The organism is Neobacillus sp. GCM10023253, from assembly GCF_042653105.1.
GTDB classification, from domain to species: Bacteria; Bacillota; Bacilli; order Bacillales; family Cytobacillaceae; genus Neobacillus; species Neobacillus citreus.
The window spans coordinates 1,325,952-1,383,622 of the sequence record NZ_JBHSHV010000003.1 but is presented as its reverse complement, the minus strand read 5'-3'; the positions used below and the strand labels follow the sequence as shown (position 1 = coordinate 1,383,622).

The 57,671-nt window shown below is 42.1% G+C and carries 51 protein-coding genes (2 of these 51 cut by a window edge); 40 read left to right on the top strand and 11 right to left on the bottom strand.

Annotated elements, in window-relative coordinates:
- Positions 1 to 718, bottom strand: the 5' portion of a protein-coding gene (locus ACFPA1_RS06990; RefSeq protein WP_213139905.1) for an NADPH:quinone oxidoreductase family protein. It extends 275 nt beyond the left edge of the window; the window shows 718 of its 993 coding nt (coding positions 1-718); its start codon is at positions 716 to 718; its stop codon lies off the left edge, out of view.
- Between the two features lie 192 nt (positions 719 to 910).
- Here ACFPA1_RS06990 and ACFPA1_RS06985 point away from each other — a divergent pair, with 192 nt between their 5' ends.
- The 7 genes from ACFPA1_RS06985 (at position 911) to ACFPA1_RS06955 (ending at position 7,695) form a co-directional block, all read left to right on the top strand.
- Positions 911 to 1,753 carry an LPXTG cell wall anchor domain-containing protein gene (locus tag ACFPA1_RS06985; RefSeq protein ID WP_378581836.1) on the top strand — a complete coding sequence of 281 codons (843 nt, stop codon included), beginning with the start codon at positions 911 to 913 and terminating at the stop codon, positions 1,751 to 1,753.
- Between the two features lie 57 nt (positions 1,754 to 1,810).
- Positions 1,811 to 2,470 (top strand): class D sortase, encoded by a 660-nt coding sequence (locus ACFPA1_RS06980; protein WP_378581835.1) that lies wholly within the window; start codon positions 1,811 to 1,813, stop codon positions 2,468 to 2,470.
- Positions 2,471 to 2,578: 108 nt separating this feature from the next.
- Complete coding sequence (locus tag ACFPA1_RS06975) at positions 2,579 to 3,139, top strand: class I SAM-dependent methyltransferase (RefSeq protein ID WP_378581834.1); 561 nt, start codon at positions 2,579 to 2,581, stop codon at positions 3,137 to 3,139.
- A gap of 72 nt (positions 3,140 to 3,211) precedes the next feature.
- Complete coding sequence (locus ACFPA1_RS06970; protein ID WP_378581865.1) at positions 3,212 to 4,483, top strand: MFS transporter; 1,272 nt, start codon at positions 3,212 to 3,214, stop codon at positions 4,481 to 4,483.
- Between the two features lie 160 nt (positions 4,484 to 4,643).
- On the top strand, positions 4,644 to 5,114 hold the full coding sequence (locus ACFPA1_RS06965; RefSeq protein ID WP_213139910.1) for a CoxG family protein: 471 nt from the start codon (positions 4,644 to 4,646) through the stop codon (positions 5,112 to 5,114).
- A 178-nt stretch (positions 5,115 to 5,292) separates the two neighbouring features.
- Positions 5,293 to 6,480, top strand: coding sequence for an amidohydrolase (locus tag ACFPA1_RS06960; protein ID WP_378581833.1), 1,188 nt, complete (start codon positions 5,293 to 5,295; stop codon positions 6,478 to 6,480).
- A gap of 27 nt (positions 6,481 to 6,507) precedes the next feature.
- Positions 6,508 to 7,695, top strand: a complete 1,188-nt coding sequence (locus ACFPA1_RS06955; protein ID WP_378581832.1) for a M20 metallopeptidase family protein — start codon at positions 6,508 to 6,510, stop codon at positions 7,693 to 7,695.
- Between the two features lie 63 nt (positions 7,696 to 7,758).
- Here ACFPA1_RS06955 and ACFPA1_RS06950 read toward each other — a convergent pair whose 3' ends face one another.
- A complete protein-coding gene (locus ACFPA1_RS06950; protein ID WP_378581831.1) occupies positions 7,759 to 9,528 on the bottom strand; it encodes a sensor histidine kinase in 1,770 nt (589 codons plus the stop codon).
- A 12-nt stretch (positions 9,529 to 9,540) separates the two neighbouring features.
- Positions 9,541 to 10,278: a response regulator transcription factor gene (locus ACFPA1_RS06945; RefSeq protein ID WP_241113707.1), complete on the bottom strand. Its 738-nt coding sequence runs from the start codon at positions 10,276 to 10,278 to the stop codon at positions 9,541 to 9,543.
- Positions 10,279 to 10,494: 216 nt separating this feature from the next.
- Here ACFPA1_RS06945 and ACFPA1_RS06940 point away from each other — a divergent pair, with 216 nt between their 5' ends.
- The 19 genes from ACFPA1_RS06940 to ACFPA1_RS06850 all read left to right on the top strand — a co-directional run bounded on the left by ACFPA1_RS06940 (position 10,495) and on the right by ACFPA1_RS06850 (position 29,544).
- Positions 10,495 to 11,511, top strand: a complete 1,017-nt coding sequence (locus ACFPA1_RS06940; RefSeq protein ID WP_378581830.1) for an ABC transporter ATP-binding protein — start codon at positions 10,495 to 10,497, stop codon at positions 11,509 to 11,511.
- The gene (locus ACFPA1_RS06935; protein WP_378581829.1) at positions 11,508 to 12,500 is read left to right on the top strand and encodes an ABC transporter ATP-binding protein; all 993 of its coding nucleotides are present in this window, start codon (positions 11,508 to 11,510) and stop codon (positions 12,498 to 12,500) included. The genes ACFPA1_RS06940 and ACFPA1_RS06935 overlap by 4 nt, the downstream gene beginning before the upstream one ends.
- A 28-nt stretch (positions 12,501 to 12,528) precedes the next feature.
- Positions 12,529 to 13,479, top strand: coding sequence for an ABC transporter permease (locus ACFPA1_RS06930; protein WP_213139916.1), 951 nt, complete (start codon positions 12,529 to 12,531; stop codon positions 13,477 to 13,479).
- A gap of 17 nt (positions 13,480 to 13,496) precedes the next feature.
- Positions 13,497 to 14,411 carry an oligopeptide ABC transporter permease gene (opp4C, locus tag ACFPA1_RS06925; RefSeq protein ID WP_213139917.1) on the top strand — a complete coding sequence of 305 codons (915 nt, stop codon included), beginning with the start codon at positions 13,497 to 13,499 and terminating at the stop codon, positions 14,409 to 14,411.
- A gap of 123 nt (positions 14,412 to 14,534) precedes the next feature.
- Entirely contained in the window at positions 14,535 to 16,166 is a 1,632-nt protein-coding gene (locus tag ACFPA1_RS06920) for an ABC transporter substrate-binding protein (protein WP_378581828.1), read from the top strand.
- Between the two features lie 254 nt (positions 16,167 to 16,420).
- A complete protein-coding gene (gene fabG, locus ACFPA1_RS06915) occupies positions 16,421 to 17,179 on the top strand; it encodes a 3-oxoacyl-ACP reductase FabG (RefSeq protein WP_378581827.1) in 759 nt (252 codons plus the stop codon).
- Positions 17,180 to 17,262: 83 nt separating this feature from the next.
- Positions 17,263 to 18,039: a DeoR/GlpR family DNA-binding transcription regulator gene (locus ACFPA1_RS06910; protein ID WP_378581826.1), complete on the top strand. Its 777-nt coding sequence runs from the start codon at positions 17,263 to 17,265 to the stop codon at positions 18,037 to 18,039.
- Between the two features lie 80 nt (positions 18,040 to 18,119).
- Positions 18,120 to 19,382, top strand: a complete 1,263-nt coding sequence (locus ACFPA1_RS06905) for an aspartate aminotransferase family protein (RefSeq protein ID WP_378581825.1) — start codon at positions 18,120 to 18,122, stop codon at positions 19,380 to 19,382.
- A 22-nt stretch (positions 19,383 to 19,404) separates the two neighbouring features.
- Positions 19,405 to 20,418, top strand: a complete 1,014-nt coding sequence (locus tag ACFPA1_RS06900; protein WP_378581824.1) for a phosphotransferase enzyme family protein — start codon at positions 19,405 to 19,407, stop codon at positions 20,416 to 20,418.
- A 31-nt stretch (positions 20,419 to 20,449) separates the two neighbouring features.
- Complete coding sequence (locus tag ACFPA1_RS06895) at positions 20,450 to 20,866, top strand: hypothetical protein (protein WP_378581823.1); 417 nt, start codon at positions 20,450 to 20,452, stop codon at positions 20,864 to 20,866.
- A 23-nt stretch (positions 20,867 to 20,889) separates the two neighbouring features.
- A complete protein-coding gene (locus ACFPA1_RS06890; protein ID WP_378581822.1) occupies positions 20,890 to 22,407 on the top strand; it encodes an aldehyde dehydrogenase family protein in 1,518 nt (505 codons plus the stop codon).
- A 21-nt stretch (positions 22,408 to 22,428) separates the two neighbouring features.
- Positions 22,429 to 22,713, top strand: a complete 285-nt coding sequence (locus ACFPA1_RS06885) for a BMC domain-containing protein (RefSeq protein WP_213115508.1) — start codon at positions 22,429 to 22,431, stop codon at positions 22,711 to 22,713.
- Between the two features lie 38 nt (positions 22,714 to 22,751).
- Entirely contained in the window at positions 22,752 to 23,414 is a 663-nt protein-coding gene (gene pduL, locus ACFPA1_RS06880; protein WP_378581821.1) for a phosphate propanoyltransferase, read from the top strand.
- A gap of 1 nt (position 23,415) precedes the next feature.
- Positions 23,416 to 23,739, top strand: a complete 324-nt coding sequence (locus ACFPA1_RS06875; protein WP_277398160.1) for a BMC domain-containing protein — start codon at positions 23,416 to 23,418, stop codon at positions 23,737 to 23,739.
- Positions 23,740 to 23,769: 30 nt separating this feature from the next.
- Complete coding sequence (mdh, locus tag ACFPA1_RS06870) at positions 23,770 to 24,708, top strand: malate dehydrogenase (RefSeq protein WP_213139926.1); 939 nt, start codon at positions 23,770 to 23,772, stop codon at positions 24,706 to 24,708.
- A 154-nt stretch (positions 24,709 to 24,862) separates the two neighbouring features.
- Positions 24,863 to 26,464 (top strand): APC family permease, encoded by a 1,602-nt coding sequence (locus ACFPA1_RS06865; protein ID WP_213139927.1) that lies wholly within the window; start codon positions 24,863 to 24,865, stop codon positions 26,462 to 26,464.
- Positions 26,465 to 26,501: 37 nt separating this feature from the next.
- Entirely contained in the window at positions 26,502 to 27,434 is a 933-nt protein-coding gene (locus ACFPA1_RS06860) for a metallophosphoesterase family protein (protein ID WP_378581820.1), read from the top strand.
- A 22-nt stretch (positions 27,435 to 27,456) separates the two neighbouring features.
- Positions 27,457 to 28,356, top strand: a complete 900-nt coding sequence (locus ACFPA1_RS06855) for an acetamidase/formamidase family protein (RefSeq protein WP_378581819.1) — start codon at positions 27,457 to 27,459, stop codon at positions 28,354 to 28,356.
- Positions 28,357 to 28,443: 87 nt separating this feature from the next.
- Positions 28,444 to 29,544, top strand: a complete 1,101-nt coding sequence (locus ACFPA1_RS06850) for a P1 family peptidase (protein ID WP_378581818.1) — start codon at positions 28,444 to 28,446, stop codon at positions 29,542 to 29,544.
- Positions 29,545 to 29,640: 96 nt separating this feature from the next.
- Here the strand turns inward: ACFPA1_RS06850 and ACFPA1_RS06845 are convergent, their stop codons facing one another.
- From ACFPA1_RS06845 to ACFPA1_RS06835, 3 genes are all read right to left on the bottom strand, one after another.
- Positions 29,641 to 33,693 carry a hypothetical protein gene (locus ACFPA1_RS06845; RefSeq protein ID WP_378581817.1) on the bottom strand — a complete coding sequence of 1,351 codons (4,053 nt, stop codon included), beginning with the start codon at positions 33,691 to 33,693 and terminating at the stop codon, positions 29,641 to 29,643.
- A gap of 339 nt (positions 33,694 to 34,032) precedes the next feature.
- Positions 34,033 to 35,775, bottom strand: coding sequence for an aminodeoxychorismate synthase component I (gene pabB, locus ACFPA1_RS06840; RefSeq protein ID WP_378581816.1), 1,743 nt, complete (start codon positions 35,773 to 35,775; stop codon positions 34,033 to 34,035).
- On the bottom strand, positions 35,765 to 36,346 hold the full coding sequence (locus ACFPA1_RS06835) for an anthranilate synthase component II (protein WP_213139933.1): 582 nt from the start codon (positions 36,344 to 36,346) through the stop codon (positions 35,765 to 35,767). The genes pabB and ACFPA1_RS06835 overlap by 11 nt, the downstream gene beginning before the upstream one ends.
- A gap of 297 nt (positions 36,347 to 36,643) precedes the next feature.
- On the opposite strand from ACFPA1_RS06835, the gene ACFPA1_RS06830 reads away from it, so the two are divergent.
- Positions 36,644 to 37,183, top strand: a complete 540-nt coding sequence (locus tag ACFPA1_RS06830) for an NADPH-dependent FMN reductase (RefSeq protein WP_213139934.1) — start codon at positions 36,644 to 36,646, stop codon at positions 37,181 to 37,183.
- A 47-nt stretch (positions 37,184 to 37,230) separates the two neighbouring features.
- Here the strand turns inward: ACFPA1_RS06830 and ACFPA1_RS06825 are convergent, their stop codons facing one another.
- The 3 genes from ACFPA1_RS06825 to ACFPA1_RS06815 form a co-directional block, all read right to left on the bottom strand.
- Positions 37,231 to 38,367, bottom strand: a complete 1,137-nt coding sequence (locus ACFPA1_RS06825; protein ID WP_378581815.1) for an SLC13 family permease — start codon at positions 38,365 to 38,367, stop codon at positions 37,231 to 37,233.
- A 143-nt stretch (positions 38,368 to 38,510) separates the two neighbouring features.
- Complete coding sequence (locus ACFPA1_RS06820; protein ID WP_378581814.1) at positions 38,511 to 39,854, bottom strand: TldD/PmbA family protein; 1,344 nt, start codon at positions 39,852 to 39,854, stop codon at positions 38,511 to 38,513.
- Between the two features lie 3 nt (positions 39,855 to 39,857).
- Positions 39,858 to 41,246: a TldD/PmbA family protein gene (locus tag ACFPA1_RS06815; protein ID WP_378581813.1), complete on the bottom strand. Its 1,389-nt coding sequence runs from the start codon at positions 41,244 to 41,246 to the stop codon at positions 39,858 to 39,860.
- A gap of 321 nt (positions 41,247 to 41,567) precedes the next feature.
- On the opposite strand from ACFPA1_RS06815, the gene ACFPA1_RS06810 reads away from it, so the two are divergent.
- The 6 genes from ACFPA1_RS06810 (at position 41,568) to ACFPA1_RS06785 (ending at position 49,640) form a co-directional block, all read left to right on the top strand.
- Positions 41,568 to 42,248 (top strand): GntR family transcriptional regulator, encoded by a 681-nt coding sequence (locus tag ACFPA1_RS06810; protein ID WP_213139938.1) that lies wholly within the window; start codon positions 41,568 to 41,570, stop codon positions 42,246 to 42,248.
- Positions 42,249 to 42,436: 188 nt separating this feature from the next.
- Positions 42,437 to 43,843, top strand: a complete 1,407-nt coding sequence (hydA, locus tag ACFPA1_RS06805; RefSeq protein ID WP_378581812.1) for a dihydropyrimidinase — start codon at positions 42,437 to 42,439, stop codon at positions 43,841 to 43,843.
- Positions 43,844 to 43,986: 143 nt separating this feature from the next.
- A complete protein-coding gene (locus ACFPA1_RS06800; RefSeq protein ID WP_378581811.1) occupies positions 43,987 to 45,321 on the top strand; it encodes an MFS transporter in 1,335 nt (444 codons plus the stop codon).
- A 20-nt stretch (positions 45,322 to 45,341) separates the two neighbouring features.
- Positions 45,342 to 46,082 (top strand): aspartate/glutamate racemase family protein, encoded by a 741-nt coding sequence (locus ACFPA1_RS06795; RefSeq protein WP_378581810.1) that lies wholly within the window; start codon positions 45,342 to 45,344, stop codon positions 46,080 to 46,082.
- Between the two features lie 252 nt (positions 46,083 to 46,334).
- Positions 46,335 to 47,240 (top strand): fumarylacetoacetate hydrolase family protein, encoded by a 906-nt coding sequence (locus ACFPA1_RS06790; RefSeq protein ID WP_378581809.1) that lies wholly within the window; start codon positions 46,335 to 46,337, stop codon positions 47,238 to 47,240.
- Between the two features lie 222 nt (positions 47,241 to 47,462).
- Positions 47,463 to 49,640: a malate synthase G gene (locus tag ACFPA1_RS06785; protein WP_378581808.1), complete on the top strand. Its 2,178-nt coding sequence runs from the start codon at positions 47,463 to 47,465 to the stop codon at positions 49,638 to 49,640.
- A gap of 69 nt (positions 49,641 to 49,709) precedes the next feature.
- Here ACFPA1_RS06785 and ACFPA1_RS06780 read toward each other — a convergent pair whose 3' ends face one another.
- On the bottom strand, positions 49,710 to 49,904 hold the full coding sequence (locus tag ACFPA1_RS06780) for an alpha/beta-type small acid-soluble spore protein (protein ID WP_026576247.1): 195 nt from the start codon (positions 49,902 to 49,904) through the stop codon (positions 49,710 to 49,712).
- 270 nt (positions 49,905 to 50,174) lie between these two features.
- On the opposite strand from ACFPA1_RS06780, the gene ACFPA1_RS06775 reads away from it, so the two are divergent.
- The 6 genes from ACFPA1_RS06775 (at position 50,175) to ACFPA1_RS06750 (ending at position 56,375) form a co-directional block, all read left to right on the top strand.
- Positions 50,175 to 50,948: an IclR family transcriptional regulator gene (locus ACFPA1_RS06775; protein ID WP_378581807.1), complete on the top strand. Its 774-nt coding sequence runs from the start codon at positions 50,175 to 50,177 to the stop codon at positions 50,946 to 50,948.
- A 58-nt stretch (positions 50,949 to 51,006) separates the two neighbouring features.
- Positions 51,007 to 52,206, top strand: coding sequence for a quaternary amine ABC transporter ATP-binding protein (locus tag ACFPA1_RS06770; RefSeq protein WP_213139945.1), 1,200 nt, complete (start codon positions 51,007 to 51,009; stop codon positions 52,204 to 52,206).
- Positions 52,203 to 53,039, top strand: coding sequence for an ABC transporter permease (locus tag ACFPA1_RS06765; RefSeq protein ID WP_213139946.1), 837 nt, complete (start codon positions 52,203 to 52,205; stop codon positions 53,037 to 53,039). The genes ACFPA1_RS06770 and ACFPA1_RS06765 overlap by 4 nt, the downstream gene beginning before the upstream one ends.
- A gap of 9 nt (positions 53,040 to 53,048) precedes the next feature.
- Positions 53,049 to 53,936, top strand: a complete 888-nt coding sequence (locus ACFPA1_RS06760; RefSeq protein WP_378581806.1) for a glycine betaine ABC transporter substrate-binding protein — start codon at positions 53,049 to 53,051, stop codon at positions 53,934 to 53,936.
- A 108-nt stretch (positions 53,937 to 54,044) separates the two neighbouring features.
- Complete coding sequence (locus tag ACFPA1_RS06755; protein WP_378581805.1) at positions 54,045 to 55,772, top strand: CocE/NonD family hydrolase; 1,728 nt, start codon at positions 54,045 to 54,047, stop codon at positions 55,770 to 55,772.
- Between the two features lie 72 nt (positions 55,773 to 55,844).
- Positions 55,845 to 56,375, top strand: a complete 531-nt coding sequence (locus tag ACFPA1_RS06750; protein ID WP_378581804.1) for a DUF2179 domain-containing protein — start codon at positions 55,845 to 55,847, stop codon at positions 56,373 to 56,375.
- Between the two features lie 89 nt (positions 56,376 to 56,464).
- Here the strand turns inward: ACFPA1_RS06750 and ACFPA1_RS06745 are convergent, their stop codons facing one another.
- Positions 56,465 to 57,241 carry an acetoacetate decarboxylase gene (locus ACFPA1_RS06745; RefSeq protein WP_378581803.1) on the bottom strand — a complete coding sequence of 259 codons (777 nt, stop codon included), beginning with the start codon at positions 57,239 to 57,241 and terminating at the stop codon, positions 56,465 to 56,467.
- Between the two features lie 398 nt (positions 57,242 to 57,639).
- Here ACFPA1_RS06745 and ACFPA1_RS06740 point away from each other — a divergent pair, with 398 nt between their 5' ends.
- Positions 57,640 to 57,671, top strand: partial view of a CoA transferase subunit A gene (locus ACFPA1_RS06740; protein ID WP_213139948.1) — the start only. Its footprint extends 655 nt past the window's final position; 32 of the gene's 687 nt are visible here — the first part of the coding sequence; it begins with the start codon at positions 57,640 to 57,642; the stop codon falls past the right edge of the window.

Sequence of the window (57,671 nt, the reverse complement as noted above, 5' to 3'; positions counted from 1 at the left end):
CATAATGAATTTTACTTAAAATTGCTGCAAGGGATTCGCCGCCGACCGGATCAACCGCACCAGCCCAAAGTTGTTTATCCAATGCCTTATTTTTTCCATTATAAACCTCATCCCTTGAGATAACTTCAGCCGCCCCCAGCTTATGTAAAAAATCATGCTCTGTAGCTTTACCAGTGCTCGCAACAACCTCATATCCCCGTTTGGCCAGCATCGATACAGCGATACTTCCGACACCGCCGGTTGCTCCAGTTACCAAAACCTTTCCCTTTGCAGGGGTAACACCGTTTTCTTCTAACCTTTGTACAGAAAGGGCAGCAGTAAATCCAGCAGTTCCTAGAACCATCGCTTCTTTCAGCGAAAGATTCTCCGGAAGCGGAACAACCCAATCGCCAGGAATCCGTGCATATTCACTGAAGCCTCCATAATGGGATACCCCAATCTCATAGCTTGTCGCGATAACTTTATCACCTTCTTGGAAGCGTGGGTCCTGAGACGAGACAACAACTCCCGCTAAATCAATACCTGGGATAAACGGATATGACCTGACTATTTTGCCATCTGCGATGCTGGCGAGTCCATCCTTATAATTTATGCTGGAATAAGCAACCTTGATTAGTACTTCCGCTTCAGGAAGGATGTCAAAAGAAACTTCTTTAACCTCAACTGAAAAATCGGTCTCCGTCTTATCAACCACTAATGCTTTAAACAATTCACTCAAATTTTTTCCCCTCCCACTTTTTTACTATTGAAGCCATTTTACAAGGAAAAGCCTTTTTTGTAAAACAAATTCAGATTTATCAAAAAATTAATTAAAAAGAAATAGGAAAAAGGAAGCGTACTTATTGAGGAAAATGTTGAATAGTATAGAACTGCATTCAACTTGTTTTTAAATTAGGAAAGAGGTGGCGCATTGCAGACGATTAGCCTAAAAAGGATGTTGTTAATGGCATCCATGTATGTACTAATTTTCCTACTAATCATTCCCGCTTCTTATGTTGCCGCAAACGGTCAAGGGAATGGAAATGAAAACGGGAACAATAACGGGGGACAACAGGAAGGGAATAACGGCAATCCTAATAACGGGAACTTGGGCGACCAGGATCAAAAGGGTAATAAGAGTACAGAAATTCATTTTCATTTAAAAAATGACTGTAAGGAAAACGTAGTAGAGGTTTATGTCCTTTGGAAAGGCGTTTGGACTAAGATGGAAGCACCAGGGAATTCCCCGAATTTTAAATTAAAAGATAATGCTGAATACGTAACGGATGATATCACTGCCTTCAAGCTGATTATAAAGGACAGGGAACCGGTTATCATTCCTGTAAGCGACGTAAGAGTCGGTGTCGAAGCAAACGGTACCATCAATTATTGGCAGGAAAAATGTTATCCTCCACCACCACCACCTCCGCCAGGTGACGATGACGATGATCATGGCAATCCAGGGGATAATCCGGGAGATAAGCCAGGCGACAATCCGGGAGATAAGCCGGGAGACAATCCAGGAGATAAACCAGGAAATTCAGAAAATCCAAATCAACCAGGGCCAAATCCGGGAGGTACGGATAATAATACCCCGCCTCCACAAAATCAAGGAAATCAGAATCCTCCGGCACAAGAAACTATAAAACAAACCACAACAACTGGGGTTCTTCCAAAAACAGGAGAGTCAAGCCCATTTGGCTATTATTTACTCGGACTACTCGTTACCGCTTCCGGTGTGTATTTATTAAGACGGAAAAAGCTAAACAACTAGAATCATAGCTTTGAGGGAGATTAATATCTCTCTCAATTTTTTTATTGAGGTGTATATATGAAAAAGTTAACTGCTGTCCTTTTAATTCTTTTAGGCATTATGATTATGTTTTATCCAAAAATTACAGAGGTTTTTCATAACCATGAACAAAATTTACTGTTAAAGAAATGGGATGAAAAAAAACAAGGAAACAAAACCTCTCTGGAAAATAATTATCAACGTCTAAATAAGGCATTTGATGAAAGCCTGGAAAAGGAGCCTATTCCTGAGCGTGGAACAATTCAGGAGCCTGCCCTGATAAATAAAAATTTCGAAATGGACGGCATGACCGGTATTATAAAAATACCAAAGATAGACCTAACTCTGCCCATATTAGAAGGGGCAAGTCAAGCCAATTTAAAAATTGGTGCTAGCCATTTGGATGGTACGGCCCTTCCCGGTGAAATCGGTAACGCCGCCATTGCAGCCCATCGCAGCCGATCGTATGGAAGAATGTTTAACCGCTTGAATGAACTAAAGCCTGGCGATGAAATTGTGGTGGAGGACAAAAAACAAGCCTATACCTACGATATTTACAATGTTTTAATTGTGGAACCTGATGATTTATCTGTTTTAAATCCCAATGGTCAAGACCGGATCTTGACATTGATCACCTGCGACCCTATCACCACAGGAACTCACCGTCTAATTATCCACGCCAAATTAAAAGGGGCCTGATTCTTTTTTGTGCTATTCAGGCCTCATTTTTCATTTTGCCCCCTTTTTAGTGGGCTTTTTGTATGGTAGAATTTAGGCATTTATACAAGATGGATGTGGTGTAATAAAATGGATATGAAATCTAAATGGAACGCCAAATACAAAGATCGCCTGAATGAGTTAAAGGAGCCTGATCCCAATCCCAGATTGAAAGATCTTTCAGTACATCTTCACGGTGGGAATGCCCTTGACCTTGCCTGCGGTCTAGGTGGAAACAGTATTTTTCTTGCCCAATTAAACTATCATGTAGAGGCTCTTGATATATCAAAGATTGCCATCAACTTTCTTCAGGAACAAGCTGTTAAACAGCAACTTAATATTAATCCGCGAGTCTGTGATTTAACGGATGTCACGCAGCTTAAGATGGCGCTCAGTGCAACAGACCTTATTGTGATTACCTACTACCTAGACCGATCCCTCTTTCCGTTTGTCAAAAGCATGGTAAAAAGGAACGGATTTTTCTTTATGGAAACCTATTTTCAGTCACCCAAGACAGCATACCAAACGATATCCAATCAATATAAATTGAAGCCAAAAGAGCTTTTAAACGAATTCAGTGAATGGAAAGTGCACTTTTTTGAAGAGAACGACCAAGAAGGACGGCAAACGGTATTTTGTCAAAAGGTTTAGCTATTTAAAAAATATAAGGGAGGTGAAAAGGTGATTGACCCAAAAGTTGACGATAACGCCAAAGTTTTAGAAATTCCAGTGGGTGGAATACATCTTTACATCGATTCGCCTGAAAGGCAAAAAAGGTTATATAAGCGGACTTTGGGGGTAGCGGTCATTTCCCAGATGCTCGGTGGGGCAGGACTTGCTGCTGGTGTAACGGTTGGGGCACTGCTAGCCAAAAATATGCTGGGAACCGACCGGTTTGCCGGACTGCCAGTTGCATTGTTGACTCTTGGTTCCGCAGGTGCAGCACTTCTGATAGGAAGACTGTCGCAGCGATACGGCCGCCGTTTTGGACTGGCAGCGGGTTTTTTGGCCGGGGGGATCGGCGCGATTGGAGTGGTGACGGCAGCTGTCATCAATTCTATTATTCTGCTGTTTGCATCACTATTAATCTATGGTGCCGGAACCGCAGCTAACCTGCAAACACGTTATGCAGGTACCGATCTCGCTAGTCCTTCACAGCGGGCAACCGCGATTAGTATCACCATGTTAGCGACGACTTTCGGAGCTGTTGCCGGGCCGAACCTTATTGATGTAATGGGCAGGTTCGCTTTGTCAGTGGGCGTCCCTGCTTTGGCTGGGCCGTTTATTTTAGGGGCAGCTGCGTTCATTCTGGCCGGTTCCGTGTTGTTGTTGTTCCTGCACCCAGATCCTCTCAAGATTGCGAAGCTATTGTCGGAAGTTAATAGCAGCAATGGAGATTCTTCTTCAAAACTACCCATCGGTGCATCACTCAAGAAGAAGCGCGAACTCGTAGTCGGTGCTGCCCTGATGGTCCTAACACAGTTAGTGATGGTTGCCATCATGACCATGACACCTGTCCATATGAGAAACCATGGACATGATCTGAGTGATATCGGATTAATTATCAGTATTCATATTGGCGCCATGTACCTTCCATCTCTGGGGACTGGGATACTTGCTGATAAAATTGGCCGCACGGCAATGTCCATTGTTGCAGGTGCTACTTTGCTTACGGCAGGTGTCCTTGCTGCTTTTGCACCATCCGATTCAATGCTAGTCCTTATGATTGCACTTGCACTTCTAGGGCTTGGCTGGAACTTCGGGTTGATTAGCGGTACGGCGCTTATTGTCGATGCAACGGATGTGTCCACGCGCGCTAAGACACAGGGGACCTTAGATGTTTTGGTTGCTCTTGCCGGTGCTTCTGGCGGGGTTCTTTCTGGGATGGTAGTTGCGCAGACAAGTTACACGATACTTTCACTAGTAGGGGGGATTCTATCTTTGCTGCTTATCCCTGTTGTCGTTTGGTCCAGGAGTAAACAACCGAATGAATAGCATAAAAGTTCCAGGCCAATATTGGCTTGGAATTTTTTCGTGTATGGAAAATTTTCATGAATAGCCCAGACACCACAATACTTCTTTAACATGACCGGTAACTAATGAATACAATGATTGACATAAAGTTCTAATACTGATGCCCAATGGGGGGATAACGTTGAAGATTGAGTACAATCATGCCTTTGGTTTGCCAAGAAATTTAGTATGGAAGTGGATGAAAGATGAAACGGTTCTAAAAAACTCGATTCCAAACTGCAAGTCGTTTGTTGAAACTTCAAGTGGTGTCTACCGAGGCGAAATTGATATCCGGATTGGTCCAATCAACGATGTATTTGCGATCGACATAAGACGTATAGAAGAGAAAAACCCATCATTTTATCGCCTGAAAATAAACGGAACTAGCAAACTTGGAAATATTCAGGCGCAGTCTGATTTATTTCTAAGAGATTGGCAAGGGGCTTGCAAATTAACTATTAAAGCTGATGTTGTGATAACAGGGACTATGGAAGTGACTCCTGATCGGTTACTAAATGGAGCAGCAATCAAGGTAATCGAAAACCTATTCCAAAACCTGGAAAAGGAAATTAAAAAGGCTGTCTATCAGTCCAGAAAGAAATTTCGTACTTGAGACCTAAAGCTGGATGTTTTCTTATTGAAATAATATAAAGTGGAAGAAAAAGGTTTCTTAGATTCAGAAAATACTCTTATATTGACCGTTATTAGAATATTCTATATTTTTGTTGTATTTCAGTGTACTTTTTCTCTAAAATTATCTTGAATAAAAGAATTTTAGGGAGGCTTAATTTATGGTCGAGAAAACGCTGGATCTTCAGAAATTAGTTGAAGCTGTTGAAAAAGAGGTTGTGGAGTGGCGCAGGCATCTCCATGAAAATCCTGAACTTTCATTTCAAGAGGTAGAAACATCCAAGTACGTATTTGAGAAGCTGGAGTCCTTTGGCAATATTGAGTTATCCCGTCCAACGCCAACAAGCGTGTTAGGTAGGATTATCGGCGCAAAGCCTGGTAAAGTTGTTGCTTTACGTGCTGACATGGACGCGCTTCCCATTCAAGAAGAAACCGGGCTGCCATTTGCCTCCAAAAATGGCGGTGTGATGCATGCCTGCGGTCATGATGGACATACTGCCATGCTTTTAGGAGCGGCAAAAGTTCTGTCCCAATTAAAGGATGAAATAGAAGGGGAAATCCGCTTTTTCTTCCAGCATGCGGAGGAATTGTTCCCTGGCGGCGCATCGGAAATGGTGAAGGCCGGCGTTACAGAAGGAATTGATGGGGTCATCGGCGTTCACCTTGGTTCGCAAATTCCTTCAGGGATCTTTACCGTTTGTTATGGACCAGTCACTGCAGCGACTGATGCATTTGATATTGATATTCAAGGCAAGGGCGGACATGGTTCTGCACCAAATGCTACGATTGATCCAATAGCTATCGGTGTTCAAATTATTAACGGAATCAACCAAATCATTTCACGAAAAGTGGATGCAGCCCAGCGCGCTGTCATTTCTGTTACCAAATTCAATGGCGGAACAGCCAATAATATTATTCCTGATCGCGTAAGCCTTGGTGGTACTGTCCGTACGTTTGATCCGGAAGTACGTAAACAAATTCCTGTCTGGATTGAAAAAATTGCAAAAGGGATCACTGAGGCCCATGACGCTTCATATGAACTAAACTATATGCTGGGATACGCACCTGTCATAAATGAAGAAAATATCACCAAATTGGTGGAGCAAACCATTGTGGAAACATTCGGAGAAAGCAAACGAGTCATTGCAAATGGGATCATGGGAGGGGAAGATTTCTCCGCATTTTCAGCGGAAGCACCGGGATGTTTTGTTTTCCTAGGTGCTGGAAGCGAGAACCCTGCCGAAAATTATCCGCATCATCATCCAAAATTTGATGTGAAGGAAGAGTCTTTAATAAAAGGTGTCAATTATTTCGTCCGCTCGGCCTTCAAATTCTTAGGTGAAAAATAAAAGTACCCGTTATGTGGAGGGGATTTTGTGATTGAAAGAGTAGTAGATATCCAGAAACTAATAGAGGCAGTTGAAGAAGAAGTAATTGAGTGGCGCAGACATTTTCACGAAAATCCGGAGCTTTCTTTCCAAGAGTTTGAAACCTCTAATTACGTTTATGAAAAACTGCAATCGTTTGGCAATATTGAAGTTTCCAGGGTCACGCCAACCAGTGTCATGGGACGCTTATTCGGCAGCCAGCCTGGCAAAGTCTTGGGGCTGCGGGCAGATATGGATGCCCTGCCAATCCAAGAGGAAACAGGATTGCCATTTTCCTCCAAAAATATAGGCGTGATGCATGCCTGCGGTCATGACGGACATACGGCGATGCTCCTTGGCGCAGCTAAAGTTCTGTCGCAATTACAGGTCGAAATCAAAGGGGAAGTTCGCTTCTTCTTCCAGCATGCAGAAGAACTTAATCCTGGCGGCGCCCAGGAAATGGTAAAGGCGGGGGCAGCAGATGGCCTTGACGGTGTGATTGGACTTCACCTTGGTTCACAAGGTCCGTTGGGTAAATTCTCGCTCTGTTACGGACATGTGACTGCGGCGTGTGATGATTTTGATATTGTCATTCAAGGTAAAGGCGGGCATGGTTCGGCACCGGAAGAAACTGTTGACCCGATTGCCATTGGTGTTCAGTTGGTAAATGGAATCAATCAGTTTATCTCCAGAAAAGTCGATGCCAGCCATAGAGCAGTTATTACGGTTGCCCAGTTCCACGGGGGAACGGCCAACAATATCATTCCAGACAAAGTGACCTTAGGCGGTACTGTCCGAACGTTTGACCCGGAAGTTCGCAAGGACATTCCAATTTGGATGGAAAAATTAACAAAGGGACTCACAGAAGCACATGGTGCAACTTATCAATTAAACTATGACTTTGGCTACAGTCCAACTATCAATGAAGAACAAATTACCTCTATGGTTGAAAAGGTTATTATTGAAACCTTTGGTGAGGAGCATTTTGTCAGAGGTACAGCATTGATGGGTAGTGAAGATTTCTCGGCATTTGCAGAGGCAGCACCGGGATGCTTCGCATTTTTGGGTGCGGGAAGCCACAACCCTGCCGAAAATTATCCGCACCATCATCCAAAATTTGATGTAAAAGAAGAAGCATTGATTCTAGGGGTTCAATATTTTGTCAGAAGCGCATTGCAGTACTTAAATGAAAATTAAGATGTAAAAGGGGCCTGAACCCCGGTACGTTAATGGTTAACGCGCCGGTGCCAGGCCCCTTATTTATTTGATAGGGATTTGGATTGAAATGCTTGTTCCCCAATCGAGTTTGCTGCGGATGGCCAGGCCATAGTTATCCCCGTAGGTTAGCTGCAAGCGTTTATGGGTATTATAAAGGCCGATGTGATCGTTTGCTGTATAATTTGATTTCAGCTTTGAACGGATTTCCTCTAGCATTGCCTTGCCGATTCCCTTGCCATTATCAATGACCGCTACATAAAGGTGTGAAGGAAACACTCTTATTTTCGCTTTAATCGAAAGGGTTCTTCCCAAGCCCGGCAGGCCATGCTGGAGTGAATTCTCAATCAAAGGCTGTAGGAACAGTTTAACAACATAATAGTTTTCAACACCCTCATCACATTCCCAATAGAACGCAAATTGATCCTTATGCCTAATTTTCTGAATCTCAACATAGCTTTTCGTATGTTTGATTTCATCCTTTAAAACAACTAAGCTATCCTTTGCAGTTAAAGAATAGCGGAGGATATTCCCGAGATGATCAATCATTTGGTTAATCTCGTTTGGCCGCTTGGTAAGACTGATAACCTTCCAATTAATCGTTTCTAGTGTATTGTACAAAAAATGCGGATTTAATTGGGATTGGTGCACGGATAATTCCAGTGCCTGCATTTTATATTTTCTCTCCGACAGGAGCACCTTCATATAGGATTGCTCCATAAAATTGGTCAAAATCTTATGAATGATTAGGCTGTGAACATCCGTTACCACGGATGGCAAATGGGGGAGAGGTTCACCTTTTTCGGCATTATTTAAGATGTTGACAATCGAATCAATTTCGGCAAAATTCCTTTTTGTTAGGAAATAAGCAATAATCCCTCCCACGATAACCGACGAGAGTAAAAGAATTAATGTAACCATGCTTAATTGGTATGGCAGCTTATAAAGGGAACTCCTCGGGATAGTCGAAAAAAACACCCAGCCATATTTTTTTGAGTCCAGTTTAAATACAGCAGAAGGGTCGTTTCCTATTTTCAATGTGTTAATTTCATTAGAGGAGGAAATCATTTCCTTCTTTTCGAATGACGTTAAATGGACTGGATGATTTACAAACAGAACTTGGTTACTTTTATCCATGACCAAAATATTTTGACCGCTCATTTTATATAAGCTGTTTAGATTATCCTTTACATAATCAGTGTTTACATTCAAAATAATATAACCCATGTTACCGTTTGCGAGAGTAAAGCTTCGATACAAAGAAATGACATCAATCTTCTGGTCAGGAAAATCTACGAGCTTTCGAATGACTGTTCTTTTTTGGGTCCAAACAGTATCAGCGCTTTTGACCTTGTCGATCCCCTTGTACCAGGAAACATCATCGAAATGACGGAGGTCTACTACACCGCCTGTTGTCGATGTTAAAAAACGTTGTTTGTCATTCTCTATATAAATATAAATCGAATCAATGTACGGATGAGCAATCGCGGGAGAGTCGATGGTATTTTTTAACGACGCCAGTTTAACAAAATCCTCAGGATCCAGCCATTTTTTCTCGAGCATGTTTTGCAGGTCCAGAAATTCTTTGGCGCTAGCGGCAATGGTTAAGTTAATAGAATTTAGCTCATCGAAAATCATTTCCACGTTCATTTGGATTTGATTTAATAGATTCAAGTTTTCTTGATTTATCTTTTCCTTCAGATATAAATGAATTAACGTAATCGCAAGTGTTCCTAGAATTAACACCGGGATTAGCATTGGAATCAGCAGCTTGCTTAAATTTTTAATAAAAAAGGAACGTTTTAAAGAATCCATTAGGAAGCGCCCTTAATTTAGCCGATATTCCTTTGGGCTGACCCCAAAATATTTTCGGAACGCACGTGTGAAATTCTTGGCATTGCTATATCCGACCATTTCACTTACCTCATAGGCCTTGTACTTCATTTCTTTAATTAATTTTGCTGCTTCTTCCATTTTTACTTGAAAAAGAAAATCAGAGAAATTGACATCTGTTTTTTGTTTAAAATATTTACTTACATAATGGGGGTTCATGTAAACGACTTGGGCAGCCTCATCCAGGGTGGCATTTTTAAAATTGATTTTCACATAATCTTTAATTTTATTAATAATCGGATCATCATCATCGTTTTTTAGTTTTGCGGAAGCCGTTTGGGTGGAGGCAGGAGTTCTTTGGTCTAGTTCTTTTTTAATTTGCGAAAACGCTTCCGTTATTTCTGAAAAATTTGTGGGTTTTAGAATATAATTTTTGACCCCGTACTTAATGGCAGACTGGGCATAGTGGAACTCCTGGTAACCGCTTAAAAAAACAGTCAAGACAGGGGAGTTCTGCTCATGCATCTCCTTTATGACCTCAATGCCAGTCATGATGGGCATTTGAATATCGCAAAGCAAAACGTCAGCATTTCCCTCTGATACTAGGTCCAGGGCTTCTTTCCCATTTGCTGCTTCCCCAATTACTTCGAACCCAAGTTCATTCCACGGAAAATAGTTTACTAGACCGTGCCGGATTTCATATTCATCATCAGCAATCACCAATTGGTACATTTGGCACCCCCTAAAACATTATTTTAATATTCAAAATATACTACACTTTGACACGTTCAACAAGCGTAAGCCTATCACTGTTTGTCAAGTAATGATACGAAATGTCAATTCAGGTCCCTTTTTTTCATACTACTATTTTTAATAAAATAATGTTAACCGAGTGGAATGTTCCGAAAATTTTTAAAATTAATAGTTTTTAGAAAGAGGGGTGAAGGAATGAAACCTTTACTGGAAGTAGACCATGTCCAAATTGCATTTGAAACAGACAAAGAAGAAGTGATTTCAGTAGAAGAGGTGAGTTTTTCAGTCAACCCTGGAGAAACCATCGGCATTGTTGGGGAGTCCGGTTGCGGAAAAAGTGTCACCTCCTTATCGATAATGGGTTTGCTCGGAAAAAACGGAAAAGTAAAAAAGGGCCAAATTCTTTTCGGAGAAGAAGACCTGACAAAAGTATCCAATCAGCGTTTAAGAGATATCAGGGGAAATGAGATATCGATGATCTTTCAGGAACCCATGACCTCTTTAAATCCTGTTTTCACCATTGGAAACCAAATGATTGAAGGAATCAAACTTCACTTAAAGATGAATCCAAAGGCTACTAAGGAATATGCCATTGAAATGTTAAAAAAGGTTGGAATTCCGAGGGCGAATGAGATTATGAAGGAATACCCGCATGCATTGTCAGGCGGAATGCGGCAGCGGGTGATGATTGCGATGGCGCTTGCGTGCAAGCCGAAGCTGTTGATTGCGGATGAACCGACAACTGCCCTGGATGTAACGATACAGGCACAAATTCTCCAGTTGATGAAAACCTTGCAAAAGGATTCTAATACAGCCATTATGCTGATTACTCATGATCTTGGGGTGATTGCGGAAACGGCCGACCGAGTTATTGTCATGTATGCCGGTCAGGTTGTCGAGGAAGCAGATGTATTCACGCTATTTAAAGAGCCAAAGCATCCTTATACCCAAGGGTTAATGGCCTCCATTCCACATTTGGAATATGAAAGTGAACAACGCCTGGCTTCAATTCCTGGTTCAGTGCCAAGCATCAAGCATATGCCAACAGGCTGTCGGTTCCATACCCGCTGCCCATATGCAACGGAACGGTGCGAGCAGGAACAGCCTGGTCTTAAAGATGTTCAGGCAGGGCATAAAGTAAGATGCTGGTTAACCGAGGAAGACGGTTTAAGGACAAACACCGATCAACCAAAGGAGGAAATATTCACATGACCACCATGATTGAAAAAGAAACGACTCCTTTACTAAAAGTAGAAAAACTAAAAACCTATTACCCTATTAAAAAGGGTGTTTTTTCGAAAACGGTTGGTCACGTGAAAGCGGTAGATGGGGTCGACTTTTATATTAACGAAGGTGAAACACTCGGATTGGTAGGAGAGTCGGGCTGCGGAAAATCAACCATTGGGAAAACGCTAGTAAGGTTGGAAAATGCTTCGGAGGGTAAGGTGTATTTCCAGGAGAAAGAAATCACCACTGCTAACAGAGATACGATGAAAGGTCTGCGCCGGGACTTGCAGATTATTTTTCAAGACCCATATTCATCTCTGAATCCAAGGAAAAGAATCAAAGACCTCCTCGAAGAACCGATGAGAATTCATCAAGTAATTGAAAAGGAAAAAATCCATAAACGGGTGGACGAGCTTTTAGAGCTGGTTGGTCTGCCGAAAAGCTATAAAAATCGCTACCCTCACGAATTTTCCGGCGGCCAGCGGCAGCGGATCGGGATTGCCAGGGCCTTGTCGCTAAATCCAAAACTGATCATTTGTGATGAGCCGGTTTCCGCTTTGGATGTATCCATTCAGGCGCAAATCTTAAACCTGTTGAAGGACTTGCAAAAAGAATTCAACTTGACTTATTTATTTATTGCCCATGGGTTAGGAGCTGTAAAGTATATCAGCGACCGGATTGCCGTCATGTATTTGGGGAGAATTGTGGAGGTAGCAAAAACGGAAGAAATCTTCAAAAATCCGCAGCATCCTTATACAAAAGCGTTGTTAAGCTCTTATCCGATACCAAACCCTGAATTAAGATCGAAAGAAAGAATCATTATTGCTGGCGATGTCCCAAGTCCGGCCAATCCTCCAAGCGGCTGTAGCTTTCACACTCGCTGCCCGATTGCAACGGCGATTTGTCGGGAGCAAAGACCTGTTCTAAAAGGTAAGGAACATAGCGTTGCCTGCTTCGCGGTAAACGATGCATAAAAATTAGTTTTTGAAAGAGGGTGAAAATTTGATTCCCTATATTATCCGCAGACTTTTAATTGCCATCCCAGTTTTATTTGGGGTCATGGTTGTCAATTTTATCATCATTAATATGGCGCCGGGAAACCCGGTTGATATGTATGTAGACCCCAATTCTTCACCTGAACTGCTGGAGATGCGGAAGGAACAGCTGGGTTTGAATGATCCGCTTTACATTCAATTCTTCCATTGGCTTGGTAATCTTGCACAAGGCAATTTAGGCTACTCCTTTTCAACCTATGAACCAGTATCAAAGATGATTTTCGAAAGGCTTGGCCCAACGTTTGAATTAATGGGACTTGCCCTTCTAGTCGGGTTAATCATCGCCCTGCCGATAGGGATTTTAAGTGCAGTCAAGCAATATAGCAAACTTGACTATTTGGCGACAGGGACTTCTTTTTTCGGAATTTCCATCCCGCATTTTTTCCTAGGATTGGGCCTTATTTATATCTTTGCTGTACAATTGCAGGTTCTGCCGGCTGGGGGCATGTCGACTCTCGGCAGTGAGGACAATTTCTTGGATAAGGTGCAGCATTTAATTCTTCCGGTGATCGTGCTCGCAGTCGGAATTTCTGGACAATATGTCCGCTATGTCAGGGCAAGTCTTTTGGAGGTGCTGGGCCAGGACTATTTAAGGACGGCGAGAGCAAAGGGGTTAAAGGAATTTGTTGTTACCAATAAACATGCTTTAAAAAATGCCTTGATTCCGATTATTACGATTATTGGTATGGAGATTCCTTTCTTGCTTGGCGGAGCGGTTATCACCGAACAAATTTTTCAATGGCCAGGAATGGGACAGCTGACCATTCAGTCCATCATGTCAAGGGATTATCCAACACTAATGGCTCTCAATCTATTAACAGCTTTTATGGTGCTGTTTGCCAATCTATTAACAGATATTGTTTATTCGTTTGTTGACCCGCGCATTAAGTATAAATAGGAAAGGAGGAACATGGTATGCCAATGCTTGAAACAAATATTAAAAAGGATGTAGAACCTCCCATTCCTCATACAGAGATTGGCGGAGAGGAAACACCTTTACAACTAATACTTAAACGTTTTATGAAGCATCGCTTGGCCGTAGCAGGCAGTATTTTGATGTTGTTAATCATCCTGATTGCGATTTTTGCACCAGCTATTGCACCAAAGGACCCGTATCAGGTTTATGACGAATTCTCTGCACCGCCATCTGCTGAGCACTGGTTAGGAACAGACCAAGTCGGACGGGATCTTTTTACACGCCTTATCTATGCTTCAAGGGTTTCGATGGCAGTCGGACTAGGGGCAGTTCTTATTTACACCGTCATTGGAACAATCCTAGGTGCGGTTTCCGGCTATTTTGGCGGATGGGTCGATATTGTGTTAATGCGATTGACAGACGTCTTCATGTCATTTCCAGGATTGATGTTAATTCTTGTAGTGGTCAGTATTTTAGGGCCTAGCCTATTTAATATCATCTGGATTTTGGGACTCCTTGGCTGGCCGGCCGTTGCCAGATTGGTTCGCGGAACGGTACTTTCGCTGAAACATGTTGATTATGTCAAATCGGGCATTGTGCTCGGATTAAGTACACCCAGGATTTTATTCCAGCATATTTTACCGAATGCGATTGCTCCGATTCTTGTCCAAGCTACATTTGGCATAGCAGCAGCCATTATCGTAGAAGCATCTCTAAGCTTCCTCGGGATGGGGGTACAACCGCCGACAGCAAGCTGGGGGAACATGCTGACAGATGCCCAATCCTTAACGGTATTAACCGACCAGCCATGGCTATGGGTTCCTCCGGGAATCATGATTGTCGTTGTTGTATTAGCCATCAATTTTATCGGTGATGGCCTAAGGGACGCTCTGGATCCGAAAACATTGAAGTAAAAATAGGGACTAGCGCTTTAACATAGTGGGGGTTATGCTTCCATCACATTAACGCGTTAAACAATTGGGGGCTAAGCCGCCAAATATATAACAATCTAATATAAAACGAAATGAGGGAAGGGAATGAAGAAGTTAAAAGGAAAGTTTTTAACGGTTTTATCGGTTGCTTTGCTATTATTTTTAAGCGCATGTTCAGGTTCTAACAATGCATCAAGCACACCGAAGGAAAATGGGAAGAGCAACGGCTCCACACAATATGGTGATACCATTGTCGTAGGTGTTTCAAACGCTATCGGTGCAATCAATCCGATTAATACCCGTGACTTGGGTGCCATTACATTGGCAAATATTCTATTTGATCCTTTCTTTGAACCAGATGAAAACATGAAATTTCAAAATAAGTTAGCTGAAAGCTTTGAAACAAAAGATAACCAAGCGTTTACGATTAAAATTAATTCAAAGGCAAATTGGACAGATGGGAAGCCTGTTACGTCTGAGGATGTTAAATTTACGTTTGATCTGCTGGCCAATCCTGCCGTTCAAAGTTCCGGCTTGAAAACTCTTAACGTTATTGATGGTCTGGATGAAAATGGCCAGCTGCCAAAAGGAGAAAAATCTGTTAAGGGGATTGAAGTAGTTGATGACAAAACCTTTGTCATTCACACGAAAAAGCCGACTGACCCAAACTATCTTAAAGGGAGCTTAATCAATTTCCGAGCTGTTCCAAGTCATATCTTAAAGGATAAGGATCCAGCAACGCTTCATCAAGATCCATTTATGTTAAAGCCAACCGTTTCCAATGGTGCCTATTCGCTTGTTAACTTCAGCGGGGAATCGAGTGTAGAACTTAAGGCAAATCCAAATTACTATCGAGGTGCACCAAAAACTGCAAAGCTGTTCTTTAAGGTAGTTCCACAAGCAAACATTACAGCACAGCTGCAAACAGGCGAGATTCATATCAACTACCCATCCACCGGTGCAATTGCGATTCAAGATATTGAAAAAGTGAAAAATATGGCGAATGTCACAACAAATGATCCAAAGGGCTATGATTGGCAGGAAATCTACCTGAATACAAAAACCTTTGACCAGAAGATGCGCCAAGCGATCGCTTATGCGATTAACCGTCCGCAACTTGTTGAGAAGCTTTTAAAAGGAAAAGCAGAAATCATTGATGGACCATACACAAAGATCCATCCATATTTTGATAAAGACATTAAGAATTACCAGTATGATCCAGAAAAGGCAAAGAAACTTATTGCAGAATCAGGCTGGGATAAGAGCAAGCCAATTCGTGTCAATGTTCCGATCGGGAACCAAGTTCGTGAGCAATCCGCTGTTATTGTTGCAGAAAACTTAAAAGCAGTAGGGTTAAACGTTCAGGTTCAAAAGTTCGATTTCCCAACTCATATGCAAAAAGGTGCTAAGCATGACTTTGATATTATGTTCCTAGGAATTCCGTACCAAATTGATCCGGATGTAAGTACATTTTATGCTACTGGTGCAACCTATAATTTTGCTGACTATAGCAATCCCGAGCTTGATAATTTGTTAACACAAGGTAAATCAGAACCAGATCCAGAAAAGCGCAGAGTGATTTATGACAAAGTTCAAGAAATCCTGCATGAAGACCTGCCAACACTTTCACTTTATTCAGACTTCCTGATGGGAGCCGTAAATAAGAAAGTAAAAGTAGGACAACCAAAGCAATTCGGAATGTTCTACAACGTGAATGAATGGCAAATTGAAAAATAAATATAGTAATAGACTGAATTCTTACAGCATCAGCCGTACTCGGCTGCATGCTGTTTTTTTTGCCGCTGCTTCCCTTAGCAAAATAGCAGATTAAATAAACTGAATATTCCGTCCTAACTTTTCATACATATTACTATCTTCCAAAATCCACAACAATTCACATGATATCCCACAACTTCAGGCAATTTGGATATTGGTATTTTGTTGTTTTAATAAAAGCCCATTCATATTTAAATGGTAGAGGAGCTGTTAAAATGTATAGTTCATTGCAGGGTAAGACGGTTATCGTTACGGGTGGCAGTAAAGGGATTGGGAAAGGGATTGCCCGAGTGTTTGCAAGGCATGGTGCGAATGTAGCGGTTGTGGCCCGAAATTTGGGGGCTGCTCAAGCGTGTGCAGTTGAACTCAATTGTGAAAATGCAAAGGTTGTGGCATTCCAAGGTGACGTCCAAAATCGTGACTCGATGAAGGCTGTAGTGAAAGAGGTCCATGAAACATTTGGCGGTATTGATGTTTTGTGCGCCAATGCCGGGATTTTTCCATCTGCCTGGCTGGAGACGATGACAAATGAAGATTGGGATACTGTCATGAATACCAATGCGAAGGGCACATTCCACGCTGTACAAGCGTGCATCCCATATCTCAAGCAAGCTGAATACGGACGAATTGTCATTACCTCGTCGATTACTGGTCCTGTTACCGGTTATCCGGGTTGGTCTCATTATGCGGCTAGTAAAGCGGCGCAATTAGGTTTCATGCGAACAGCCGCCTTAGAGCTGGCTGGCGAACAAATTACCGTGAATGCGGTGCTGCCAGGGAATGTCTTAACAGAAGGACTCGAAGGTCTAGGTGATGACTACCTAGAAGAAATGGCCTCAGCCATCCCAATGAAAAAGCTTGGCACCGTTGAAGACATCGGCTATGCAGCCCTGTTCTTGGCCACTAAAGAAGCAGGCTTTATCACTGGACAATCGATCATCGTCGATGGCGGACAAATATTACCGGAAAATTAAGTTCGAGTTATTTTTTGAAAAAAAAACTAATACCTTTACTAGAATAAAGGTTCCAATTCTGTGCTTAGTAGGTGGTACTAGATATGTCTTTATCCTATGAAGAACGAAAAACAACCATTATGGAATCTTTAGAAAAGGAAGAAAAGGTCCAAGTGCGCGTCTTGGCCAACCTTCTCCATGTTTCCGATGAAACAATTCGCCGCGACCTAGACCGGCTTGAAAAGGAAGGATATTTGAAAAAAGTATATGGTGGTGCCGTCAAAAATAAGATTCATAGCTGGGAACTGCCTTTCGATGAAAAAACAACGATTAACCAAAAAGAGAAACAAGATATTTGTAAGGCGGCTGCAGACCTAGTGGAAGACGGCGACGTCATTATGATTGGCAACGGAACGACTCCGCTGGACATGATTCCGTTCCTTGCAGATAAGCAGGATATTACTCTGATTACCCATTCTGTTCCAGTCATGCTTGCGGCTATGGACAGTTTTAAGGGCCGAGTCATTTTTATCGGCGGCGAAATTGAAAGAAATCAGAAATATATGAGCGGGCCGCTGTCCGAACGGATGCTCGAAATGCTTCGTGCCGATAAAGCCTTTGTTTGTGCAGGCGGGATTTCCATTGCCAACGGAATTACAGATTATGATATCAGTGGATCAAGCATCTCTCGGAAAATGATGGACCGCTCCGAAGAAGTCATTGTTCTTGCTGATCATTCCAAGTTTGGAAAAACTACCTTTGCATATATGTGCTCCATTACGGATGCATCCAAGATTATCACGGACCAAAGCTGCCCCGACGAGTGGAAGAAAATAGTAGCGGCCTGTGGCGTTGAATTAATTGTGGCTGATGAGATATAGAGAAATCCTGAATTTCAAAAATTAAAGATGTGATAACCATCATAACTAAATGCTTTAATGAGAGATAAGGAGAAACGAATATGATTGAATTTGGCAGTAAAAATGAAATCCTTGACCGCTCAATTAAATGGTGGAACCCGGGAAAAACAAGACAATGGCAAAAAGACGGCATTGACTTGGTGATGGGGAAACGAGAAGGATATTACTTTTATGATATGGAAGGCAAGAAATTAATGGATGTCCATTTAAATGGAGGGACTTATAATCTCGGTCACCGCAATCCAGAAATAATTGCCACTTTGAAAGAAGCGTTGGATGAATTCGATATCGGTAATCACCACTTTCCGGCCATGACGCGTGCACGGCTTTCGGAAAAACTCTCACAATGTACACCCGACAGCCTTCATTATTCCATTTTATCTGCAGGCGGAAGCGAGGCTATTGATGTAGCTTTGAAATGTGCCCGTTATGCAACGAAACGCAAGAAAATTGTTTCAATTATAAATGGCTATCATGGCCACACAGGCCTCGCCGTCTCTTTGGGAAATGAACGGTATTCCCGGATGTTTTTAAGTGAGGGTAACCCATCGGAATTTATTCATGTTCCCTTCAATGATTTAGAGGCAATGGAACGGGCACTCAGAAATGAAGATGTCGCCTGTGTCATTATCGAAACCATCCCTGCAACCTATGGGTTCCCACTCCCGGAACGAGGTTATCTATCAGCAGTAAAAAGGTTGTGTGAAAGATTCGGGACACTTTATATCGCAGATGAAGTGCAGACTGGCCTAATGCGGACGGGCAAGCTTTGGGGGATTGAGCATTACGGAGTCGAACCGGATATTCTTGTCACCTCCAAAGGCTTCAGCGGCGGGATTTACCCGATTGCCGCAACCGTCGTCAGCAAACAGGCTGGGAATTGGATGAATGAAGATGGCTTTGCGCATATCTCGACGTTCGGGGGATCAGAATTAGGCTGTATTGTTGCCATGAAGGTTCTTGAAATTTCGCAGCGTAAAGAGGTTCAGCAAAATGTTGATTTTGTGGCCCGATACTTGCGGACAGGATTAGAAACCATCAAGAAGCAGCATCCGGACTTTTTTGTCGGCATCCGTCAACTTGGGGTTGTTATGGGGCTTGAGTTTAATCATCCTCAAGGCGCCCTTTATGTCATGCAGGAACTTTATAAAAATGGCGTGTGGGCTATTTACTCGATGCTCGATAACAGAGTTCTGCAATTTAAACCTGGTTTGCTTTGCGATAAAGAATATTGCGATGAATTACTGTCAAAATGCGAGGCAAGCATCAAACAGGCAGCTAAATCGGTTTTCAGCTACAGTTAACAATTCGAAAGGAGTAATGAATATGGGCAGCTCCTCAATTGATTCTTTACAGGAATCCATGGAAAAATTTAATCAAATTGCCAAAGCCGCTATTCCTTTTTATCCGTTTTTATCGCAATCATCTATTCAGCTATTAAACTATTCCGAAAATGCTACTTACCTAATTACAGACACTACTACGAGGGAAAAATATATTCTGCGTGTGGGACGTCCCGGGTATCACACAAAAATAGAAGTGGAAAGTGAACTGGAGTGGTTAAGATCGATTGACCAGCATTCGTCCATCCAGGTCTCTTTGCCGGTGTCCGGGGGGAATGGTGAATATATTCAAGTCGTCAACTATGAAAATATGAATTATCACTGTACTCTTTTCACGTTTTTAGAAGGTGAAGCGCCAAATGAAGACAATGAGCAGGAGCTAATCAGCCAATTTGAAATGCTTGGGGCGATTACGGCCCAATTGCATGAACACAGTATGGCAAATTGGGAACAACTCTGCCAAGTGCGCAGGCTTACCTGGGATTATGAAACCATCCTTGGCCAGACTCCGAAGTGGGGAAGATGGCGGGATGGGCTGGGTATAACGCCAGAGCGTGAAAAATTGTTCACTAGTGTTTCCGAAAAGATAAAAACGAGATTAGAGCGTTTCGGAAAAGCTCCCACCCGTTACGGACTCATCCATTCTGATTTACGGCTTGCCAATCTTTTGGTGGAGCGCGATCAAATCAAGGTAATTGATTTTGATGATTGTGGATTTGGTTGGTATTTGTATGACCTCGCCACTTCCTTAAGCTTTATTGAACACAAACCATATGTCCCCGGACTTATTGAATCATGGTTAAAAGGCTACCGAAGTGTCCGTCCACTTTCAGAGGCGGAAGAACAAGAAATTCCCACATTTATACTAATGCGGCGGCTTCAGTTGATTGCCTGGGTTGGCAGCCGGGATAATGAGACAACACGAGAATTGGGCAGTGGCTTTACAGAAGATACCGATGAATTAGCAGAAAAGTATTTACGAGATGGAAAAATATAAGAAACCTGTGGCAGTTTTAGGTGGTGATACAATGGATGCCGAATTGGTCGAAAAGATTACCAGATTAGTACTTTCGAAGCTGGAAGAATACGTGGGTCCGTCCCAATCCAACGCTTGGAACACAAGTCCTCATGAAGAAAACAAAAGCACGGAATATCCGCCGTTGTCAGATTATGATTTAAAAAAATGGAAAGAAATTTCTTCAGTTATAGGTTTTTCTAAGGAAAGAACTCACCTCGCTCCCCTGTTAGAGGAAGAAATCAACATCTGGAAGAATATTTCCGCGTCAATTGGCTTTAACAGGAGACCACAGGCAGATGCAGGCGGGCAGTCTGATTATCCTCCACTAACAAAAGAGGAATTATCGAGCTGGAAACGTTTAGGGACTAAGACTGCAAGTTTGGATGAGGGACAAGGGCAGGTGAAATTTTTCCCGCATCATGATTAACAAGATAGATGAAGGGAGGGAGAATGTTTTTGCAAATGGATACAGATTTGAATTCTATTCAAGAAATGAAGGAAGCTGTCAGCAGGGCAAAGGAAGCGCAAGCAAGGTTTCAGGAATTTTCCCAGGAACAGGTCGACCGCATCGTCAAGCAAACCGCACAAGCAGCCTATCAAGCTTCTGAAAGACTAGCGCAAATGGCTGTTGAGGAAACAGGAATGGGTGTGGTTGAACATAAAAAAATTAAAAACGACTTAGGCTCACTGGGAGTCTACGAATCTATCAAGGATGAAAAAACGGTAGGTATCATCAGAACAGACAAAAAAGAAAAAATCACGGAAATCGCCTACCCGTTCGGTGTTATTGCCGGGATCATCCCAACGACGAACCCAACCTCGACGGCATTTTTTAAAACACTTATTTCATTAAAATCGCAAAATGCGATTGTCGTCAGCCCGCATCCTTCGGCGGTAAAGTGTACAGTGGAGGCGCTTCGGGTATGCCGGGATGCCGCCACCGAGGCAGGCGCACCTGAAGGGTTAATCGGCTGGATCAGCAGACCGACAATGCCGGCAACAACGGAACTGATGCACCATCAAGATATCCAATTAATCCTGGCAACAGGCGGCGGCGGGCTGGTCCGGGCTGCGTACAGTTCTGGAAAACCTGCCTACGGTGTCGGACCAGGGAATGTTCCGGTTTATATTGATCGTTCCGCTAATATCAACAAAGCAGTCAAGATGATTGTTGACAGCAAAACGTTTGATAATGGCACGATTTGTGCCACCGAGCAGGCGATTGTCGTCCACAAAAACGTGAAAGAAATGACGATAAGAGAATTAAAAAATAATGGTGCCTACTTTTTAACTGGCTCAGAAAAGTCATTGGTCGAAAACGTGATTTCTCCAACACGTGGAAAATTGAATCCAGCGATTGTTGGAAGGTCTGCCGTAAAAATTGCTGCCATGGCTGGCCTAACGGTACCAAGTGAGACACGATTGTTAATTGCTGAGGAAAAATCGATTGGGAAGGAAATCCCTTTTTCAATTGAAAAACTTGCTCCGATTTTTGCCCTATATACAGCTACGGATGTAGAAGAGGCGAAAAGAATCTGCCAGGGATTGTTGAATATTGGCGGCAGGGGCCATAGCCTCGCCCTTCATACTAATGATGAGAATGTCGCCAAAATGTTTGGCCTTGAAATGCCCGTCTCTAGAATTTTAGTAAACACACTGGCATCGATTGGAGCTGCAGGTGCAACGACAGGATTGACCGCCTCGCTTACACTAGGGTGCGGGTCATACGGCGGCAACATTACGGGGGACAACATCACGGCACGGCATTTGATTAATATTAAACGAATCGCTTATGGAATAAAGGATGTACCAATTCCAAAGCCTGCACAATCGATTGAAAAAATTGGCAGCAGTGAGAAAATCGTCGAACAGGTCTTGGAAAAAACAAGCAAGAACCGGATGGAGATAGACAAAGAGATGATTACCCAGTTAGTTAAGAGTGTAATAGAACAATATCAAAAATCTTAGTACATTTAGGAGGAATATGGTATGGCGATAAATGGTGCTCTTGGCATGATTGAAACAAGAGGTTTGGTAGCTTCATTGGAAGCGGCCGATGCGATGGTAAAAGCAGCGAACGTAAATCTTGTAGGGAAGGTCCATGTTGGCGGAGGAATTGTGACTGTGTTAGTAACGGGTGATGTCGGCGCGGTTAAAGCCGCGACAGAAGCAGGCAGTGAAGCGGCACAGCGGGTGGGTGAACTTCTCTCAGTTCATGTCATCCCAAGGCCGCATACTGAATTGCAGCTCGTATTACCGAAGATTGAGGGATAGACCTTTAATTCCAGAGATGAAAAAATGAGGTTAAGAGGATGAAGGAAGAACTAACAAAACGGATTGTTGAGGAAGTAATAAGGCGGCTACAGCAGAGTCCACATGATGGTGACTGTATTCCTATTGGTGTATCGGCACGGCATTGTCATTTAAAGGAAAAGGATTTGGAATTCCTTTTTGGCAAGGGTTATCAGTTAACGAAAAAGGCTGATTTGTCGCAACCCGGGCAATTCGCTGCAAATGAAACCGTCATCATTGCCGGATCGAAGGGGAGCATTGAAAGAGTTCGGGTTCTTGGGCCATTACGGAAGGAAACACAAGTAGAGGTAAGTCAAACCGATGCAATTAAACTTGGTTTGATGCCGCCCATCCGAGAATCAGGAGACTTAGAGGGATCTTCACCGGTAACCATTATCGGCCCGAATGGCAGTCTATTTTTAGAAAAAGGATTGATCATCGCCCAAGCACATATCCATATGCCGCCAGAACAAGCACTACAATTTAGTGTGGAGGACGGGGAATATGTTGCCGTGGAAGTTGGTCATCTAATTCGGCCGATCAGATATGAAAGGGTCCAGATTCGAGTTTCACCTAAGTATATTTTGGAAATGCATATCGATACCGATGAAGCGAATGCCGGGTTGATTGTAAGCGGGCAGACAGGGAAACTGGTGAAAAGAGACGTGGAAGAGGTGAGGTGAGTTGGCAAAAGCTTTAGGAATGATTGAAACTAGAGGACTGGCTACCTCCATCGAAGCATTAGATGTGATGGTAAAAACCTCATTTGTCCAGCTTGTCAAACAAAATATGGTCGACCCAGCTCTCGTTACGATCGTAGTAGAAGGGGATGTCAGTGCCGTAAAGGCAGCGGTCGAAGCAGGGGCGGATATGGCCAGAAAAAAAGGTTCTTTAATTGCATTTCATGTCATTCCACATCCTGATGAAAGCCTGCCGCAGTTATTTATGGAGAAGTCTAACGTTAAAAAACAAGAGAAGATTGAAGACAATTCAGAGAAAAAAACTTAAACGTGCTTGATGCAAGAAAGGAGGATGATTATGTCCTTCAAACGAATAAAGTTTGCCATCATCGGGGCTGGCCATACCGGGACGACAATCGCTCTGATGCTCGCCCAAAGGGAGTTGGGGGACATTGTCCTGTTGGATATTCCTTCTCAGGAAAATCCGACAAAGGGGAAGGCATTAGATTTACTACAAGCGGGCCCTGTGCAGAAATATAATTCTATCATAAAAGGTAGCTCCAACTATGAAGATATTAAGGACGCAGACTTGGTCATTATTACTGCCGGAGTCGCCCGTAAGCCCGGGATGAGCAGGGAAGACTTAGTCTCAATAAATACAAAAATTATTAAGGAAGTATCTGAAAATATCGCCTACTATTCACCCAATAGTTATGTGTTAGTCCTTAGCAATCCAGTTGATGCGATGACCTATGTTTGCTACAAAACGACTAGATTCCCTAAAAACAGGGTGATTGGGCAGTCGGGGGTACTTGATACGGCTAGGTTTAATACCTTTGTTGCTCAAGAATTAAATGTGTCGATAGAGGATATATCCAGCTTTGTCTTGGGCGGGCATGGCGATACGATGGTGCCGTTGGTCAGGTTTTCGTATGCTGGGGGGATTCCATTGGAAAGGATCCTTTCTAAGGAGAAAATCGATAAAATTGTGGAACGGACACGCAACGGCGGCGGTGAGATTGTTCAACTTTTAGGTCAGGGCAGTGCCTATTATGCACCAGCCGCGGCAATCGTAGAAATGGCCGAGGCGATCGTGAAGGACAAAAAGAGAATTCTCCCTTCGATTGCCTATTTAGAAGGGGAATATGGGTATCAAGACATATATTTAGGTGTCCCTGCAGTTCTTGGCGGCAATGGCATTGAAAGTATTATAGAATTGCCGCTCACACCTGAGGAAAAAGAGGGGCTCGATGTTTCTGCACAAGCCGTAAAATCCTTGCTGCGTTTGTTAGATTAATTTTTTGAGTTTACTTTTCAGAATATTGTTAATTATCTAGAGGGGGGGACTGCCAGAAGAAGCCTCTTTTCTTAGAGAAAGCAAATTGTCTTTGTTGTGGAATGTCTCGTCACTGTGATTTTTCTTTTATTTTTAAAGAAAGAAGGGTGAAAAGATGTCTAAAGCAGGTCTCGCATTATTTGAACAAAAGTCAACAGGTGGAATTGCCAGACAGATCAGTCCAATAGACACGATGATTTATTCCGCTGCCAACCCGGGTTTGATGTTCGCACTCGTGTATATTATGTGGGCACCATTTTTATATCCGGGTGCCCATATGGTTTGGGCGATTTTGACGGTAGCGCAGATGTTTATTATTGCCGGCCTTTATTGGCTGCTATCGGTCTCGATGCCGCGCTCCGGCGGAGAATATATTTATATAAGCAGGATTCTGCATCCATCGCTTGGACTGATGGCAAGTTTTATGATAACGTTTACATCCATTTCTTGGACTGGTATTCTGTTAAATTGGATTATCAAATGGTCGATCGTTGAATTCTTCTATTCGATAGCACTCATTAACGGAAATGACGCAACATGGCTGGGGCTGGCGGAGTTTTTCAACAGCAATATCATGCATGCGATTATCGGTACCGCCCTGTTGGCGTTCATCTACTTTATCTATTATAAAGGTACAAAGTGGATGGTTAGGCTGGCCTATTTAACGCTCGGTGCAACGCTGGTAGGGGCGGTTGTCTTTATCATTGCAAACCTAATTACCGGGCAGGGAACGTTTGCGGCTAATTTTACTGAGCTGACAGGCTTGGCCTATGGCGATGTCATTAAATTAGCTGAAGCAGATGGCTACACAACAAAGTTCCTTTTTGGAGCAACAGTCATGGCCGGTTCCACTTACATTATTCTAAACACCCTTGGCTCCACCTTTGGGGCAAACCTCGCTGGCGAAGTCCGTAATGTACAAAAATCTCAGCTTCTGGCCTTATTTGGTTCACTGGCCATTTTAATGGTTGTTTGGGCGATTTTCTATGCGATGTCTTATATTAACTTCGGCGATATCTGGTCCAATAGCTTGTATTATCTGTACAATGCCGGCCATGAGGCCTATCCTTTCAAGGGCTATGATCCATTTATCACGATCATGATTGGAATTATGACGAAGAGCCCTGTATTTGTCTTTTTGATTGCTATCTGTTTCGCGGTAGCCACCTTTGGCTCAGCGGCTGGTCTTGGCTTCGGCCCTTCGCGTAATATTGTCGCTTGGTCGTTTGACCGCTTGATTCCTAGCAAATTTATGGAACTCAACAAGAAAACGAATTCACCAACCTACGCGTTAAGAACGGTCATAATCGGTGCCTGGTTTTTCTTAATGCTCGATATTTTCATGCCTTCTTGGACGGCCAATATCGCATATACGATATTCACTTGGTTCTTAGCTTGGATTTTCCTGGGGATTTCCGGAATTGTTTTCTCCACCCGCAAGAAGATTTTGTTTAACTCCTCACCGCCGATTGTAAAAACAAAATTTTTAGGAATACATTTAATTACCATTCTTGGCTGGTTAACCCTGGCAATCAGTGTTTCGATTTGTTACTATCTTCTGATTCCGTTTTTGAGAGGCGATTTGCCATTTACAATGATTGTGGTTTCGCTCTGCTTAATGTTAATCCCAATTATCGTCTATTTCGTGATGAAGCGGTCCCATGCGAAGAAGGGAATCGATATCGATATCCAGTTCCAAGAGATACCTTCGGATTAAGTAAACCATTTTTAAAAAAAGTAGTGGGGTGAGCTAAGTGAAAATTTTTTATGCAGCAGACCTGCATGGCGGTGAAACAGCCTTCCGAAAATTCACTAATGCCGGGAAGTTTTATAAAGCTGACTTAGTTATTTTTGGAGGGGATTTAACCGGGAAAATGGTTGTTCCGATTGTGGAAAAAAACGGCGTTTATACTTGCCGGTATTACGGCTCAACCGTTAAAGTGAAAAAAGAGAAGGAATTGCCAGACCTGGAGCGAAATCTTAGGGATGCCGGATTCTATCCCTTCTTAGTTTCAGAGGATGAATTAAATCGTTTAAACGAAAATGACGCCGAGCTGATCATCAAAGAGAAGCAGATTGAAGTCCTGCAGGAGTGGATTCGGTTGGCAGATGAGCGATTTTCGGCGGCAGGAATTCCCTGCATCTTGATTCCTGGAAGTGTCGATGATTTTTATTTAGATGAACTGATCAACGCGGGAAGTTTTGTCGCAAACGGTGATGGAAAAATTATTGAAGTAAATGGGTTTGAGATTCTCTCTGTGGGTGGCGGAAAGCCTAGTGTGTTTAAGTACCCGCGTGAATTTAGCGAGGAAGAGCTGGCAGAGAAAATCGAACAATTGGCCGCGCAGGTGAAGGACATGAATCGCTGCATTTTTAATATTCATATCCCTCCTTATGATACTGACTTAGATCAAGGGACCTTATATGATGATGAGTTAAAGCCTGTACTTGATGGGGATTCCCTGGCAACCGGTCCAGCAGGAAGCAAAGCGGTGCGCGAGGCGATTGAAAAATATCAGCCGCTCCTATCTTTGCACGGGAATGTTCATGAAAGCCGCGGTGTGACGACATTAGGGAAAACCATATGCATTAACGCCGGAACAGACTATGACCAAGGTCTGCTAAGGGGGGCGTTGGTGGATGTCGGTGCTGATGGACAGGTGTCCTATACACTGACAGCGGGGTAATTTTTTTGAGGGAGTTGTAACCATGGAAATAATTCGCAAGGAACAAGGCGTACTGACGATGTCACCGAACAATAAGCCTGTTAAAAAAGTTCAGGCTGGCAGCACGGTTGTGTTCGAAACATATGACTGCTTTAGCAATCAAATCCAGCGGGAGGATCAGCTGTTCAGCTCGGTTGGCTGGGAGCAGATCAATCCTGCCACAGGTCCTTTGTATGTAGAAGGGGCGGAGCCGGGGGATATTCTAAAAGTAGAGATATTGGATATTAAAATAGACCAAAAAGGTGTCATGACGACGACACCAAAGCTTGGTGTTTTACGGGATTATGTGTCGGGCGAAACGACAAAAGTTATTCCAATTCGGGAAGGGAAAGCTATTTTCAATGATAAAATTCATATTCCTATTAAACCGATGATTGGTGTTATCGGTACCGCTCCTAGCGGGGAGGAAATTCCGACTGGTACACCAGGCGAACATGGCGGCAATATGGATTGCAAGCAGATCATAAAGGGCTCTACTCTTTATTTACCGGTAAATGTTCCAGGCGCCCTTCTTTCAATGGGAGACCTGCATGCCGTGATGGCTGATGGAGAAATTGTCATTTGTGGATTGGAAATACCTGGAGAAGTAACCGTTAAGGTCAATGTTCTAAAAGGAGAATCGTATCCATTGCCGATGCTTGTCAGCGAAGAAAAGCTAATCACAATTGCATCTGCAGAAACTTTAGATGAGGCGGCCCAACAAGCCACAATCAATATGCATCAATTTCTTGTCCAGCAGCTTGAATTTGATACCGATGAAGCAGGAATGCTGTTATCCCTTGTGGGTGACTTGCGAATCTGCCAGATAGTGGATCCGCTCATGACAGCACGGATGGAACTCCCACAATGGATCCTAGATAAATACGAATACAAAATAAAGTAAGAACAAGTTGAGAGGGCCGCTTCACTCTGTAAATCTTGATGGAGTGGGTTGAGCCCTCTTTTGTTCGCAGTAAGGAGGAGTTGTAATTTGGGTAAAAAGCGTGCCCGTGACCTCGGCTTGCCATTCCCTGGTGTGACAGGAGAAAATAATGCCTTAACCGATGTACCGGGGGTAGAAATTGGTTTTACGACCATTATTGAAGGGGAAGGGCCGGTTCAAATCGGTAAAGGGCCCATCCGTACTGGAGTGACGGCCATCCTGCCAAGAGGAAAAAAGAATATGATGCAGCCAATTTGGGCCGGATTTTACAGTTTAAATGGAAATGGCGAGATGACTGGGGTACATTGGGTGAACGATGCCGGCTACTTTCTTAGCCCCATCTGCATCACCAATACTCACTCGGTAGGAATGGCTCATCATGCCACCACAAAATGGATGATAAACCATTATGGTGAACAGTTCAGTAATGAACATTTATGGTCAATGCCTGTCATTGCCGAAACCTATGATGGCGTCCTTAATGACATAAACGGTCAGCATATTTCTGAAGAGCATGTGCTTTCGGCGATTTATAATGCAAAAACGGGTCCCGTTGCTGAAGGGAATGTTGGCGGTGGAACGGGAATGATTTGCTACGAGTTTAAAGGCGGGACAGGCACATCATCTCGTGTTGTTACCATCGATGGCCAGACGCATCATATAGGAGTTCTTGTCCAAGCCAATTTTGGATTGCGTGAGTGGCTTACCATTTTAGGTGTACCGGTCGGAAAACATATGATGAAGGAAAAACTTTTAGATAAAGAGCAGGGCTCCATCATTGTCATTATTGGGACTGATATCCCGATGCTTCCACACCAACTGCGGCGCGTTGCCAAACGTGCGGCGATTGGCATTGGAAGAAGCGGAAGTCCTGGCGGAAACAGTTCAGGAGATATTTTTCTTGCTTTTTCTACTGCGAACGAAATGGATATTCCGCAATCAGCACCAGAAAAGCTGAAAATGGAGTTTGTTAATGACGAAGTTTTTGACCCGATATATGAAGCGGTTTGTCAGGCAGTTGATGAGTCTGTGGTAAATGCCCTTATTGCAGCAGAAACAATGACAACCGTGAAACCCAACGGGCATATGGTTGAAGCGATTGATCATCAAGATCTATTGCGGATAATGAAAGAGTATAATCGAATATAATTCTTATTATCACATGTAGAGCTAGCGACTATGTCTACTTTAAAGTTACAAAATAAGAACTCCGGATAACGTTAATAAATCCGGAGTTCGTTTTTTTTATTGTGTTATAACAGAAATCGGTGTTGTCGGTTGTGAATTTTCCGTCATATTCGGATAGCCAACCGTTGGAGCTGAGTATTTCTGAGTGTAGCCCGTTGTATTACTGGCTATGATCCTGTAAAAATAGGTTTTTTTCTTCGTTACGGACTTATCTAAAAATGTACCGTTGCCACCTACTCCTTTCACACCCGCTACTGTCCCGACATTGGTCCATGGCCCATCAAATACGGTAGACCGCTGAATTAAAAAGTCAGTTTCATTCAGTGATCGGTCTGTCCAGGTTAGGGTCACACCCGTTTTGCCTGCAACTGCTGCGAGGGACACTGGAGCCTTTGGAGCAACCGTTACGACCATCGGACGCATCATAATATTTTCTTCATGTCCAAGCAGATGGCAATGCCACAGGTATTCCCAACCAAAGTTCACCAATTGATTTGTGACTGCGGCCGGTTGATTGGTGGGGTCTACGTTCATGAAGCCCATCGTCGACCCGAGTGGCATCGTCGGATCAAGAGGCCGTATGCTGTTAGGAAGATCGAACGGGACATCTGGAATTATCGGTCTCATCGCAATAATCACATCTTCTAAAGGATTCATGCGAATTGTATCCTTCCAGCCCAATTCGTTTGGATCCGGAGCCTTGATCATGCCATCCCAACCTACGCGGTTAATTAATTGCACATCAAACATATGCCAGTGCATTGCATGTGTGTCCACGCCGTTATGGGTGATTTTCCATATTTGTGTACCATCCGCTAGCGCCCCTAAAGGAACGGCTGCATCAGAGTTTTTAAATATTTCTGTTGGCGGATCAATGTCAACATATGGGATGGAGGTTTGAACATTAGCACTTGTGTGAGGCACTTCGACCCCTAACATCGAATTCATTCTTCCGTAATTCACATCAAAGTCTTCTATAATTGATTTAGGCTGCATTTCCATTGTAAGTCCTAACGCCTCAGCGGTTGCACCAGATCCGCCACCTCCGGTGATGCTTACAGTCGGAGCTGAAGCATAACCATCTCCACCGTTGACTAATTGAACGCTGGCTACAGCTGCTGGCGCGAGTACGGCAGTTGCTTGAGCCCCAGATCCACCTCCACCTGTGATGGTTACAGAAGGTGTTGAAGTATAACCAGAACCGCCATTGGATAATGTTATTTTGCCAACAGAGGTCGGGGTAAGATTAGCTATTGCAGCAGCACCGTTGCCACCACCGCCCGTAAATTGTATGGTTGGCGCAGACGTATAGCCGGAGCCGGGATTTGTTACTGTTATCGCCGTGACTCTGTTGTTTCTCACTATGGCTGTAGCCGCAGCTCCTAACCCGCCGCCGCCAATGAATGACACTGTTGGCGGAGAAGAGTATTTATTCCCGCCATTAGTAACCGTGATAGTGGCGATTGAAGTTGGCGTAAGATTTGCCTCCGCTAGTGCCCCAGATCCGCCGCCACCTGTAACAGACACCTGTGGGACACTAGTGTAACTGGTTCCACCATTATTGACACTTATCGACTCAATTGGCCTTGCTGCTAATGTAGCAGTCGCGGCTGCCCCAGTACCGCCACCACCTGTTATGGATACTGTAGGTTCAGATGTATAACCAGATCCGCCATTAGTTAATTTAAATCCTGTTATCGGCCCGTTGAAGAAGGTCATGGATGTATCAAAGATTCTTGCATAGCCGTCAGCAGGATAAGTGGTACCGAAAGCATTGTTGTAACCTGCCTGAGGAACTATTGGTTTATCTTGAAAATTTGCATAAGCGGCTGGCAATTGTTTATCCAATGTATCTAAATTAAAGGTATTACCTGTTCCAAGATTGGAAGAAACCTGGAACTGCATAATTGTCCTTGTGTTCGGCCCATATCCAGGCAGGGTAGATGGTGCGCCGCCTGTGTCAGTTTGATCCGGGTTCCCAGTGTAATAATCGTAGCGGGTGTCAAATGCCGGAACCGGTGCAGGTGCATCGTTATAGAGAATGAGCTTAGAACCATCAGGGACACCGGAAAAATCGATAATGACATCTGCACGCTCAGCAGGACCGAGGAAAAGCGTTTTATTTGTGACATTTAAGACGGTCATACTGCGGCGGTCATAATCGTAGCCAACTGGTGTATTCGGTAGAACGACAGGCTTTGGTAAAAAGCCGCTTTCTGTACCGATTTGGATCATGCTTGGACCTGATGCCGCTGGATCAGGGACACCGCCATCACGGCCATCTGTTGGCCAAGTGCTAGGAAGCCCCGCCTTTGGAACGGCCGGCACCATGTTCACTTCTCCGGCATTTGGATTATTTAAGTTGCCGTTATCATCCCACATCGCATCGTTCGACTTAGCAAAATAAAGCTGCAGATTAAAGAAGCGGTCGTTGCTGGCGTTTAAAATCCTGAAACGATAAGCTTTTTTTCCAACCTTAAGGAATGGGTAGGCGGTTCCGTTAACAAGCGGAGTATCCATGAAACTTTCTGGGACAACCGATACATTCGGAACTCCAGGGATTACCGGCGGTTCCCACGGTGCATTGACCGGGTCATAATAAGGGTTTGAAACTGGACCGTTCACAATCCCTGTAAATGGCGGCCAGAACCATGGTCCATAGTCCCATCTACCCATTGCGTTTGCCCCTTCAATATCGTAAGGATTTTGGTTTGGCATATAAACATGCGGAAACCAGAGATTTCCTTCACCGCCCCATTTGGATTTATCCCAAGTCGGGTCTGTTGCGGCTAGTTGAGTGTCATTTGGGACAAAGGTCTTGTCCTGAATAATAAGCGGCACTTGCTCTGCGGGGATAACTCCCGCGTCGATTAATGATTTTTCTGCAGAGTCTTCAAGGATGTAGCCAGCAGATTCACCCGCATATACATTAAGTCTAGTGATACCATATGAGTGATCATGGTAAAACATTAATCTAGCACTTTGTTGATTGGTGTAATAGAAGGTTTGTGAGCCCGGTTCAGGAGTGGCCATATCTGGAACATTTTGAACGCTAACTCCTTGTGGGTAATCGGTTTTTTCTCCTGCTGGAGTAATCCATTGATGTTGTGTACCATCGCTAATCCATGGAGTATTTCCACCATGCAAATGCAGGGTAGCCCTATTCTGTGTGTAATTTAGCGGGTAACCTGGTGTTACTTTCAACCCCTTGTCACCAAGGCCAGCGCCCATAACAGTTGTATCTACTGGTAAGAATAAATTTCCTCCTTCACCTGTTGAAAGATGATTAACAAATTTCACCCTAACAGGACGGTCCTTCTGTGCAATAATCATTGGTCCAAGGTAGTTGAAGTTGGTGATAGGGTTACCTTGAGAGTCTATTTGCCGATAGCCTCTAAGGGTTGTAGGAGGCAGGTCACTGTGAAGCTTTTCGGTATACTGACGGAGTTCGATGATATAATAATCTGAGCCATTATAGGTTGTTGTATCTGGTACGGCTACAGGTATATACTGACCAAGATTGTTGGTATTATTTGCTCCTAATCCTGGTAGTGAATCGACAAACTTGCGGATGCCTCCAGTTCTAACATAACCGCTGCCGCCGTTGGTGATCGTAATGCTTTTCACTACTCCGTTTTCCACTATTGCTTCTGCAGCAGCTCCTGTTCCGTTGCCACCAGAGATCTCGACAGTAGGAGGGATAGAATAACCAGAACCGCCATCAACGATCGTAATTTCAGAAATAACTCCATTTGCTACTGTTGCGGTGGCTGCAGCTCCTGTACCGTCGCCGTTGATTTTCACGAGCGGTCCATCAGTGGGAAGCTGGCTATTCGCGTAGTTAGGGATTTTACCAAAATAATCCGGAGTTGCACCCGGCGTAAGCGTAGGTGTTGTGTCTTGGCTATTTACTGCGTCCATTTTAACTGATAATCGGTCAGCAGCAGCTTGTCGGTCAGCAGCAGTAATTTTGCTTTTTTTCTTGTTGATAACCTCTGTACTATTTTTGGTTTTGCTTTCTACTTTGGCGATAGTAGTCTGACCAGACGCCTGAAACAATAGTAATAAACACAAAATGACAGTAAACGAGATTTTTAATCGTTTTTGCATAAGCAAAAACCTCCCCCGATATAAAGAATAGCGTTCATTTTAAAGAACAAACAAATTATACACCCCCTATATTTATCAATAGTAAAATTTGGAATTTCAATATAATAATACAACATTAATAAAAAGTAGAAAATAAAATGTTCTCGATAACAAACGACTGATTTTGCTAGGTTTTATTACGAATAAAGAGTTTTTTGTAGAAATTTGATATTTTAAAATATTATATAGACATTATGAAAATAGTAGAATCTGTTAATGAATGTAAGATGGAGTAGAGGACTGTATGGGAGATTAAAAAAGAGGAGGAAGGTGCACGCTGCACTCCTCCTCATAAACGCGTTAAACCAATTGTACTTCCATCCATTTACGGACACTGTTAATAAACCAGATTTTCTCGCTATTATACAGATCTGCAAGCGTGAGTGTTTTTTCTTGGATCTTACCATTTTTTATAAGAACATCACGAAAAGTACCAGCTAGTAGTCCGCTTTTTACGGAGGGGGTCCATAATAATCCGCCTATTTGCAAAACGATGTTCCCATTTGTAAATTCCGTCAATTCTTCATCTTCATTCCAAAGGAGGACATCGAAAATGTCACCCGGCTTCTTCTTCTGGAATTGCGTATAAATGTAACGATACGTTGTCTTATGATATAAAAATAAGTGTTCCTTGGTTACTGGTTTGTCTGCAAGAGTAACCTTCACGACAGAATTCATTTGGTTAATCGGACTACCTTCGATTGTAAACTGGCCTTGCCGGTCCAAGAGAAGACGAACTTTCAATTGACCCGTATTATGGTTAATTGAAAAATCATTCAAAGTCCTTCTGATGCCATCAAAATCAAACGGAAAACCGAAGTATTCAGCAGAATTTTTCAAGCGATGGAGATGCTCATCCAATAAAAAGAAGGTGCCATCCTCCAATAACAAGCTTTCCAGCAATTGAAACTCCGGACTATCCGCTTCAAGCAGACTTGCTTTAGTGAGAATTTCGTCATACTCGCCATCAGAAGTAGAATCCCATGTGATCCCGCCGCCAACCCCGTAGGTGGCCTTCCCTGAAAGATGATCAATCAAAACAGTTCGAATCGGTACATTAAAAACAGCTTCCTTGTTCGGGGTGATATACCCAATCGCACCGCAATAAACATCACGCGGTTCCGTTTCCAAGTCGGAAATGATTTTCATCGTGCTAATCTTCGGTGCGCCTGTTATAGACCCGCAGGGAAAAAGGGCCTTAAATATATCAACAAGTTTGATATGATCAGCCACCTCTGCCGTTATCGTTGAGGTCATTTGATGTACGGTCGGATAATGTTCAATTTCAAAAAGCTTTGGAACTGCTACAGTCCCAGGCTCAGCGATCATCCCTAAATCATTTCGCAATAGGTCAACAATCATTAGGTTCTCGGCCCGGTTTTTTTCCGAATCGAAAAGCCAGTTCGAATTTGCTTTATCTTCCTCCAATGTTTTTCCTCTTTTTATCGTACCTTTCATCGGCCGGGTGGTGATATCGCTGCCATTCCAGTGAAAAAACAATTCAGGAGAGGCTGATAAAATACTATGATCACCAGTATTAATGTAAGCACAATAATTCGATGACTGGGCTTTTTTTAGTTTTTCAAAAAAAGCAAGATCGTCTCCTTGAAAGTGTGAGTTTAACCTAATCGTATAGTTGGTCTGGTATGTATCTCCGCATTCAATGGATTGTTTAATGAAATCTATCGCTTGATAATACTGATCCATATTAACTGATGGAACCCAGTCCGTATGTGTATAGTCTCCTTTACTGCTAATCTGTTGATATATCGGTTCTTGAAAAATACCAAACCAAAGCAGGGGATAGGTACCGCCTTCCACGACTTTAAAAGCCGAATCAAAGGCTGGCGCACTTTCGTATGATAGAAATCCCGCTGCATAATAGCCTTTATCCACCCATTCTTGCAGGTGTTGAAAGCTTGGTAATACATCTGCAATTGTCTGAGCCACAATAACCTCAATAGGATTTTGAAATGTAAGCGGCTTAATTTTTCCATATGTATCGGCAAATTCGAAGGTTAAAAGAGGTGCTCTATGTTTCATTTGTCTTTTCCTTTATAAAAAAATTTCGGAGCATGTCCATTCCGTTATCCGTTAAGATGGATTCGGGATGGAATTGAACGCCTTCCACCTTATATTCCTTATGGCGAAGGGCCATAATCTCCCCGTCCTCACTTCTAGCACTAATCTCTAAGCAGGGGGGAAGGGTGGATTTTTCGACTATTAATGAATGATATCGTGTGACTTGAAATGGTGAAGGCAGTCCTGTGAAGACACCACGCTTGTCATGCCTGATGAAAGAAATTTTCCCATGCATCGGTTTAGCAGCTTTAATAACGTTTCCGCCAAATGCTTGGGCAATGGTCTGATGCCCAAGGCAGACACCCAAAATAGGTATTTCCTGATGAAATCTTTTCACAACTTCTAAACATAGACCAGCGGTATCTGGATTTCCCGGTCCGGGAGAAATCAAAATAGAATCAGGCTGCATGATTTCTATTGTTTCCAAGGTTAACTGGTCATTCCGAATCACCACTACGTCCTCACCGATCTTGCGTATGAATTGAACTAAGTTATACGTGAATGAATCATAGTTGTCGATCATTAAAATCACGGTATTTACTCTCACCACCTAGATTTAAACAAAATTCAAATATTAGTATACATTCTCATGGAGGAATTAGTAAACTTGTCCTGTTTTTTCAGTTTAACTTTAAGTGATATTTTTCCAAAAAGTGAAAGTTTTTCTTTTAAAATAAAGGTATTTCAAATATTAAAATGAGCAATTGGTCCTATTGGCCCTCAAAAAATGGATTTTGCTGTTAGGCACCTTTGTTGAAAGTTAAATTTTTTATACCTATAATCTTTTAAGTAAACGTTTTTTATTATTACATAAAGAGGTGTGACAAAAATGAAATTAGTAGCAATCGTGGGAAGTTTACGGAAAGATTCTTATAATAGGGGTTTGGTAGAAACGATTAAGGAGAGGTTTGTTCAAAAATTCGAATTAGAGATTCTTGAAATCGGACAACTTCCGCATTATAACCAAGATGATGAATTTAATCCTTCTGAGCCTGTATTGGAATTCAAGAGAAAGGTTAAAGAAGCTGACGGTGTTATTATTATTACTCCTGAATTCAACTGGTCGATTCCTGGCGTGTTAAAAAATGCGCTTGATTGGTTGTCTCGGGTCGATAAAGTATTGATTGGAAAACCGGTTATGACCGGCGGTGCAACTATGGGCATAGCAGGAACACTGCGGGCCCAACTGCATATACGTGAAATCTTAGCATCACTTCAGGCAAAGCTATTGCCGCCGGCAGGAAACGAAATCCTGATCAGCCAGGCACATACGAAATTTGATGAAGAAACAGGCCTTTTGAAAGAAGAAGCAACGTTGAAATTCGTCGATGATGTCGTCGAAAGATTCGTCGCTTTCGTTAAAGAATAAACTCATTTAAACTGTAAAACGCCGGGGGCAAGTCTCCCGGCGCTGGTTCATACACCAATTAAATACTGTATAAGGGTTATTCCTGCTAAAAATGAAAAATTATAAATGCTGAATTTTATTAAGTATTTCTTATTTTCCTCCGGAAACTCCCAAATGAATAGTTTATAGGAAATGACACTTGCCAGTGAAGCAATAATAGTGCCAAGGCCCCCAATGTTGACGCCCATTAATAACGGCTGCCAATCTGGTGTAAATTTTGCCAGCAGGAGGGAGGCAGGGACATTGCTGATCAATTGGCTTAAAAGAATCGACGTAAAGAAAACAGAATGTGAACTGTCGAGACTTTCATTCGCAAACGTGTTTACGATGCTGGTATTCGATATATTTCCGATGAAAACAAAAAAGCAAATAAACGTAAACAGCAGGGTATAATCTATTTTTCTCAATAAATGAATATCTAGCAAACAAACTGCCGCTAACGTCAGGAATAAGGCGAGTTTGTCACTAACCACACCAAAGATAGAGGCAATGATGAAGGCGAAGACTACTCCCCAAACAACCGCTTTTTTTCTTCCCTCAAAAGTAGAAGCCGGAAACACCACATTTAATTCTTTCCCTTTTAGTCTCATCAAAAGAATTCCAAGTATAACAATTCCCAAAATAGCTAATAGAAAAATCGTTCCGAAAAACTGCAAAGGTTTTATTCCGTAATAAGTAAAGATAAACAGGTTCTGCGGATTTCCCATTGGTGTCAAACTGCTGCCTAGATTAGCCGCGATCGTTTGCAGGATTATCGTTTCCATCATGTTGTTCTTCAACTTTTTGCTTATAATCAGTGTTAACGGTACAAATGTTATTAAGGCAACGTCGTTGGTGACGAACATTGAGCTAAAGAAGCATAAGAAAACGAGAATCGCGGATACTTTTTTGCTTGTATGGCATTTATTCAAGATTGAAATCGCGAATTTATCTAATAGTTTCAATTCCTCGAAGGCCTTAATGACTAGCATAAGGTTAAATAAACTTATGATAACCTTGAGGTTTATATATTCAAGCTTTGGAGGATGCAGAAAGCAGCTTGCCAATGCTAATATAAGTGAAACCGTGAATACGATGTCTTTTTTTAAAAAAGAAACGGGCAAACTTAGTCTTTTCTGTTTTCGAACAACAACCAATTCTTTCACAATGATCACCAAAAAGGTTAGGATTTTTTCAACAATGATAACATTATGATTAAATTCGATTCCTGTCAATTAAATTTTATAGCTTAAAAGCAACGGGGGGCTGACCCCCAAGGTGAGAGACAGCCCCCTATAAAAACACCACTTTATTCTACTGTAACGGATAAGGACTTAATAAGTAGTGACGGCGAACCAACTGGTGAGAGTGGGAAGGTTAGGTCGGATCCTACTTTTTCCACATCGGTCAAAAGCTGATAGAAATTCCCCGCGATCGTCATAAGATTAACTGGAAATTGGATCTTTCCGTCCTTTACATAAAACCCATTCGCAGCAACCGAGAAGTCACCGGATATTTGGTTCGCACCTGAATGTAAGCCGGATAGACCGGTAATCAACACGCCTTCGCCCATCGTAAAGACCAACTCTTCCAAAGATGATGCTGAAGGAACAATATAAAGATTGGATGGCCCAACCTTGACGGCACCTTTATAGGAATCTTTCTGGGCATGACCGGTTGTGGCTGTTTGGTCCTTTTTAGCTGTTTTTAGATTATGGAGGAAGGAATGCAACACACCTGATTCCACCAAGGTAAGTTTCTCCGTTGCTACTCCTTCACTGTCAAAATTCCTGCTGCCAAGGCCATCTTCAAGGAATGGATCATCGACGATTGTCACCATCGAACTCGCTATTTGCTTCCCCAGTTTATCTTTAAGCGAAGATAACCCCGCTTGAGTGTTTTCCGCTGAAAAATTGTCGGAAAAAGTAGCTAGCAGGCTGGCGGCCGCATCGTTACGTAACAGGACAGGGTAATCCTTGCTCGTAATATTTCGCGAACCCAACTGTGATAAGGCTTCCTCAGCTGCTCTTGTAGCAATCTCTTTGGCAGCCAGGCTTTGAAAGTCCTTTGTTACTTTAAATTCAAAAGATGTCTTGGTTTCCTCTCCATCTTTCACAATCGCTTCCACCATGACATACAAATAATTCACCTGATCACTCAAGGACAATCCTTTAGTATTGGAAAGGCTTTTGGTTACCGATGTCGTACGTATCAAACAATAATCTGTCGCCACAATCCTCGGGTCCATTGCCAGCAATTCACGTTCCACATCTTTGATAAATTGAATCTTTTCCAGAATGGTTACATCATTTAAGACTGCGGAATAAAAATTCCGGTTCTCATAAAAGCTGCTGCCCGCAAATATTTCTTCAATATCCTCGTCATTCATGAACTCAGCATTTTCTTTTGCATTTTTTAATAGGAAGGGGATAGAGGCATCATCTAATTTTTCCGTATAGGCGTAGCCCATTTTCCCGTCAATGATACCACGGAAAGAAACACCGCCGTCTTCCGCGATTTCGTATTGGTCGATTTCGCCTTTAAATATTTGACAGCCAAAAACTTCTTTCATTTCATAGTAAACCTCAACATCTGTAAAACCAGTGGAGGCGGCTTCTTTAAAAAGTTTCACCTGAAAATCCTGTATATTCATCTTTTATTCCCCCTTTGTCCCGCCAACGGTGATTTCACTTACCCGAATCATTGGCTGGCCGACGTTTACCGGGATACTGCCGCTCAAGGAACCGCACATTCCCGCACCATGCCCGAGATTGTTCCCGACCATATCGACAAGCTGTAAGGTTTTCGGGCCGTTCCCAATTAAAGTTGCCCCCTTTAATGGCTTTCCGATTTTTCCGTTTTTTACCTCGTATGCTTCCATGATGGCAAAGTTGTAATCGCCTGTTGCTGGGTTGACCTGGCCGCCGCCCATGTACTTGGCATATATTCCATTCTCAGTCGCTGCGATGATTTCTCCCGGTCTTGATTTGCCTGGGGCGATATACGTATTGGTCATTCTTGAGGTAGGGGCAAAGCGAAAGGACTGTCTTCTGCCGGAACCGGTAGATTTCATTCCCATCCGGCGTGAATTAAATTTATCAATTAAATAGCCTGTTAGAATCCCATTTTCGATTAAAACATTTTTTCGTGACTTTTCACCCTCATCGTCGATGTTAATGGATCCCCATTCATTAGGAATTGTGCCATCATCAATGTACGTAACGATTTCCGGAGCAACTCTTTCCCCGATGCGATTAGCGAATACAGAATTGTTTTTCGCTACAGCAGTGGCCTCTAAGCCATGTCCGCAGGCCTCATGAAAAATGACCCCGCCAAACTCATTATCAATAATCACCGGGAATTTGCCGCTCGGACATGGGGTGGCATCGAGCATGGTTACGGCAATCCTGGCTGCTTCATTGGCATAAAGATCAAGATTTAAGTTTTCGATAAATTCAAAGCCGCTATGGGCACCCGGTCCGTAAAAGCCAGTTTCCATTTTATTGCCGCATACAGCAACGGCTTGTATCGCCAGTCTTGAGCGGACTCGTTTGTCTTCGATATATTTTCCTTCAGAATTGGCAATAAGCACATTCTGCTCCTCATCCATTACACGCACGGTTACCTGAGAAATATTAGAGTGATAGCTTTTAGCCATATCTGAAGCATTTTTCATGACGGCAATTTTTCTAGATTTAACTACTTCTTGCGGCAGCAATTGGATCGGATGGAGTGTACTATACGACTCTCGAACAAATGGGGCAGGGGAGATGACACTGTTTCCTTTAATGGCTTGTGCCGCATTTTTCGCAGCCTTCACCAGACCGTCCTTACTGAAATCGGTGGTATACGCATAAACACTTTGCAATCCCTTAAATACACGGATTCCAACCCCAAAATCACGTCCGGAGAGAGCGGTTTCAATTTTACTGCTTCTTAGGGTGATATTATTGGTAAACCGATCCTCTACGAAAATTTCAGAAAAATCGCCGCCAGTGGATAAAGCTGCTGTCAGTACGTCTTCAATTAATGATTGACTTAGCATGATGACCTCCTATGTATTTTATTTTTCTACGTTATTATCAAACTACAATGTAATAGTCGGAAGAGGATATGTCTTGGTTTCGCAATTTAAGATGTTTTTTTATCGACAATTATTTCAATTTTTTTGTCGAAAAAAATCTGTTTACAAAACTAATAGAATTTTGGGAAAATTTTAATAATAGTTATTGGATTTTCCAATTAAAAGTGATACTATATTTTTGTGGATTATAACAGTTTGATTAACGAATAAACGATGTTTAGTAAAGTTTGATAGTTTTACGTATTTTAAGGTGTCGACAGACTACAGTAGGTGGTGAATAAAATGGATTCTTTTTCTATCGAAAAACCAGTCCGATATTACGATCAAGTCTATAACACGCTTAGAGAAATGATTGTTCAAGGGGACTTAAAACCTGGTGATAGTATATATGAAGCAAGAATCGCCAGAGATTTAAATATCAGCAGAAGTCCTGTCAGGGAAGCTGTCCGCGCCTTAGAAAAAGAAGGGTTATTAGCCATTGATGAAAAGTCAAGAATCACTGTCTATAAACCAACTTTGAAGGATATCGTGGATATTTACGAGTGCCGGATGGTCTTAGAGTCCTTGGCTGCTAGATTGACAACTAGGCTTGCTACAGCGCAGGAACTGCAGAATATCGAAAAAACAGTCATTGATTCGAAGCAATATTTGGATGCTGAAGGGGAACGGAACAGACAGGCCTTGATTGCCGAAAATGGCCGTTTTCACGAATTAATCATTAAATACAGCCAAAATAGGAGATTAAAGAAGCAGCTGAGAGACCTGCATTCATTAAGTCATTACTTCAGGACCCTAAACTTCCAAGGTGAGAATAGGGAATGGATTGTGTATAACGAACATCAGGATATTTTAGTGCAAATGAAAAGAAGAGATGAAGACAAGGCGGCTTTTATGATGAACAAACATCTTGAAACTGACTTGGAGCATCTGAAGGAAATTTTCTCTAGATACACTAAAGAATAGAAAAATAAGAAGGTCATCAAATGGATAAATGCCTCATATTTTAAACTGTCGACAGACTACAGCTGATTTAGGATCTTATTGCTTTTGGCAACAGAAGATTTTATACAGAACCCTGCCGATTTAAACTGTCGACAGGCGACATATAATAATTGTTTATAAGAAATCCACAGGAAAGGATTGAAGACAAGTTGAAAACCATTATTCAAAATGGAACGATTGTTACCGCGACCGACATTTATAAGGCAGATATCCTTATTGAGAACGGGGTGATTTCCGGTATTTCCAGCCATTATGCAGCAGCCCCAGATGCCAATGTTATTGATGCAAGCGGGCAATATGTTTTTCCCGGAGGAATAGATGTACATACTCATCTTGCTTGGCCATTCCAAAGCACTGGAACGGCTGACGATTTTGTAAGCGGAACCAGAGCGGCAGCGGCAGGCGGGATTACCAGCATTATTAATTTTACCAACCCTAAGAAAGGCCAGACACTCCTTGATAATTTACAAGAATGGAAGAAAAAGGGGGAATCGTCGCTAATCGACTACGGTTTTCATTCCATTATTAGCGAATACAACGATCATGTTCTCGAGGAACTCCCAATCCTCGCAGATAAAGAAGGTGTTACTTCTATCAAACTATTTATGGCCTACAAGGGCGAGCTGATGGTAAATGACCGTGAAATGTATAAAATTTTGAAAAAAGCGGGGGAAGCAGGGATTATCACAAATGTCCATGCGGAAAACGGCGATATTATTGATGAATTAATTGCGGAGTCTCTCGCAAAAGGAAATACCGAGCCTATCTATCATGCCTACACAAGACCGCCGATTACTGAATCAGAGGCAACCGGAAGAGCGCTTGCCATCGCAGAAGCAGCCAAGGCTCCTATTTACATCGTTCATGTTAGCTGTGCTGACGCACTGCAAAAAGTAGCAGAGGCAAAAAAACGCGGGGTGCAAGTAACTGCGGAAACATGCCCTCATTATCTTGTCCTTGATGAAAGCTATTTAGAACTTCAGGATTTTGAAAGTGGAAAATATGTCTGTTCCCCGCCGCTTCGTGAAAAATGGAATCAGGAGCATCTTTGGAACGGTATTGCCGCCGGTCTAATTTCAACGGTAGGGTCAGACCATTGTCCATTCCTTTTTGAGGGACAGAAGACTTTGGGAAGAGACAATTTTGCAAAGATTCCTAACGGTGTACCTGGCCTCGAGGATATTTTCTCCATCGTTTATCACTTCGGGGTTAATGAGGGAAGAATATCTCTCCAAAAATTTGTTGAGGTCCTCTCCACTGGGCCTGCCAAAACATTTGGCCTCTATCCGAAAAAAGGAAGTATAGGAATTGATTTCGATGCTGATCTTGTTCTGTTCAATCCGAATGTTTCAAGAGTCATTACCCATAAAAAACAATATCAAAATGTTGATTACAACCTTTATGAAGGCACCGAAGTCAAGGGAACCATTACTCGGGTGCTGTCTCGTGGCGAGGTAATTGTCCGCGACGGATATGTCATTGGGGAACAAGGCCGTGGAAAGTTTCTGTTCAGAAATAAGGTTTCAAAAGTTCAGTCAACAGTTTCAGCGATGTAAAACTTATTAATTAACCCCCTAAGATGTGTTATCGAATATGAAAGGAGGTGAGGGCTGGCAAGTAATTCGATACTCGCAAAACACATCTTACATTGGTTTCGTTTTTTTGGAAAAACAATGAAATCTATTAAAGGGGGATTTTTATGCAAGGTGGAACTGGTCTTAAAGTCTCAAAAAATCCAAATGCGGCACTCGCTGCCAAACCAACGAATGTCCGTTGGCGCGTATTTATTATGCTTTTAGCCCTTGTCACAATCAACTATGTGGACCGCGCAGTTCTATCGATTGCCATGCCGGCAATTCAAAAGGACCTAGCGCTAGACCCTGCGATCGTCGGAGTCATCTTAAGTTCATTCTTCTGGGGCTATGCCCTCATGCAAATTCCCTCTGGCTGGTTGTCCGATAAAATCCGTCCGGATAAGGTGGTCTATGGTGCAGCACTTAGCTGGGGAATTGTCCAAACATTAACAGGTTTCATCAATGGACCGAAAATGCTGATGACATTACGTGTGTTATTGGGAATAACGGAAGCACCTGTTATGCCAGGATCATCAAAATTGCAGGCGATTTGGCTGAGCAAAAGCGAACGGGGCCGCGGCGCTACCATCATTGATAGTGGTGCACCACTGGGAACAGCTGTAGGCGGTCCGATTATTGTTGCCTTTATGGCCTGGTTTGGCGGCTGGCGCGGCGCATTGATTGGCGCCGGTATTTTGACCATCGTGGTTGCCTATCTTGTCTGGAGGGTTATCAAAGGGGGACCGAATGCCAATCCAAAAGTCAATGAAGCAGAGCGCGAATATATCAGAAAAGCACTTGAAGAAGAATATGAAGAACATAAGCGTAATGCCACTGGTTTAAAAATCGGCCCAAAGGACTACTTGACCGCAAGAAATTTCTGGTGCATGTGCCTTGGCTGGTTTTCGTTTAATACTGTTTTCTATGGGCTGATGACATGGGGGCCATCATATCTGGCACAAACACAAAACCTAGACATTAAAGCGATTGGCGGATCGATTTTAATTATTTTTGGTGCCGGGTTTATTGGTGAGATTATCGGCGGATTGATTACGGATAAATGGCGTGAAAAGGGCGGCAATGACAATACCGTTATGCGAACCATGCTGTCTATCGCCGGTATTATGACTGCGATCTCAATTTTCCTTTTATCTAAGTCCACTTCCGTAACCATGGCCATTACGACACTTTCCTTTGCACTATTCTTCCTGCGCTGGGGAGGTTTATATTGGAGTGTACCTGCAGCCATTTCACAGCGCGAGCATGTCGGAACTGTCGGCGGATGTATGAACTTTGCCGGGAATATTGCTGGTGTCATCACACCTATTTATGTCGGTATTATTGTATCAACAACAGGTTCCTATTTCTTAGCCCTTATGGTGTTCGTCTTTGCCGGAATTCTCTTGGCAACCGTATCTAGCTTAATTAACTACAATAAGAAAATTGGCTCAGTCAATTAATGAAGGAGGAAAAAGTAATTATGTCAGAACCAAAGAAAATCGGAATGCTTACACCGTCATCCAATACGGTTTTAGAGCCTATCTGCTCAAGAATGTTATACAATGTACCGGAAGTTACCTGCCATTATGGACGTTTTGAGGTAACAAAAATCTCACTGGAACAGGATGCTCTCAGCCAATTTAATTTTGAACCGATGCTGCAAGCAGCTGAACTGTTGGCCCATGCAGAAGTGGATGTGATTGCCTGGAACGGTACATCTGGCGGATGGCTAGGCTTTGATATGGATTATAAGCTTTGTGAAGAAATTACAAAAAGAACGGGTATCCCGGCTACAACTTCCATGCTGTCACAGGTGAGAGCATTTAAAGAACATAATATTAAATCAATCCACATGGTTACGCCATATATCCCGGAAATCAATAAATTAATTGTTGAACAATATAAAAAGCATTGTAATGTAGAGACGGTTAATGTTTCTGGACTTGCCCAAACTGTCAACCGTTCTTTCAGTCAAGTTTCACAGGAAAGAATTGAGGAGCAGATTAAGGAAGTGTGCGTGACGCCTGCAGATGCTCTAAGCGTGGTGTGTACAAACTTCCCTGCGGTTGGAAAAGTAGAATACTATGAGGAAAAGTATGAAATCCCAATGTATGACACGATCAACGTGCTAATCTGGGAGTGTTTAAAAATGGTCAATGTCGATCCTGCCAAAGTAAAGGGTTGGGGGAAACTGTTTTCAAGGGTAACAGTAAACAACTAATACTTTTTCATGGGCATTTCAACCTGGCGGGGTTGGAATGCTCTTTTTTTAAAGAAGCAATTGGGTGCTGCATGGTGTTTTTTCGTCTTCACTGACGACTCCATACATTTTACGGGACAGAAGATTGGCTGACCCAACCCCGATGTATACCATTTTCAATGACAGAACCAATATAAATTATACAACAATAAGGAACACTTGAAAATTTTTTGGAAAATAAATTCTATTTTTTACAAAAACGGAGGGAAAGCAATGATCTCGTTAAATTTTTATAAAGAAGAACAGCTGTGCCTGGGTATTAAAACAGAAAGAGGAATCTTGGACGTAAAGGCAGCCGTTAGTAAACTCCCCCATATTCAATCTGCGCCGAAAACAACGGCTGAATTAATTGCTTTTGGGCCAAAAAAGCTTCAAGAGTTATTAGATTGGTCAAACATGGAGGATTCGCTATTCTTAGAAGAGGAGTCATTGACCTTTGGCCCTTGTGTTACTGAACCGCAAAAAATCATTGGCGTTGGTCTTAATTACAAGGATCATGCAGCAGAGTGCGGGCTCCCATTACCGCCTGTCCCAATTATCTTTAGCAAATTTAATACAGCCATACGGTCCCATGGGCAAGACATCTTGTTGCCAAAAAATACAAAGCAAGTGGATTATGAAGGTGAAATAGCGATTATTATTGGTAAAAAGGCCAAAAATGTGAAGAAGGAAGAAGCCCTTTCCGTTATCTATGGTTATTGTATTACCAATGATTTAACGGCCCGCGACCTTCAAAAGGTAACCGGACAGTGGCTGTTAGGCAAATCCTGTGACGGATTTTGCCCGCTTGGTCCGTATCTTGTCAGTAAGGAAGAAGTAGAAAATCCCAATAATTTAAGGATTGTTACGAAGCTTAATGGAGAGGTTTGTCAGGATTCCAACACTTCCAATATGATTTTTCCATGCGAGGAACTTATAAGCTATATTTCTGACCATTTTACTCTTCATCCGGGGGACGTCATTTTAACAGGTACACCAGCGGGAGTCATTCTCGGTAAACCAGAAGAACAGCAGGTATGGCTAAAGGATAGCGACGAAATCTCAATTGAAATAGACAAATTGGGCACTTTGAAGAATAAATTTAAATCTGAAGGATATAACAGATCCATAGTAGAATAGTAAAATGAATGAAATTGAATTGTTGGAAAATTTATAAAAAAATATTGAATATACTATCTGAAAATGCTAATCTTAAAACGTGTAGTATAACAGGGTGAAAAATATATAACCTGTATTAATAAAGACTTCTGTAAATAGTTAATTTCAAATTTATGGTTGTTAATCCAAACATTTATAGTTTAGGATTTTAAATAACTACTAGTTTTAGGGAGGAATTACTGCATGTCCAATTACATTAAGACGGGCAATCTCCAGGTTGCTGATATCCTTTACCGTTTTATCAATGACGAAGCATTACCGGGAACCAATCTTGAAGCTGCTGCATTTTGGTCCAATTTCGAAAAAATTATCGAAGAACTGGCACCAAAAAATCGGGAATTACTTGCCAAGCGGGATGTAATCCAAGACAAAATTAATAAATGGCACAAGGAAAACAAAGATTTTGATGCCGTAAGTTACAAACAATTTTTAAATGAAATTGGCTACATAGAGCCGGAAGTGGAAGATTTTCAGGTCACAACAGAAAACGTTGATGAAGAAGTGGCACTTAAAGCAGGCCCTCAGCTAGTAGTGCCGGTGGATAATGCCAGATACGCCCTTAATGCGGCAAATGCCCGTTGGGGAAGCCTTTATGATGCGCTGTACGGAACAGATGCAATTAGCGAAGACGGTGGAGCAACACGTGAAGGAAATTATAATCCTGTTCGTGGTGAAAAGGTTATTACATTCGCAAGAGAATTCCTTGACCAAGCGGTTCCTTTGAATGGAGGAAGCCACAAAAATGCTGTTCTATATGCAGTTGAATCAGGGAAATTGGCTGTAACTTTAAGCAATGGAACTACTGTTGGACTTCAAGATGAAGCTAAATTTGCGGGCTATCAAGGAAACTCTGTTGCGCCATACGCAATCCTATTGAAAAATAATGGCCTTTATTTTGAAATTCAAGTGGACCGCAGCCATCCGGTCGGTAAAACTGATAAAGCAGGACTCAAAGATATCCTGTTAGAATCCGCTTTAACCACCATAATGGATTGTGAGGATTCTGTAGCAGCGGTTGATGCAGAAGACAAGGTTAACGTTTACCGAAACTGGCTTGGATTGATGAAAGGTGATTTAACGGCAAGTTTCCAAAAGGGTGATAAGACACTCACTCGCAAATTAAACCCTGACAGAGAATATACTTCGCCAGATGGAAAAATCATCTCACTTAAGGGTCGTTCCCTAATGTTTGTAAGGAACGTGGGCCACTTAATGACCAACAATGCAATCTTGGATAAGGACGGCAATGAAGTGCCTGAAGGCATCATGGATGCAGTAGTGACAAGTTTGCTTGCCAAGCATACATTGCTAGGGAACGGAACTTATCAAAATTCCAGCAAAGGTTCCATTTATATTGTAAAGCCGAAGATGCATGGATCGGCAGAGGTAGCATTCGCAAATGAACTTTTTGACCGTGTAGAAGAAATTCTCGGCCTTAAAAAGAATACCTTAAAAATTGGTGTAATGGACGAAGAGCGCCGCACATCCTTAAACTTAAAGAATTGTATCCATGAAGTAAAAGATAGGATTGTCTTCATTAATACGGGCTTCCTTGACAGAACAGGTGACGAAATGCATACATCGATGGAAGTCGGTCCGATGATTCGCAAAAATGATATGAAGTCATCGCTCTGGCTGCAAAGCTATGAAAAGTCAAATGTCTATAATGGCCTAGCTACAGGACTGCAAGGCCGCGCGCAAATCGGTAAAGGAATGTGGGCAATGCCAGATTTAATGGCAGAAATGCTGAAGCAAAAAATCGGCCATCCGAAAGCAGGAGCCAATACGGCATGGGTTCCGTCGCCAACAGCTGCCACCCTGCATGTGCTGCATTACCACCAAGTAGACGTTACAAGTGTTCAGGAACAATTAAAAAATGAGATTAAAGATTTACGAGACGATATTTTAGAAATTCCTGTATCGCCGAGCCGTAATTGGACTGCTGAAGAAATCCAGCAGGAGCTCGACAACAACGCTCAAGGCATCCTCGGATATGTTGTCCGCTGGATTGACCAAGGGGTTGGCTGCTCCAAGGTTCTGGATATTAACAATATAGGTTTAATGGAAGACCGTGCGACGTTAAGGATTTCCAGTCAGCATATTGCCAACTGGCTTCATCATGGAATCTGTAATAAAGCGCAAGTATTAGAGACACTTAAGCGGATGGCAAAAGTGGTTGATGCCCAAAACGCTGGTGATACCAACTACCGTCCGATGTCGCCTGACTATGAGGTCTCAGTTGCTTTCCAGGCCGCGTGTGATCTCGTTTTCGAAGGATACGACCAGCCAAACGGCTATACAGAACCAATCCTTCACCGCCGCCGCTTGGAATTAAAAGCAAAATTATCCATTAAAAATTAATCAGCGGGTGATATTACCTGTTTGAAAAAAGCTGCCCAGCGGGGCAGCTTTTTTCGTTGAAATCACAGGTTATTGGCCTTGTTGATTTCGCAATGATTGTTCAGCGTAAGCAACGAGACGTTTGGTCATTTCGCCGCCGACTGAACCATTCGCTCGTGCGGTCGTATCAGCACCAAGCTGCACTCCAAACTCGTTGGCGATTTCTTCCTTCATTTGATCCAGAACATTGCCTGCACCAGGAACCAATAGTTTGTTTCTAGCCATGATACATCACTCCCGACGAAGTTTTTGAGCAATAAAAGAATGCTCGTAAATAATATTACCTAAGTCGAAGTATTCAATTCGTCGTAAAATATTCCAATCAAACGACAAAATAAATTAATTTTCGACTGTTGACAATATTCAGAAAAATAAGTATTCTATATATGAAATGAAAGTTCTTATATGAAATCGGTTTTCTTATTTGAACTTCTTTTTTACATGTAAACACTTTTTGCAATCAAAGAATCTATCAGTTGAATGTGAGGTGAACTTATGAGAACAGATGATGTTGAGCATAAGTACTCTGCTCCAGCCGTTGTTTATGCTTTTGATATTTTAACATTTTTGGGAAAACCAAAAAACAAAAAGTCTACGTTAACGGAAATAAGCAATGGTACCGGCCTAAATCGATCTACTTGCTATAGGATTCTTCAAACTTTAGTCACCTTGAAAATACTCCTCTATAATGAAGAAACGAAAAAATTTTCCTTGGGTCCCTATTTAATCGTCTTAGGCAACCGTGCCTCTGAGTTAATTGATTACATGGCAATTGCGAAGGATTATATGGAGAAAATTAGTGAACTGACAGAATCAACCTGCGGTTTGATCCAAAGGATTGGCGATGAATGGGTATACATAGAAAAAAACAACCCAAAATCTCCATTTAGCCTCTCTATCAATGTAGGGCAGCGTTTTCCTCTTAACGCCGGTGCATCCGGAAAGCTATTTCTATCCTACATGCCTGAAAATGAAAGAAATGAGATTCTCGACCGAATCGGTTTAAAAAAATATACCGACAATACAACATCCGAAAGGGAAAAATACATCGGCGAACTGTCCACCATCCGAAATCAAGGGTATGCAGTTAGTATTAATGAACATTTTGAAGGCATCACAGGACTGTCTTTTCCCATCGAAAATAAACTGGGAGAGCTTGAATTTGTAATAACCGTTTTTATTATCAGTAATTTTAAAAAAGTGGAAAACTTTGATCAGCTTGCACATGAAATCAATAAAATCATTAAGGATTTGTCTTCTTTTTTCTAATATAAATGCTTCATAAAAATTTTTCCTGAGCTAAATTTACAAAAAGAGGTGAAAGCTTATGAACAAAATCGAAATAATAAATTTGACCAAGGTGTTCGGAGAAAAGCCACAAAAGGCAATAGAAATGCTTAAAAACGGGGAACAAAAGGATGAAATTTTAAATAAAACAGGAATGACCGTCGGGGTAAATCAGGTTTCCTTGTCGGTAAAACCAGGTGAAATTTTCGTCATAATGGGTCTTTCGGGAAGCGGCAAATCTACTTTAATAAGATTGATTAATAGGTTAATTGAACCTACTGCCGGAGAGGTTTTTATCGATGGACAGGATATCACCAAGATGGATAAGACAGCTTTGATTGAAATGAGACGAAAAAAGCTAGGGATGGTCTTTCAAAAATTTGGTCTGCTTCCACACCGTTCTGTGTTGAATAACGTCGCCTATGGGTTGGAAATCCAAGGGGTAAAAAAGCCGGAACGAGAAGTTAGAGCGATGAAAATTATTGAGGACGTTGGACTGAAGGGCTATGAAAAAAGCATGCCAAACCAGTTAAGTGGCGGCATGCAGCAGCGTGTCGGTTTAGCCCGGGCTTTGACCAGTGATACTGACATTTTATTAATGGATGAAGCCTTTAGTGCGCTAGACCCGATTATCCGTAAAGAAATGCAGGATGAACTGTTAAGGCTGCAAAGCAAGATTGGAAAAACCGTTTTATTTATCACTCATGACTTAGATGAAGCCCTAAAGCTCGGCGACAGGATCGCCATCATGAAGGATGGAGTGATCGTTCAAATCGGAACACCTGAAGAAATTTTGGCCAATCCTGCTGACAGCTATGTAGCCAACTTCGTCCAAGACATCGACCGTTCTAAAGTTTTAGTAGCTTCCCATGTGATGAAAATACCGGAGGCCGTCATGTTTTATCATGAAGGATCTCAAGAAGCGGTTAGAAGAATGGAGGAAGCCGGATCACCGATTATTTATGTTGTTGATAGGGAAAAGAATTATCTTGGTTTATTAACAATTGATGATGCCATTAAGGCGTTTAATGAAAATCTCCCATTGGAAAGAGTTTTAATTGAAAGCGCTCTATCAGATCCTGATACTCCATTAAATGACCTAATTGGTATTGCCGCTAATGCAAAATACCCTATTACCGTCGTAGAGAATGGGAAGTTATTGGGGATTATCTCACGTGTTTCTATTCTTTCAGGATTGGTGCTTGGGAAAAACAACGAACGGGTGGTGGTCTCAGCATGAACTATTTCAAATTACCTTTAGAGGAGTGGACCAACACATTTATTAATGACTGGTTTCTTCCAAATATGAGCGGTTTTTTTGATGGGATAAGCAATTTATTCCAATCCTTTATTGATATGATTACGGAGATTTTAATTGCTGTTCCACCCGAAATTATCGCGATTATTCTCATTATTTTGGCGTGGAGAATTTCCGGAAAAGGACTGGCGCTGTTCACCTTGGTAGGCTGTCTTTATATGGGTTCTGTCGGAATGTGGGAAGCGGCGATGCAAACAGTTGGGATTATGATAGTTTCCACAATTGTTTCTGTTTTTATCGGAGTTCCACTGGGAATTCTTAGTGCAACCAGCAGGACTGTCGATAAAGTTATTCGTCCAATACTAGATTTCATGCAAACCCTGCCTATTTTCGTTTATTTGATTCCATCTATTCTTTTGTTCGGACTTGGTGGTGTACCGGCAGTTATTGCTACATTCGTGTTTGCCGCACCGCCAGCAGTAAGAATGACTAGCTTAGGGATTAAACAAGTACCAGCTGAAGTGGTGGAAGCGTCGAAAGCTTTTGGGTCGACTACAACTCAATTATTGTTTAAGGTTCAGCTTCCACTGGCAATGCCAGCGATTATGGCTGGTGTCAACCAGACCATCATGTTGTCATTATCAATGGCGGTCGTTTCTTCTATGATTGGTGCCCCAGGGCTAGGTTCTTCCGTATTGCGGGGAATTGCAACTGTGAACGTAGGACTTGGATTGACAGCGGGACTAGCAATTGTTGTTTTGGCGATTATTCTTGATCGTATTACACAAAGTTTAGGTCAAAAAACCAAAATTTAAGGAGGAGAAATGATGAAAAAAGGATTATTAGGGTTAATCATCGCGATGGTTCTGCTTTCTGTAGTTGGCTGTTCATCTTCAAGTACATCTGGAGAAGGAAAAAAACAAGATGCAAAAGAAGGCAAAAAATCAGTAACAATAACATTTGGAGTTACACCGTGGAGCAGCACAGTACCGCCAACCAAAATAGCTAGTCTTATTTTAAAAGATATGGGATATACAATAAAAGAAATGAATGCGGATGCCGGAAGTGTTTATACAGGTCTTTCACGTGGAGATATTGATGTATTTATGGATTCCTGGATTCCGGCACATACACCGTACCTTGAAAAATATAAAGATTCTATCGAAGATACAGCTATTAGTTATAAGGACGCTGCAACAGGTTGGGTTGTCCCGAAATATATGACAGATATTAATTCTATCGCAGATTTGAAGGGGAAAGAAAGCGAAGTCAAAAACGAAATGTATTCAATTGAGGTAGGGACTAGTGCTTCAAAAACAATTGATGAAATGATTAAAGCTTATGGGTTAGATATTAAGCAGGTAAACTCATCTGAAGCAGCCATGCTCGCTGAGGCCATGCGGAAAATGGCAAAAAAAGAACCAGTTATCTTTTTCGGATGGCGGCCACACACAATGTTTAACAAGTTTGACCTAAAAGTCTTAAAGGACGATAAGAACTTTTTATCTGTTTCTGACATTCACGTCATTACCAATAAAAAGCTGAAAGAAACTGCCCCAGATGCCTATAAATTTTTAAGCAATTGGAGTATTCCTATTGATGATGTAGAAGAGATGATTGCCAAAATTGAAAACAAGGAAGACGCTGAGAAGGTTGCCCAAGAGTGGATTAAGAACAATCCAGATAAAGTAAAAGAAATGACCGGAAAATAAGACATGAATTCTTTCTGTGCTGACTTGTTATGGGTCAGCACAGAGTTATTTTTACTGCCTAAAGCATTTACAATAAATAAATATGGGCAAGGAGAGAGGGATTTGGAAATGAATCAAATTTTGGTGGAGAAAAATGTTCCTTGTACGTTAAGAGACGGAACTGTTCTATATGCTGATATCTATCGACCAAATAAAGAAGGTAAATTCCCTGTACTACTAACAAGGCACCCATACAACAAAGATTTGCCATTTTACTCCCATCGTTATTTGGATACGAACCGCTTGGTCCAAAACGGTTATGTTGTCATTAACCAAGATGTAAGGGGAAGGTATAATTCTGAAGGAAACTTCTACCCGATGATCCATGAAGCGGAAGATGGCTACGATACTGTTGAATGGGCTGCGAAATTACCTTTTTCAAATGGTAAGGTAGGAATGTTCGGATTATCCTATTATGGATTCACACAATTATTGGCAGCATCTGAACAGCCGCCGCATTTACAAGCTATCGCTCCAGTAATGACCTTAAGCAATCGTCGTGACACTACATTTACGGAAAGCGGAGCCTTTCTGCTTGCTTCCTCAGAAACATGGGGGCTTGAGTCACTGGCGCCGGATGAAATCAAACGAAAATATAAAAAACCTGCTCTAATTGCGGAAAAGATGAAGCAATTAGCGCACTTCTATAACAATATTAACGAATGGTACCGATTCAAACCGGTAAAGGACTGGCCGCCACTAAAAGAGCTTGGAGTAGCCTCAGCCTTCTATGATTCCTTCGATGAAACAGTAAGGGAAGAGCTCGGCGAAAGAATGAGTATATCTCATAAATATCATCAGTTTACGGTACCTGCGTATCATATTGCCGGCTGGTATGATAATCTCCTTCCGTCGACGATTCAAAACTATCTTGGAATGTCTGAAAAAGCAGCAACATCTGAAGCTAGAGACAATCAGAAATTAATGATTGGTGCCTGGGGACATGGAGTTTATACATCGACCCTTGGTGAACGGTCTTTCGGCCTTCATGCTGCAGGTGACTGGATTGATTACAAGGAAGATCTGACGGGATTACATCTGCGCTGGTTTGATTATTGGTTAAAAGGAATAGACACAGGGATTGTGAATGAGGCTCCGATAAAGATCTTTGTCATGGGCATTAATGAGTGGCGTGATGAATATGAATGGCCATTAGCCCGGACTAATTATAAGCCTTTCTATTTACATAGCGAAGGGAAGGCCAATACGAGGTTTGGTGATGGAGAGTTATCTTGGGAAAAGCCTGGGAACGAACCGAATGATCAATTCATTTATGACCCTGAAAATCCAGTTCCAACTAAAGGTGGGGGAACATTATTTGCTGGGGCTCATACGTACGGCCCTCAGGACCAACGCAGAGTTGAAGAACGGGAGGATGTCCTTGTTTATACATCACAGCCTTTAGAACAGCCATTGGAAGTGACAGGTCCAATCAAGGCAAAGCTGTGGGTCCAAACAGATGCGGTTTCTACAGACTTCACAGCAAAGTTGATAGATGTCATGCCAGATGGTACAGCCTATAATCTCACTGATGGAATTGTTCGTTTGTCAAATCAACACTCAGGAAATACCGTCGAAATCGAAATTGATATGTGGGCTACCAGTAATGTGTTCCTGCCTGGTCATTGTATTAGGCTGGAGGTGTCCTCTAGCAATTTCCCGCGCTATGATGCAAATTTAAACACAGGAAAAACAATGATTGATAGTCTTGAAAGTAAATGTGCTCGGCAAACCATTTTCCATCAGGAGGAATATGCATCCTATCTGTTGCTGCCGGTAATTGAGAAAGAAAAATAAATATAATAACAGTCATTTGACTGCGCAGGCTGATTTTTCTTCACATTAGTCATTTTATCTGAGGTGCTCCGTGTGTTAGAAATCTTTTTAATCTTATTATTGCAGCTTATTTATGTACCGTTACTTACACTTCGAATCATATTCTTAGTTAGAAATCTCACCGCCCTTGCAGCCATCTTAGGGATGGCGGAAATGCTCGTTTATGTATTTGGATTAGCTTTAGTGTTTAATGGAAGTCAGAGTATATTAGCGATGGTTGTTTATGCAGTTGGGTTTGGTATAGGGATCATTTACGGGACAAAAATAGAACAGAAATTGGCAGTAGGTTATATTATTTTTACAGTCAACACTCAAACAAAAAACAAAGAACTTATAGAAACGCTCAGAAACAATGGGTTTGGAGTTACCTTGTTTGTTGGGGAAGGACGTGATGGGGACCGTTATAAAATGGAAATTTTCACGAAACGGAATCGAGAAAAGGAATTAATCTCGATGATTGAAAAATTTGAACCGAACGCTTTTATTGTATCCTATGAACCGAGGTTTTTTAAGGGAGGATATTTATTGGATCGAAGAAAAAATCAAAAAAAGAAAACCGGCTAGCTGCAAATAGCAGCTGGTCTTTTTTATTTAAACGGGTCAGTCCCCGGTGCTTTAGTAAAAAGCGAGAGGGGCTGACCCGTTTTACCCACTTATTTTTGGCTTACTAATTCCTTATTTGAAGGTACACTAGCTTCGGCCAAATAATCATGAACTACCTCTGTGCGTGGGAGAGATAGGTCAGTAAGAATATGGGAAGCTGAGACGATTTCTAGCACAGGAAAGTCTGCCAACGGTGCAAGAGCATGAGCAAATAGCTGCAGGCGGGCAGGGGAAGTCCATGCGCCTTTGATTGTAATGTCCTTAATCTGTCCTCGCACCAACTCACAAATACGAGGCTTTCCATTCTGTCCCCGAATAAGCTTTAGCATATAGTACGGCTTACAAATTTCTTCACGAGCCGCTTCTAAATCGATTTGCTGATGCTTATAACCCATCGTCGCGGTTGCTACTCTTAATGTACCGTAGTCCAAAGTACCTACAAGTGTGTCGGAATCTATGTATAAACTTGGTTTGCCCAGTTTCTTTGGATACGCTCCAACTTCACGGCCTGCAGCAATGGCTGGATGATTATCCACATACATGCAGTGTACATAATCGCCTTTTTCACCATTGTAATTAACTTGAATGACTTGACCACACTCAGTGTAAGAGCCAAGACCGGTCACATCCGGCATCCGGATGACCTCAAACTTCACAAGCGGCTCATCGATTTCAAGCGGTTCTGGTACTACCTTTCTTAAAGCCTCGATGTCAGTACGATAGACAATGTTTAAGTATTCGCGATTATTAAATCGATATGGCCCGCGTGGAAAAGCTGGTGCATCTAGCGGTGTGGAGATTTGTTTTGCAACTTCTTCTAACTTCATTTCAAACATCCTTTCAATAGTTTAATAGTTATGTAAAATATTTAAATAATAAAACCCTTTTGAAAATTAAAATCGAATAACAATACAGTTATTATTGTACATGCAATAATAGCTTTGTCAACGAAATAAGCAGATTACTCAAAATTTTTAGATTTTTGTCGAAAAAGCACGAAAATATTGTTATGACAATGTTTTGTGAAGGTTGTATTATAATATTGACACTCTTCAACGTTAAATTGGTTTGAAAAGTTGGGAAAAATTATTATTCTATAAAAGATAAAAAAATTATTCAAATATTAATTGACAGAAAATTACCTCTTGTCTTATTATTTAACATGATAACATACCAACCGGTTAGTATGAAAGTGAAAACAGTAAATTCATAAGGAGAATGCAGGATGAACGATACGATTGAACAGATTCAAACGAA

What these genes read in the sequence shown, in the direction of transcription:
- ACFPA1_RS06980 (WP_378581835.1), top strand. Translation starts at nt 1,811, where the DNA reads ATGAAAAAGTTAACTGCTGTCCTTTTAATTCTTTTAGGCATTATGATT.
- ACFPA1_RS06975 (WP_378581834.1), top strand. Translation starts at nt 2,579, where the DNA reads ATGGATATGAAATCTAAATGGAACGCCAAATACAAAGATCGCCTGAAT.
- ACFPA1_RS06960 (WP_378581833.1), top strand. Translation starts at nt 5,293, where the DNA reads ATGGTCGAGAAAACGCTGGATCTTCAGAAATTAGTTGAAGCTGTTGAA.
- ACFPA1_RS06950 (WP_378581831.1), bottom strand. Translation starts at nt 9,528, where the DNA reads ATGGATTCTTTAAAACGTTCCTTTTTTATTAAAAATTTAAGCAAGCTG.
- ACFPA1_RS06945 (WP_241113707.1), bottom strand. Translation starts at nt 10,278, where the DNA reads ATGTACCAATTGGTGATTGCTGATGATGAATATGAAATCCGGCACGGT.
- ACFPA1_RS06940 (WP_378581830.1), top strand. Translation starts at nt 10,495, where the DNA reads ATGAAACCTTTACTGGAAGTAGACCATGTCCAAATTGCATTTGAAACA.
- ACFPA1_RS06935 (WP_378581829.1), top strand. Translation starts at nt 11,508, where the DNA reads ATGACCACCATGATTGAAAAAGAAACGACTCCTTTACTAAAAGTAGAA.
- opp4C (WP_213139917.1), top strand. Translation starts at nt 13,497, where the DNA reads ATGCCAATGCTTGAAACAAATATTAAAAAGGATGTAGAACCTCCCATT.
- ACFPA1_RS06920 (WP_378581828.1), top strand. Translation starts at nt 14,535, where the DNA reads ATGAAGAAGTTAAAAGGAAAGTTTTTAACGGTTTTATCGGTTGCTTTG.
- fabG (WP_378581827.1), top strand. Translation starts at nt 16,421, where the DNA reads ATGTATAGTTCATTGCAGGGTAAGACGGTTATCGTTACGGGTGGCAGT.
- ACFPA1_RS06910 (WP_378581826.1), top strand. Translation starts at nt 17,263, where the DNA reads ATGTCTTTATCCTATGAAGAACGAAAAACAACCATTATGGAATCTTTA.
- ACFPA1_RS06905 (WP_378581825.1), top strand. Translation starts at nt 18,120, where the DNA reads ATGATTGAATTTGGCAGTAAAAATGAAATCCTTGACCGCTCAATTAAA.
- ACFPA1_RS06900 (WP_378581824.1), top strand. Translation starts at nt 19,405, where the DNA reads ATGGGCAGCTCCTCAATTGATTCTTTACAGGAATCCATGGAAAAATTT.
- ACFPA1_RS06895 (WP_378581823.1), top strand. Translation starts at nt 20,450, where the DNA reads ATGGATGCCGAATTGGTCGAAAAGATTACCAGATTAGTACTTTCGAAG.
- ACFPA1_RS06890 (WP_378581822.1), top strand. Translation starts at nt 20,890, where the DNA reads ATGTTTTTGCAAATGGATACAGATTTGAATTCTATTCAAGAAATGAAG.
- ACFPA1_RS06885 (WP_213115508.1), top strand. Translation starts at nt 22,429, where the DNA reads ATGGCGATAAATGGTGCTCTTGGCATGATTGAAACAAGAGGTTTGGTA.
- pduL (WP_378581821.1), top strand. Translation starts at nt 22,752, where the DNA reads ATGAAGGAAGAACTAACAAAACGGATTGTTGAGGAAGTAATAAGGCGG.
- mdh (WP_213139926.1), top strand. Translation starts at nt 23,770, where the DNA reads ATGTCCTTCAAACGAATAAAGTTTGCCATCATCGGGGCTGGCCATACC.
- ACFPA1_RS06865 (WP_213139927.1), top strand. Translation starts at nt 24,863, where the DNA reads ATGTCTAAAGCAGGTCTCGCATTATTTGAACAAAAGTCAACAGGTGGA.
- ACFPA1_RS06855 (WP_378581819.1), top strand. Translation starts at nt 27,457, where the DNA reads ATGGAAATAATTCGCAAGGAACAAGGCGTACTGACGATGTCACCGAAC.
- ACFPA1_RS06845 (WP_378581817.1), bottom strand. Translation starts at nt 33,693, where the DNA reads ATGCAAAAACGATTAAAAATCTCGTTTACTGTCATTTTGTGTTTATTA.
- pabB (WP_378581816.1), bottom strand. Translation starts at nt 35,775, where the DNA reads ATGAAACATAGAGCACCTCTTTTAACCTTCGAATTTGCCGATACATAT.
- ACFPA1_RS06830 (WP_213139934.1), top strand. Translation starts at nt 36,644, where the DNA reads ATGAAATTAGTAGCAATCGTGGGAAGTTTACGGAAAGATTCTTATAAT.
- ACFPA1_RS06820 (WP_378581814.1), bottom strand. Translation starts at nt 39,854, where the DNA reads ATGAATATACAGGATTTTCAGGTGAAACTTTTTAAAGAAGCCGCCTCC.
- ACFPA1_RS06815 (WP_378581813.1), bottom strand. Translation starts at nt 41,246, where the DNA reads ATGCTAAGTCAATCATTAATTGAAGACGTACTGACAGCAGCTTTATCC.
- ACFPA1_RS06810 (WP_213139938.1), top strand. Translation starts at nt 41,568, where the DNA reads ATGGATTCTTTTTCTATCGAAAAACCAGTCCGATATTACGATCAAGTC.
- ACFPA1_RS06800 (WP_378581811.1), top strand. Translation starts at nt 43,987, where the DNA reads ATGCAAGGTGGAACTGGTCTTAAAGTCTCAAAAAATCCAAATGCGGCA.
- ACFPA1_RS06795 (WP_378581810.1), top strand. Translation starts at nt 45,342, where the DNA reads ATGTCAGAACCAAAGAAAATCGGAATGCTTACACCGTCATCCAATACG.
- ACFPA1_RS06790 (WP_378581809.1), top strand. Translation starts at nt 46,335, where the DNA reads ATGATCTCGTTAAATTTTTATAAAGAAGAACAGCTGTGCCTGGGTATT.
- ACFPA1_RS06785 (WP_378581808.1), top strand. Translation starts at nt 47,463, where the DNA reads ATGTCCAATTACATTAAGACGGGCAATCTCCAGGTTGCTGATATCCTT.
- ACFPA1_RS06780 (WP_026576247.1), bottom strand. Translation starts at nt 49,904, where the DNA reads ATGGCTAGAAACAAACTATTGGTTCCTGGTGCAGGCAATGTTCTGGAT.
- ACFPA1_RS06775 (WP_378581807.1), top strand. Translation starts at nt 50,175, where the DNA reads ATGAGAACAGATGATGTTGAGCATAAGTACTCTGCTCCAGCCGTTGTT.
- ACFPA1_RS06770 (WP_213139945.1), top strand. Translation starts at nt 51,007, where the DNA reads ATGAACAAAATCGAAATAATAAATTTGACCAAGGTGTTCGGAGAAAAG.
- ACFPA1_RS06765 (WP_213139946.1), top strand. Translation starts at nt 52,203, where the DNA reads ATGAACTATTTCAAATTACCTTTAGAGGAGTGGACCAACACATTTATT.
- ACFPA1_RS06760 (WP_378581806.1), top strand. Translation starts at nt 53,049, where the DNA reads ATGATGAAAAAAGGATTATTAGGGTTAATCATCGCGATGGTTCTGCTT.
- ACFPA1_RS06755 (WP_378581805.1), top strand. Translation starts at nt 54,045, where the DNA reads ATGAATCAAATTTTGGTGGAGAAAAATGTTCCTTGTACGTTAAGAGAC.
- ACFPA1_RS06745 (WP_378581803.1), bottom strand. Translation starts at nt 57,241, where the DNA reads ATGAAGTTAGAAGAAGTTGCAAAACAAATCTCCACACCGCTAGATGCA.